Annotated in this window: 41 protein-coding genes and 2 pseudogenes (2 of these 43 running past the window's edge); 26 read left to right on the top strand and 17 right to left on the bottom strand. The window is 59.5% G+C overall.

All coding sequences use genetic code 11. From position 1 onward, the window contains the following. The 7 genes from E3Z29_RS18805 to E3Z29_RS18775 form a co-directional block, all read right to left on the bottom strand. Positions 1–866 carry the 5' portion of a BatD family protein gene (locus tag E3Z29_RS18805; RefSeq protein WP_134786589.1) on the bottom strand. 772 nt of this gene lie to the left of the window's left edge, so 866 of the gene's 1,638 nt are visible here — the first part of the coding sequence; its start codon is at positions 864–866; its stop codon lies off the left edge, out of view. Further along, on the bottom strand, positions 863–2,599 hold the full coding sequence (locus E3Z29_RS18800; RefSeq protein ID WP_134786588.1) for a tetratricopeptide repeat protein: 1,737 nt from the start codon (positions 2,597–2,599) through the stop codon (positions 863–865). Before E3Z29_RS18800 ends, E3Z29_RS18805 begins: the two co-directional genes overlap by 4 nt. Beyond that, the gene (locus tag E3Z29_RS18795) at positions 2,596–3,675 is read right to left on the bottom strand and encodes a VWA domain-containing protein (RefSeq protein WP_134786587.1); all 1,080 of its coding nucleotides are present in this window, start codon (positions 3,673–3,675) and stop codon (positions 2,596–2,598) included. Before E3Z29_RS18795 ends, E3Z29_RS18800 begins: the two co-directional genes overlap by 4 nt. Further along, on the bottom strand, positions 3,668–4,165 hold the full coding sequence (locus tag E3Z29_RS18790) for a DUF4381 domain-containing protein (RefSeq protein ID WP_027613095.1): 498 nt from the start codon (positions 4,163–4,165) through the stop codon (positions 3,668–3,670). The genes E3Z29_RS18795 and E3Z29_RS18790 overlap by 8 nt, the downstream gene beginning before the upstream one ends. Next, complete coding sequence (locus tag E3Z29_RS18785; RefSeq protein WP_027613096.1) at positions 4,162–5,106, bottom strand: DUF58 domain-containing protein; 945 nt, start codon at positions 5,104–5,106, stop codon at positions 4,162–4,164. Before E3Z29_RS18785 ends, E3Z29_RS18790 begins: the two co-directional genes overlap by 4 nt. 5 nt (positions 5,107–5,111) lie before the next feature. Then, entirely contained in the window at positions 5,112–6,071 is a 960-nt protein-coding gene (locus E3Z29_RS18780) for a MoxR family ATPase (protein ID WP_003218556.1), read from the bottom strand. Positions 6,072–6,339: 268 nt separating this feature from the next. Then, positions 6,340–6,693, bottom strand: a complete 354-nt coding sequence (locus E3Z29_RS18775) for a hypothetical protein (protein ID WP_098964262.1) — start codon at positions 6,691–6,693, stop codon at positions 6,340–6,342. A 267-nt stretch (positions 6,694–6,960) separates the two neighbouring features. Here E3Z29_RS18775 and E3Z29_RS18770 point away from each other — a divergent pair, with 267 nt between their 5' ends. Next, positions 6,961–8,424, top strand: a complete 1,464-nt coding sequence (locus E3Z29_RS18770) for a hypothetical protein (RefSeq protein WP_256662022.1) — start codon at positions 6,961–6,963, stop codon at positions 8,422–8,424. Between the two features lie 722 nt (positions 8,425–9,146). Here E3Z29_RS18770 and E3Z29_RS18765 read toward each other — a convergent pair. After that, on the bottom strand, positions 9,147–10,325 hold the full coding sequence (locus tag E3Z29_RS18765) for a colicin-like pore-forming protein (RefSeq protein ID WP_134786586.1): 1,179 nt from the start codon (positions 10,323–10,325) through the stop codon (positions 9,147–9,149). A 779-nt stretch (positions 10,326–11,104) separates the two neighbouring features. On the opposite strand from E3Z29_RS18765, the pseudogene E3Z29_RS18760 reads away from it, so the two are divergent. Next, a pseudogene (locus E3Z29_RS18760) lies at positions 11,105–15,908 on the top strand (NAD-glutamate dehydrogenase). A 165-nt stretch (positions 15,909–16,073) separates the two neighbouring features. Here the strand turns inward: E3Z29_RS18760 and E3Z29_RS18755 are convergent. From E3Z29_RS18755 to E3Z29_RS18735, 4 genes are all read right to left on the bottom strand, one after another. Beyond that, positions 16,074–16,787, bottom strand: a complete 714-nt coding sequence (locus tag E3Z29_RS18755; RefSeq protein WP_098964257.1) for an ATPase — start codon at positions 16,785–16,787, stop codon at positions 16,074–16,076. Positions 16,788–17,027: 240 nt separating this feature from the next. Beyond that, positions 17,028–17,429: a cupin domain-containing protein gene (locus tag E3Z29_RS18750; protein WP_134786585.1), complete on the bottom strand. Its 402-nt coding sequence runs from the start codon at positions 17,427–17,429 to the stop codon at positions 17,028–17,030. Between the two features lie 196 nt (positions 17,430–17,625). Continuing rightward, positions 17,626–17,919, bottom strand: a complete 294-nt coding sequence (locus E3Z29_RS18740; RefSeq protein WP_003225668.1) for a putative quinol monooxygenase — start codon at positions 17,917–17,919, stop codon at positions 17,626–17,628. 123 nt (positions 17,920–18,042) lie between these two features. Further along, complete coding sequence (locus E3Z29_RS18735; RefSeq protein ID WP_134786583.1) at positions 18,043–19,476, bottom strand: PLP-dependent aminotransferase family protein; 1,434 nt, start codon at positions 19,474–19,476, stop codon at positions 18,043–18,045. A 312-nt stretch (positions 19,477–19,788) separates the two neighbouring features. Here E3Z29_RS18735 and E3Z29_RS18730 point away from each other — a divergent pair, with 312 nt between their 5' ends. Next, positions 19,789–20,229: a carboxymuconolactone decarboxylase family protein gene (locus tag E3Z29_RS18730; protein WP_003225663.1), complete on the top strand. Its 441-nt coding sequence runs from the start codon at positions 19,789–19,791 to the stop codon at positions 20,227–20,229. Positions 20,230–20,406: 177 nt separating this feature from the next. Here the strand turns inward: E3Z29_RS18730 and E3Z29_RS18725 are convergent, their stop codons facing one another. Then, on the bottom strand, positions 20,407–20,751 hold the full coding sequence (locus E3Z29_RS18725; RefSeq protein ID WP_098964253.1) for a hypothetical protein: 345 nt from the start codon (positions 20,749–20,751) through the stop codon (positions 20,407–20,409). A 207-nt stretch (positions 20,752–20,958) separates the two neighbouring features. On the opposite strand from E3Z29_RS18725, the gene E3Z29_RS18720 reads away from it, so the two are divergent. From E3Z29_RS18720 to E3Z29_RS18710, 3 genes are read left to right on the top strand one after another with little or no spacing between them, the layout of a single operon-like run. Next, entirely contained in the window at positions 20,959–21,624 is a 666-nt protein-coding gene (locus E3Z29_RS18720) for a secretin and TonB N-terminal domain-containing protein (protein WP_256662018.1), read from the top strand. Beyond that, entirely contained in the window at positions 21,621–22,172 is a 552-nt protein-coding gene (locus E3Z29_RS18715; RefSeq protein WP_027613107.1) for an RNA polymerase sigma factor, read from the top strand. The genes E3Z29_RS18720 and E3Z29_RS18715 overlap by 4 nt, the downstream gene beginning before the upstream one ends. 31 nt (positions 22,173–22,203) lie before the next feature. Beyond that, positions 22,204–23,142 (top strand): DUF4880 domain-containing protein, encoded by a 939-nt coding sequence (locus E3Z29_RS18710; protein WP_134786581.1) that lies wholly within the window; start codon positions 22,204–22,206, stop codon positions 23,140–23,142. A gap of 329 nt (positions 23,143–23,471) precedes the next feature. Here the strand turns inward: E3Z29_RS18710 and E3Z29_RS18705 are convergent, their stop codons facing one another. Beyond that, positions 23,472–24,080 carry a prepilin-type N-terminal cleavage/methylation domain-containing protein gene (locus tag E3Z29_RS18705; RefSeq protein ID WP_134786580.1) on the bottom strand — a complete coding sequence of 203 codons (609 nt, stop codon included), beginning with the start codon at positions 24,078–24,080 and terminating at the stop codon, positions 23,472–23,474. After that, entirely contained in the window at positions 24,077–24,529 is a 453-nt protein-coding gene (gene gspH, locus E3Z29_RS18700; RefSeq protein WP_134786579.1) for a type II secretion system minor pseudopilin GspH, read from the bottom strand. Before gspH ends, E3Z29_RS18705 begins: the two co-directional genes overlap by 4 nt. Positions 24,530–24,662: 133 nt before the next feature. On the opposite strand from gspH, the pseudogene E3Z29_RS18695 reads away from it, so the two are divergent. From E3Z29_RS18695 to E3Z29_RS18660, 8 genes and pseudogenes are all read left to right on the top strand, one after another. Next, a pseudogene (locus E3Z29_RS18695) lies at positions 24,663–25,095 on the top strand (type II secretion system protein N). A gap of 401 nt (positions 25,096–25,496) precedes the next feature. Further along, on the top strand, positions 25,497–27,569 hold the full coding sequence (locus E3Z29_RS18690; protein ID WP_134786578.1) for an ATP-dependent endonuclease: 2,073 nt from the start codon (positions 25,497–25,499) through the stop codon (positions 27,567–27,569). Beyond that, entirely contained in the window at positions 27,562–29,313 is a 1,752-nt protein-coding gene (locus E3Z29_RS18685) for a UvrD-helicase domain-containing protein (protein WP_134786577.1), read from the top strand. The genes E3Z29_RS18690 and E3Z29_RS18685 overlap by 8 nt, the downstream gene beginning before the upstream one ends. Positions 29,314–29,477: 164 nt before the next feature. Beyond that, positions 29,478–30,266: a hypothetical protein gene (locus tag E3Z29_RS18680; RefSeq protein ID WP_167734150.1), complete on the top strand. Its 789-nt coding sequence runs from the start codon at positions 29,478–29,480 to the stop codon at positions 30,264–30,266. 448 nt (positions 30,267–30,714) lie between these two features. Beyond that, the gene (locus E3Z29_RS18675) at positions 30,715–31,863 is read left to right on the top strand and encodes a hypothetical protein (RefSeq protein ID WP_134786576.1); all 1,149 of its coding nucleotides are present in this window, start codon (positions 30,715–30,717) and stop codon (positions 31,861–31,863) included. After that, positions 31,860–32,243, top strand: coding sequence for a hypothetical protein (locus tag E3Z29_RS18670; RefSeq protein ID WP_095136353.1), 384 nt, complete (start codon positions 31,860–31,862; stop codon positions 32,241–32,243). Before E3Z29_RS18675 ends, E3Z29_RS18670 begins: the two co-directional genes overlap by 4 nt. A gap of 86 nt (positions 32,244–32,329) precedes the next feature. After that, entirely contained in the window at positions 32,330–32,716 is a 387-nt protein-coding gene (locus E3Z29_RS18665; protein WP_134786575.1) for a hypothetical protein, read from the top strand. 408 nt (positions 32,717–33,124) lie between these two features. Continuing rightward, a complete protein-coding gene (locus E3Z29_RS18660; protein ID WP_095136351.1) occupies positions 33,125–33,484 on the top strand; it encodes a DUF6124 family protein in 360 nt (119 codons plus the stop codon). Positions 33,485–33,764: 280 nt separating this feature from the next. Here E3Z29_RS18660 and E3Z29_RS29470 read toward each other — a convergent pair whose 3' ends face one another. After that, entirely contained in the window at positions 33,765–34,598 is an 834-nt protein-coding gene (locus E3Z29_RS29470) for a hypothetical protein (protein WP_167734063.1), read from the bottom strand. 600 nt (positions 34,599–35,198) lie between these two features. On the opposite strand from E3Z29_RS29470, the gene E3Z29_RS18650 reads away from it, so the two are divergent. The 3 genes from E3Z29_RS18650 (at position 35,199) to E3Z29_RS18640 (ending at position 37,078) form a co-directional block, all read left to right on the top strand. Continuing rightward, complete coding sequence (locus tag E3Z29_RS18650) at positions 35,199–35,558, top strand: DUF6124 family protein (RefSeq protein WP_134786573.1); 360 nt, start codon at positions 35,199–35,201, stop codon at positions 35,556–35,558. Between the two features lie 249 nt (positions 35,559–35,807). Continuing rightward, positions 35,808–36,224 (top strand): hypothetical protein, encoded by a 417-nt coding sequence (locus E3Z29_RS18645; RefSeq protein ID WP_134786572.1) that lies wholly within the window; start codon positions 35,808–35,810, stop codon positions 36,222–36,224. Positions 36,225–36,718: 494 nt separating this feature from the next. Then, positions 36,719–37,078: a DUF6124 family protein gene (locus tag E3Z29_RS18640; RefSeq protein WP_007968533.1), complete on the top strand. Its 360-nt coding sequence runs from the start codon at positions 36,719–36,721 to the stop codon at positions 37,076–37,078. 232 nt (positions 37,079–37,310) lie between these two features. Here E3Z29_RS18640 and gspI read toward each other — a convergent pair whose 3' ends face one another. Further along, positions 37,311–37,685 carry a type II secretion system minor pseudopilin GspI gene (gspI, locus tag E3Z29_RS18635; protein ID WP_134786571.1) on the bottom strand — a complete coding sequence of 125 codons (375 nt, stop codon included), beginning with the start codon at positions 37,683–37,685 and terminating at the stop codon, positions 37,311–37,313. Between the two features lie 148 nt (positions 37,686–37,833). Here gspI and gspG point away from each other — a divergent pair, with 148 nt between their 5' ends. The 9 genes from gspG to E3Z29_RS18590 form a co-directional block, all read left to right on the top strand. Further along, a complete protein-coding gene (gene gspG, locus E3Z29_RS18630) occupies positions 37,834–38,292 on the top strand; it encodes a type II secretion system major pseudopilin GspG (RefSeq protein WP_041062388.1) in 459 nt (152 codons plus the stop codon). 8 nt (positions 38,293–38,300) lie between these two features. Beyond that, positions 38,301–39,254: a type II secretion system minor pseudopilin GspK gene (gene gspK / locus E3Z29_RS18625; RefSeq protein ID WP_134786570.1), complete on the top strand. Its 954-nt coding sequence runs from the start codon at positions 38,301–38,303 to the stop codon at positions 39,252–39,254. Next, positions 39,251–40,435 (top strand): type II secretion system protein GspL, encoded by a 1,185-nt coding sequence (gene gspL, locus E3Z29_RS18620; protein ID WP_134786569.1) that lies wholly within the window; start codon positions 39,251–39,253, stop codon positions 40,433–40,435. The genes gspK and gspL overlap by 4 nt, the downstream gene beginning before the upstream one ends. Then, on the top strand, positions 40,428–40,976 hold the full coding sequence (gspM, locus tag E3Z29_RS18615; RefSeq protein WP_134786568.1) for a type II secretion system protein GspM: 549 nt from the start codon (positions 40,428–40,430) through the stop codon (positions 40,974–40,976). Before gspL ends, gspM begins: the two co-directional genes overlap by 8 nt. Beyond that, positions 40,973–43,354, top strand: a complete 2,382-nt coding sequence (gene gspD, locus E3Z29_RS18610) for a type II secretion system secretin GspD (RefSeq protein ID WP_134786567.1) — start codon at positions 40,973–40,975, stop codon at positions 43,352–43,354. Before gspM ends, gspD begins: the two co-directional genes overlap by 4 nt. 456 nt (positions 43,355–43,810) lie before the next feature. After that, positions 43,811–45,217: a type II secretion system ATPase GspE gene (gene gspE / locus E3Z29_RS18605; RefSeq protein WP_134786566.1), complete on the top strand. Its 1,407-nt coding sequence runs from the start codon at positions 43,811–43,813 to the stop codon at positions 45,215–45,217. Then, the gene (gene gspF, locus E3Z29_RS18600; RefSeq protein ID WP_003225634.1) at positions 45,217–46,428 is read left to right on the top strand and encodes a type II secretion system inner membrane protein GspF; all 1,212 of its coding nucleotides are present in this window, start codon (positions 45,217–45,219) and stop codon (positions 46,426–46,428) included. The genes gspE and gspF overlap by 1 nt, the downstream gene beginning before the upstream one ends. 490 nt (positions 46,429–46,918) lie before the next feature. Then, positions 46,919–48,028 carry a substrate-binding domain-containing protein gene (locus E3Z29_RS18595; protein WP_134786565.1) on the top strand — a complete coding sequence of 370 codons (1,110 nt, stop codon included), beginning with the start codon at positions 46,919–46,921 and terminating at the stop codon, positions 48,026–48,028. 192 nt (positions 48,029–48,220) lie between these two features. Beyond that, a protein-coding gene (locus tag E3Z29_RS18590) for a filamentous haemagglutinin family protein (protein WP_134786564.1) crosses the window boundary here: on the top strand, positions 48,221–57,671 show its 5' portion. The gene runs 3,047 nt beyond the window's last position; 9,451 of the gene's 12,498 nt are visible here — the first part of the coding sequence; its start codon is at positions 48,221–48,223; its stop codon lies off the right edge, out of view.

Below are 57,671 nucleotides of genomic sequence, written 5' to 3'. Positions count from 1 at the left end.
CCGACCTGTAGGTGATCCGGCTCCGGATTCCAGCTTTCGCTCAGGCTCAGGCTGCGCGCGGGCAGCCATGGCGCATCGGCGGGGTAGGTCAGCGGTTTCGGTTTGACCGTCAGCGGAATCTCCGAGGAGCTGACGTGCAGCAGCTTGCCCGGTTTCGGGCCCTGCGCGGTCGCGTCCTGAGCCGGCTGAGTGTCGACCAGTGTGGCGCTGAAAGTCTGCGGGGCGATGGTCAGCAAGCCACTGTGCTGCGGGTAGATCGCATAGCGCATCTCGATCACGCCATGACGCACGCCGTTGATGTCTTTTTCGTAGGTGCGGGTGTCGCCCAGTTGCTCGATACGCGCGTCGGCGATCTGCAGCGGGGTCAGGCTGCTATCGTCGTACAGCGACACCGAGTGGTAGATGCGCAGGGTCAGGATCGCCTGGGCCTGCACGTAAACGCTGGACTGGTCGAGACTGGCCTCGATGAACACCGGGTCCAGGTTGTTTTTCTCTTCGCGGCTGTCGCTCTCGACTACTTGCACGGTGATCGGCTGGCTCTGCACCTCACCCAGTTGCAGCGGCGGAATGACCACGCTGCCGTTCTCTTTCGGCAGCAGGGTAATGATCCAGCGCGTGGTGGCGCGGTTGTCGCCATTGAGGGTGTTCAACTGGTTGACCTGACGCGTGCCGCGCACCTCGAACAGCGGTTCCAGCGGCGTCAGGTCGGGTTTGCCGAACTGCGTGACATCATCCGTTTCGAGGGTGAGTTCGACCGTCTCGCCGGAGTTCAGGCGACTGCGATCCACGCTGGCCGTCAGCTCGGCCGCCTGTGCGTTGGCCATGCAGAGCAGCAGGGGCAGCAAGAGAGCGGTGAAACGGGTCATCGAGTTTTTTCCTGATCCTGATGTTGTTGCTGTTCGTACCAGAATTTGCGTCGCAGCAGTTCGCCCGGGTCGTCGGGGATCTTGCCCAGCCATTGTTCCAGTGCCTGACGCTGCTCGCCTTCGAGGTTGTCCTCGCTCGGTCGCAGCGTTGGCACGGTGTCGGTTTCTTCCGCTTCATCGCTGCCTGGCACTTCGTTGGGGCCTGGCTGCGGCGGGGTGGTCGGCGGCGATTCGTTGGCCGACTCGCCGGGCTGCGCCTCGCTCGGGGTGTCACTTTTCACCGCGGGTGGCGGCGTGGTCGCTGGCGGTGGTTCATCGCCGGGCACATTCGGCTGAGCTGGTTGCGGTTGTGGCTCGGCTGGCGGCGGAGTGTTCTTCTGCTTGAGCAGGTTTTCCACCAGGGCCTTATTGGTCAGCGCCGGGCGCAAGTCCGGTTGCAGTTCCAGTGCTTGCTCATAGGCATCGATGGCGGCTTCCAGCTCACCACTTTTCGCCAGGGCGTTGCCACGATTGTAGTGGGCGCGGGCATCGCTGCCTTCGGCGAAACGCTGAGCGGCGCCACTGTAATCGCCGGCCTCGTACAACGCCAGCCCTTGCCACTGGTGATCTTCGAAGTGTTCGGCAGCCTCGGCCGGACGCTTCTGTTTGAGCAGGTGCAGGCCCTGTTGATCGGGGCGCAGCCACAGGTCTTCGAAGTCGAAAGCGTAGCTCGGCTGCGGCAGGCACAACAGCAATGGCAGGCAGAACAACCAGCCACGCCGTCCGGCGCAGGCGGCGAGCAGCAATAGCGGCAACAACAGCCAGTATCCCTGATCGGCCCAAGTGTCGAGGCGCACGGTCTGGCCATCGTCGCGCAAGCTGCGCGGGCCATCGAGCAGGCCGAGGGCGCGCAAATCGGATTCGTCCAGCCGCGCGCTGTGGTACTCGCCGCCGACACTGGCGAGGAATGCGCCAAGGCCCGGGCTGTCGAGTTGCGGCACGCGGATCGCGCCTTGTTCGTCCTTGAGGAAACTGCCGTCCTCCTGAGCGATCGGTGCGCCTTCAGCGGTGCCGATGCCGAGCATCAGCAGTTGTGCCGATTGCTGGCCGAGGGCGTGGCGAATGCCTTGGCGTTCTTCTTCGGTCAGCGAGGAGCCGATCAGCAGAATCCGTCCCTGACCGAGCGCGCCTTGCTTGAGCAAGGCCAATGCTTTGCTTACGCCGAGATCAGCGCGATGGCCGCTTTCCGGCATCAGCGACGGCTTGAGGGCGTCGAGCAGATTGTGGCTGGTCGCCAGGTCATCCGACAGCGGCACCAGGGTGTGCGCGCTGCCGGCGTAGACGACGATCGCGGTCTGCGCGTCGCTGCGTACCTGCAACAGGTCGAACAGCTTGCGCCGGGCCTGTTCCAGTCGCGTTGGCGGTGAGTCGGTGGCGAGCATTTCCGGGGTCAGCTCCAGCACCACCACCAATGGATCGGCAGGCTTCTGGCTGGTCTGTTCGACGCGTTCCCAGCTCGGCCCGAGCAGGGCGACGATGGTCAGCAGCCACGCCACGCCGAGGGCGACCCACGGCAGTTTGCTGGTGCGCCCATTGCCTCCGCTGAGCAGCGTCGAGTGGAACGCCGGCGGCAGAATCATCTGCCAGCGTCCGGCGCGTTTCTGCCGGTGCCAGAGTTGCCAGATCAGCCAGCCGAGCAGCGGCAGGAGCGGCAGCCACCAAGGGCGGAACCAGTGCGGCCAGAGCGCGATCATCGGCGCCTCCGCAGACGCAGGCGCTTGAGACGCTCACGCCAGTCAGGCAACGGACTTTGCAGATACAGCTCCTTGGTAAACAGGCGTTGCAGCGGGTTGTCCGGCCACAATTCGCGGGCGACCAGCAACAGGCTCAGCAGCAGGGCAAAGGCCAGCGGCCACTGATACAAGGCTTGCGTCGGGCGCGCCTGGGTCGGTTGCTGGGTCACCGGTTCGAGTTGATCGAGGGTGTCCCGGATCGCTTGCAGCTCTTTGCCGTCGCGGGCGCGGAAGTATTGGCCGCCGGTGGCGTTGGCGATGGCTTTGAGGGCCGGCTCGTCGAGATCCAGGCTCGGATTGACCCCGAGCAGGCCGGTGCTACCACTGTCTTCGGGGTCGGCGCCGATGCCGATCGGGTAGATTTTCACCCCTTCGCTGGCGGCCAGTTTCGCTGCGGTCAGCGGATCGATTTCGCCGCCGTTGTTGGCGCCGTCGGTGACCAGAATCAACACTCGGCTTTGCGCCGGACGCATACGCAGGCGCTTCAGCGCCAGACCGATCGCATCGCCGATGGCGGTGTTCTTGCCGGCGATGCCGATGCGCGCTTCATCGAGCCAGACGCGCACGGTATGCCGGTCGAACGTCAGCGGTGCCTGCAGATAGGCCTGACTGCCGAACAGGATCAGACCAACGCGGTCGCCATCACGGCTTTCAAGGAAATCGCCGAGCAGATGCTGAACCAGCGACAAGCGACTGACGTCTTCGTCCTGCCACTGCATGTCGGGGAAATCCATCGAGCCGGACACGTCCACCGCCACCAGCAGATCGCGGCCGCTGGCGGCAATCGGCAACGGGTCGCCGAGCCATTGCGGACGCGCGGCGGCGCTCAGCAGCAACAGCCACAGCAGCAGGAACGGCGCTTGCTGGCGCCACGCCGGCAGGTTGGCGCGGGCCCGGCGCCGCGCCAGGCCTTCGAGGTCGGAGAGGAAACTCACGCGCAGCGCCGGCTCGCCGCTGTCGGCCACCGGCAGCACCAGACGCATCAGCCACGGCAGTGGCAGCAGCACGAAGATCCACGGCCAGGCGAACTCAAACATGCTTGCGAATCCAGGTGTCGACGGCTTGGGTCAGGCCGGCGATGGCTTTGTCGTCGAGTTTGCATTCGGGTTTATAGGCGCCTTCGACCAGCACCATCCAGCGCGTCAGGCCGGCGGCCGGGCAACGGTTGTCGAGAAACGCCAGCCATTTGCGGCCGTTGAGCGTGTGACTCTGGCTGTAGGGGTAGTGGTTGCGGCACAGGCGTTTGAGCAGACCGTTGAGCTGCTGCAGCCAGGCACCGGCGGGTGCGCCGTCGTAGGGTTTGGGCATCTGCGCCAGTTCGGCCAGTGCGGCGATGCGCACGGGGTCGAGCGGTTGTTCGGCGCGCACGATCGGGCGTTTCTTGATCGGAATGAACCGGCGCAAACGCCACACGGCGAAGCCCAGCAGCGGCAGCAATAACAGCAGCAGCCACCAGCCCGGCGCTGGCGGCCAGAAGTCTATCGGCGGCGGCGAAATCAGCGGTTGCAGTTGTTCGAGGCCGTTCATCGACTGCTCCCCGGGCGCTGCGGATTGAGGAACTCGCGCATCTGCTCGACCATTTCGCTTTGCGTGCTCAATGGCATCAGCAGCACCCGCAGTTTTTGCGCGAGCAATTCCCAACGGGCGATGCGTGCTTCGGCCTGAGCGCGATAGGTCTGGCGCAGCTCGAAATTCAGCGTGTCGAGTTCCAGCTGTGCGCCTCTTTCCGCGAATCTCAGAAGCCCGGCGGCAGGCAGGGCGTGATCCAGTGGATCGGACAGCGGCAACAGCAACAGATCGCAATGACGCGATAGCAGGCTCAGTTGCTGCTCGGCGCTGTCGGACAGCGCGCGCTCGTCGCAGATCACGATCACCAGGCTGCCCGGGCGCAACACCTCACGCGCCCGGCGCAGCGCCACGCCGAGGGCGTCGCGGTCCGGCTCGCGTTCGCTGTGCAGCGACTGATTGACCTTCACCAGGCGGTTGAGCAATTGCAGCAGGCTCTGCTTGCTGCGGCGCGGTTTGATTTCGTAATGCTCGTTATCGCCGAACACCAGTCCGCCGACCCGGTCGTTGTGCCCCAGCGCCGCCCAGCCGATCAGCGCCGCCGCTTGCGCCGCGAGCACCGACTTGAACATCAGCCCGGAACCGAAAAACAGCCGGGTGCTTTGCTCGACCATGATGAAAATCGGTCGCTCGCGTTCTTCATGGAACAGCTTGGTGTGCGGCTCCTGGGTGCGCGCGGTCACGCGCCAGTCGATGGTGCGCACGTCGTCGCCGGCCTGATAGACCCGCACCTGATCGAAGTCGACCCCGCGACCACGGAATTTCGAGTGATGCAGACCGATCAGCGGACTGCGCTGACTGGGTGTGGAAAACAGCTGCACTTCGCGCACACGGTGGCGCATCTCGATCAGATCGGTGAGGCTGATGCGGATGCCCGGTTCGGACGGCAGAGGGGCGTTCATGGGGGTCAAGCGACGGCTACGACGTCGAGAATCCGCTGCACCACCCGATCCTGATCGATGCCGGCGGCTTCGGCTTCAAACGACAGAATGATGCGGTGCCGCAACACGTCGAACAGCACCGCCTGAATGTCTTCCGGGCTGACGAAGTCGCGACCGGCCAGCCAGGCGTGGGCCCGGGCGCAACGGTCGAGGGCGATCGAGCCACGTGGACTGGCGCCATAGGCGATCCACTCGGCCATTTCCGGATCGAATTTGGCCGGGGTGCGCGTGGCCATGACCAGTTGCACCAGGTATTCCTCCACGGCGTCGGCCATGTACAGACCGAGGATTTCCTTGCGCGCAGCAAAGATCGCCTGCTGGCTGACCCGGCGTTCCGGTTTGGTTTCGCCATTCAGCGCTTCGCCACGGGCCTGCTGCAGGATCCGGCGTTCGACGGCAGCATCCGGGAAACCGATTTTCACGTGCATCAGGAAGCGGTCGAGTTGGGCTTCGGGCAACGGGTAGGTGCCTTCCTGCTCGATCGGGTTCTGCGTGGCCATCACCAGAAACAGCGGCGACAGTTCGTACGTGCTGCGCCCGACACTGACCTGACGTTCGGCCATGGCTTCGAGCAGCGCCGATTGCACCTTGGCCGGGGCGCGGTTGATTTCGTCCGCCAGGACCAGGTTGTGGAAGATCGGCCCTTGCTGGAACACAAAACTGCCGGTTTCCGGGCGATAGATCTCGGTGCCGGTGATGTCGGCCGGCAGCAGGTCAGGGGTGAACTGAATGCGATGGAACTGGGCTTCGATGCCCTCGGCGAGTTCTTTGATCGCTTTGGTCTTGGCCAGACCCGGAGCGCCCTCGACCAGCATGTGGCCGTCGGCGAGCAGGGCGATGAGCAAACGCTCGATGAGTTTTTCCTGGCCGAGAATCTGCGTTGAAAGAAAGGTTCGCAGCGCCAGCAGCGCTTCACGATGTTCCATCGGTGACTGTTCCTGGAAAGGGTGGCCGCAGGCGTTCGGATAACGCCGGGGCTGGGGGCGTTACTTTAATCCATCGAGGGGGGTGGCGACTAACGGCATTTTGCGCAAAGTGCGGGAAATGACCGGGGGATTTGTTGGAATTTTGTAGCCGGGAAGTGATTGGTTGACTGTTCCGGCCCTATCGCGAGCAGGCTCACTCCTACATAGGGGCGTCGTACACCGTACTGTAGGAGTGAGCCTGCTCGCGATGAGGCCCTTCAAGACGCCATCAAATCTGGCTAATGAAAGTGCCAGTCCCATCCAGAATATTCTTCAGGGTTTCTTCAACTTCAGCCAGATCAACCATGTCCGGATTGAAGGTAATTTCCAGCACATCATCGCCATTCAGCGCATCGGCATCCGCCGCCGCGATTTCAATCTTCAGCAGAGTCTTGGACAGGGTGACTTTCACGCCGTCCAGCGTCGAAGGCTCGCCATCCAGGGTGATCTCCAGCTCGTCCTCGTCCGGATAGCGGCTCATCAGAAACATGTCGCCCTTGTCGCTATGGCAGCAGAGCATGGCCATGTTGTCTTCTTCGTCGTCGCACGGGTTGACGATCAGTAGGGCGGTGGTCATTTGCATGGGGGAATTCCTGGCCGACGGGCGCTAAGTGCAATCGAAAGCGCGATTTTGCCAGCCTTGGCGCATTTGCGCTGCTCTCTTGCGTGGTTGCTTTGTTGCTGCCTGCAATACGAGGGCGGGTGAAACCTGGCGGAATCGGTGAAGAGGGAAAATTCCGACAGATGAATCCTGTGTTGAGGGTTGAAATTTCCGAGGACGCCGCAGGGAAAGTTACTTGTTTGAACTTGGCAGCCATTTTCTGCTTTTTCGCTTGTTTTATCGCCACGATTGTCATTATTTTGCGGTTCGAGCGCAAAGGAGTGCGTCAACTCAAACCGAAAAAAAGGACCTCTTTCAATGCATCCGTATTTCGAACGCGCTGAGGAAATTGCACACCTGTCCGACGATCAGATCGAGCAGATTTATCAGCGATATCTGGACGGGGAAAAAAGCGCTGCGCTTCTGGCCGAGTATCAGATCCCTGCCACTGTTCGCAGCTTGCTCAAGGTTTTGCCGCCGATTGTCAGTCAGGATCTGAAGTGCCCTTATTGCGATGTGCCGATGTGGGTACGTCGGCACGCCCGGGGCACTCCGATCTCGCAGCGTCATCCTTACAAGTGCATACGGTGCGAGCACCGATACTCTGCATCCGCCCGCCATGGCCGACGCATGGCGTGTACTTGCCCGGCATGTTGCCAGGTTCATCAGCAACAATTGGCGGCGCAGGCCGAGCGTGATCGCCGCGAACTTGAATCGTGCTTCGGTATACCGAGTCCGGCGGTGCCGTATTCGACCCTTGGGTTTGTGCAGAAACTGACGTTGCTGGCCTTGCTTGACGATGGCAATGCCAACCATCCCGAATGGATCGCGCCGTTGAGCGCGACATCCCGAAGCGAACATCTGGCACCGAGCGTCGAGGCCAGCGAGGAAAGATTGAAGAGTCTGCACGAGGCTGGCGTGTTAGCGGTCGCGACGAGCTCTGATATCAGGGCCTTCGATCGCACTGAGGGTTGCAGTATCAGTGACTATTGCGCAGTGCGCTGGCAGCCTAATGTGGCACTCGGCGGAGTTGCGCGCTGTAATCGGGAAAGTCTGTACCTGACGCTCTATCAGGAGTTGTCCGGCGAGATTCAGGTCGCCTGGAAGAGCGAACTCTACGGGCTGATTTTCGATCTGGCCCGAGAAGAATCGCTTCAATACATCCGTGTGCTGGCCAACGAAGTCAGTTTTTCGTTCACGGCCGAGGCGCGTGCCGAAACGGTTGTGGGGCAACTCCTGCAGGATTTTTCCGTAAGCCAGCTCTATTACTTTGCCCGCCTGGCGGTAAAAAACGCTGCGCACTTTTACGCTACCGGCAACTCCAAAGGTCGCAATCACGCGTCCAACACCATCCCGCGCAACATGCTCGGGACCGCTCAGGACGCCCTGACTCGGAACTGGCGCAAAAACGCACACCGCGATTCGCGGGTACCGCAATCGGCGTTGCATCGGTTGTTGTATGACGTAGTGCTCAAGGACAGCGGTGCCGGGTTTTCCAAGTCGCCGGGAATGTATTGGCGCGATGAACTGGTGCCGCAGTTCTTCTCCCGTGCAGCTTTTGACAGCGACCTGCTCGGTCATTTGAGGCTGTTTTGCCGAGAGTGTGACTCCAGCAATATCGACGCCAGCATGGATAAATTGATCCTGAAAACCATGTGTTACGACTGTGCCACCGTGAGCAAATTCAGGGCTTTCGAGGAGCTGCCTGACTGATGTTGATGGTGGGGGCTAAGCGGCCCAGGAAAAGGGAAGGCATAAGCTCAATGTGGCTGCTTTCCTTTTTTTCTTCGAGGTAGTTCCTGAGGATGTTGCCTTGAATCTTTTTTGAGTTCTGAGGGCTGTTTTCTAAAGTGAATGATAGTGCGGTAAGGAACGTAAAACAGGAGTTGAAAGAGAATCGGGGGGAGTAAGAATACGAAAAGAAAAACTCCTGAAGAGTACGTTGAATAGAATAGAAAATTCTGACCCATGATCCTCAGTTTTGAGTCGCGGCTCATGAGGTCGGTGGAGTTTAAATACGCTTCATAGGTGAAGATAGAGCAAAATAAAAGCAGGACAATGAGCGATAAGGAATATTTTATGAGTGAGAGTTTGTTTGCTCTTTCAAATATCTGGTCGGATATTTTTAAGCATCTGTACAGGAATATTAAGCTGAATATTGGCGCAAATACCGCAATGTAATTCGTGGTTATCCTGGAGCTTAGAGGGAGTTTGGACGACCAGAAGCCGATGTTTTCGATCAGATAGTTTTGTAGAGCAGAATCGAGCAGCATAGGATGGTGCTCGTTAATGATTGGAACTATCAGGTTGATGAGGAGGATCGGCGCCAGCATGGATATAAAACATGCGGTTGATATGGATGGCTCAGGAGTGTTTTGCACCGTGTAATCCTTGTTTGGTGGCCGGCTCAATTAATTGAACCGGCGGGCAGAGTATTAATGCGCTGGCGTCGTTTCAACTAGCGTGAATATCGTGTCATTTATCTTTTCTACGGTTTTGGCATCGAGTAAAGCGGCAACGCCAGCCACGAGGAGGCCGGTAGCGACTACAGCAATTACGGGTGGAAACGAAAAAGCAGCTAGCACTGGTGGTGCTATGAGAGCGACCAGCAACCCTGCTCCGGCTCCTGCGGCAATGCTTTCGAATTCGAGTAACAGGGGTTTCCAGTTTCCATCCTGAAAACCGATGATTGCCTTTTCCACAACAGAATGCGCCTGCACGATTTTTCCGGTTACGCCAAATCCTTTGGCGAGCCGATTGACACTGTCCATGTAGGTCGCCTTGTCCAACGCGTTCAGTGCGTCGACAACCGCACGGGTATCCTGCGGGCTGAGCCTTGCATTCGGGTTGGTTCGCACCTGCTCGAACGTTTGCAGCGCCTCGTTGTAGCTCCTGATCTTTTTCCCTGATACATCCTTTTGAAGATCCATCACCACTTGATGCAGCTTGGCGCCGTATTTCTCGAGGATGAATTTGTTCGCGTCGGCGACGTAAGCCACCGCGCGTTTGTAGTCATCAATACGTTTGGCCTCCGCTTCGGCAGCGATCCGTTGTTTTTCTTCCTCCAGTCGCAGAGCAGCCTGACGCGCCTGCTCTTGTCTTTGCGTCTCTTCAGCTTGTCGCGCCGCTTCGGCGGCCTGCTGTTGGGCGAGGGCCTCGGCCTGTCGCCGAGCTATTTCGGCATACAGTCTGGTCTGGCGGTCTTGAAGATTTGCGATTTGTTCGTTCAGAAGCATGGCGTCGTAAGTGGCTTGTAACTTCGCATATTGTTGCGACGTTTTAATATCCCTTGATTTTTGCTGCAGTTCGGTGTTTTTTTGAAAAAGCAATTCATTGACAATGTTGATGGCTTTGTTTAGCCATGTATCGGGGGTGGGGTGGGTCAGCGGTGGGTGTCTGCTGTCTATAATGTTCAGCTCTGTTTGCAAGCCTTGTTCTAAATTGCGCTTTTTTTCCAGATAGTCACTTTCTATCGCCAGTGTGAGCCCATGCATCGGGTTGCCCAGCGGATAATTCTTGAGAATATCTCCGCGAATGGTGCCAGGGTTCAAATTGATGATTTCCCAGGAGCCATCGCCGTAGATTATTGTTGTCGGAAGTTCAAGTTGTCGCATGTGTTGATTCCTTTCTTTGATAGAGACCCGTTCCGTGGGTCGGTTTGATAACTGATGTCTGATTTTTTATGAGGTGTGCTTATATAGATAGCACTGCCGATTTTTGCGTTCAAATCGTGCTGTAGGAATTTGGTCTTCAAATTATGTGAGACATTTCTTGTCAGTTTGTAAGGATTCTTTAGTGTGTTTCTACTTGTTGTTTTTACTGGTTTTTTTGGTGCGAACAATCGAAGGCTGTGTAAGCTTTGGCTGGGTGATTTTCCAAAGAGGAAAGGTGCGGCAGGAACGAATTTAAGGTAATCGGTCATTTCAGGTGCGCTTGCCTGTTGAACGGCCACCTGAAGCGCGAGAATTCTCTTTGGCTGCTAATGTTTACCGGTGCGCGGGGCCGCGTTTACGTGCCAATGACCGAATATGTCGCAGCACCGCAAGCAGACACATTGTCGCACCCATTAAGCTGCGCAACGGATGAGCACCCGTAAAGACATTGTCGGCAGCCTCGACAGTCGTTTTTGCAGATGCCCATTCAATGGAAGGTGAATGTGACCTGAGTGTCTCGTCCAGCTTCACCCACCTGTCCCCCTGTTTCCTCTGCCCGAGAATCAGGAACAGGGCGACACAAGCCCCGAAAGGGGTGTTGCACGCGACGCTTTCCATCAATAACAAGCTTAAGCGGAGTACCACAGATGGCGTTCTTCACCGCAGCCAGCAAAGCCGACTTCCAGCACCAACTGCAAGCGGCACTGGCGCAGCACATCAGTGAACAGGCACTGCCACAAGTGGCGCTGTTCGCTGAACAATTCTTCGGCATCATTTCCCTGGACGAGCTGACTCAACGTCGCCTCTCCGACCTCGCTGGCTGTACTCTTTCCGCGTGGCGCCTGCTTGAGCGCTTCGATCACGCGCAACCGCAAGTGCGCGTCTACAACCCTGATTACGAGCGTCATGGCTGGCAGTCGACCCACACCGCGGTCGAAGTCCTGCACCACGACCTGCCATTTCTGGTCGACTCGGTCCGCACCGAGCTGAACCGTCGCGGCTACAGCATCCACACCCTGCAGACCACCGTGCTCAGCGTACGTCGTGGCAGCAAGGGCGAGCTGCTGGAAATCCTGCCCAAGGGCAGCACCGGCGAAGGCGTGCTGCACGAGTCGCTGATGTACCTGGAAATCGACCGCTGCGCCAACGCGGCTGAACTGAATGTGCTGAGCAAAGAACTGGAGCAGGTGCTCGGTGAAGTGCGCGTCGCGGTCGCTGATTTCGAGCCGATGAAGGCCAAGGTGCAGGAGATCCTCACCAAGCTCGATCACAGCGCATTCGCCGTCGATGCCGACGAAAAGACCGAAATCAAGAGCTTCCTGGAATGGCTGGTGGGCAACCACTTCACCTTCCTCGGCTACGAAGAGTTCACCGTTGTCGATCAGGCCGATGGCGGCCACATCGAATACGACCAGAATTCCTTCCTCGGTCTGACCAAACTGCTGCGCACCGGTCTGACCAACGAAGACCGGCACATCGAAGACTACGCAGTGAACTACCTGCGCGAACCGACCCTGTTGTCGTTCGCCAAGGCTGCGCACCCGAGCCGCGTGCACCGTCCGGCCTACCCGGACTACGTGTCGATCCGTGAAATCGACGCTGACGGCAACGTCATCAAGGAACACCGCTTCATGGGCCTGTACACCTCCTCGGTTTATGGCGAGAGCGTGCGGGTCATTCCGTTCATCCGTCGCAAGGTCGAAGAAATCGAACGCCGCTCCGGCTTCCAATCCAAGGCTCACCTGGGCAAGGAACTGGCGCAGGTCCTCGAAGTGCTGCCGCGTGATGACCTGTTCCAGACCCCGGTCGACGAGCTGTTCAGCACCGTGATGTCGATCGTGCAGATCCAGGAACGCAACAAGATCCGCGTGTTCCTGCGCAAAGACCCGTACGGTCGCTTCTGCTACTGCCTGGCCTACGTGCCGCGCGACATCTATTCCACCGAAGTGCGCCAGAAGATCCAGCAGGTGCTGATGGAGCGCCTGAAGGCCACCGACTGCGAGTTCTGGACCTTCTTCTCCGAGTCCGTGCTGGCCCGCGTGCAGTTGATCCTGCGCGTCGATCCGAAGAACCGCATCGACATCGATCCGCTGCTGCTGGAAAAAGAAGTGGTACAGGCCTGCCGCAGCTGGCAGGACGACTACGCCGCACTGACCGTCGAAAGCTTCGGCGAAGCCCACGGCACCAACGTGCTGGCGGATTTCCCGAAAGGCTTCCCGGCAGGTTACCGCGAGCGTTTCGCGGCGCATTCGGCTGTGGTCGACATGCAGCACCTGCTGAGCCTGAACGAAAAAAATCCGCTGGTGATGAGCTTCTATCAGCCGCTGGGCCAGGTGTCCGGTCAGCGCGAGCTGCATTGCAAGCTGTACCACGCCGACACCCCGCTGGCGCTGTCCGACGTCTTGCCGATTCTGGAAAACCTCGGCCTGCGCGTGCTGGGTGAGTTCCCGTACCGTTTGCGTCACACCAATGGCCGCGAGTTCTGGATTCATGACTTCGCGTTCACTGCGGCGGAAGGCCTGGAGCTGGATATCCAGCAACTCAACGACACCCTGCAGGACGCGTTCGTCCACATCGTCCGTGGCGATGCCGAGAACGATGCGTTCAACCGTCTGGTGCTGACCGCCGGTCTGCCATGGCGCGATGTGGCGCTGCTGCGTGCCTACGCCCGTTACCTGAAGCAGATTCGTCTGGGCTTCGACCTGGGTTACATCGCCAGCACCCTGAACAACCACACCGACATCGCTCGCGAGCTGACCCGGTTGTTCAAGACCCGTTTTTACCTGGCGCGCAAGCTGGGCAGCGAAGATCTGGAAGACAAGCAACAGCGTCTGGAACAAGCAATTCTGACCGCACTGGACGACGTTCAGGTGCTCAACGAAGACCGCATCCTGCGTCGTTACCTGGACCTGATCAAAGCCACCCTGCGCACCAACTTCTATCAGACTGACGCCAACGGCCAGAACAAGTCGTACTTCAGCTTCAAGTTCAACCCGCACGCGATTCCTGAGCTGCCGAAGCCGGTACCGAAGTTCGAAATCTTCGTTTACTCGCCACGTGTCGAAGGCGTGCACCTGCGCTTCGGCAACGTTGCGCGCGGTGGTCTGCGCTGGTCCGACCGTGAAGAAGACTTCCGTACCGAAGTCCTCGGCCTGGTAAAAGCCCAGCAAGTGAAGAACTCGGTCATCGTGCCGGTGGGTGCGAAGGGCGGCTTCCTGCCGCGTCGCCTGCCACTGGGCGGCAGCCGTGACGAGATCGCGGCCGAAGGCATCGCCTGCTACCGCATCTTCATCTCCGGTCTGCTGGACATCACCGACAACCTGAAAGACGGCGCGCTGGTACCGCCGGCCAACGTCGTGCGTCATGACGACGATGACCCGTACCTGGTAGTGGCCGCGGACAAGGGCACTGCAACCTTCTCCGACATCGCCAACGGCATCGCCATCGACTACGGCTTCTGGCTGGGTGACGCGTTCGCTTCCGGTGGTTCCGCCGGTTACGACCACAAGAAAATGGGCATCACCGCCAAGGGCGCGTGGGTCGGCGTACAGCGCCACTTCCGCGAGCGCGGCATCAATGTTCAGGAAGACAGCATCACCGTGGTCGGCGTGGGTGACATGGCCGGTGACGTATTCGGTAACGGCCTGTTGATGTCCGACAAGCTGCAACTGGTTGCCGCGTTCAACCACATGCACATCTTCATCGATCCGAACCCGAACCCGGCGACCAGCTTCGTCGAGCGTCAGCGCATGTTCGACCTGCCGCGTTCGGCCTGGACCGACTACGACACCAGCATCATGTCCGAAGGCGGCGGCATCTTCTCGCGCAGCGCGAAGAGCATCGCCATCTCGCCGCAGATGAAAGAACGCTTCGACATCAAGGCCGACAAGCTGACCCCGACCGAACTGCTGAACGCCTTGCTCAAGGCGCCGGTGGATCTGCTGTGGAACGGCGGTATCGGTACTTACGTCAAGGCCAGCAGCGAAAGCCATGCCGACGTGGGCGACAAGGCCAACGACGCACTGCGCGTGAACGGCAACGAGCTGCGCTGCAAAGTCGTGGGCGAGGGCGGTAACCTCGGCATGACCCAACTGGGTCGCGTGGAATTCGGTCTGAATGGCGGCGGCTCCAACACCGACTTCATCGACAACGCCGGTGGCGTGGACTGCTCCGACCACGAAGTGAACATCAAGATCCTGCTGAACGAAGTGGTTCAGGCCGGCGACATGACCGACAAGCAACGCAACCAGTTGCTGGCGAGCATGACCGACGAAGTCGGTGGTCTGGTGCTGGGCAACAACTACAAGCAGACCCAGGCCCTGTCCCTGGCGGCGCGTCGTGCCTACGAGCGCATTGCCGAGTACAAGCGTCTGATGAGCGATCTGGAAGGCCGTGGCAAGCTGGACCGTGCCATCGAGTTCCTGCCGACCGAAGAGCAGATCAACGAGCGCGTTGCGGCAGGCCATGGTCTGACCCGTCCCGAGCTGTCGGTGCTGATCTCGTACAGCAAGATCGACCTCAAGGAACAGCTGCTGAACTCGCTGGTGCCGGACGACGACTACCTGACCCGCGACATGGAAACGGCGTTCCCGCCGACCCTGGTCAGCAAGTTCTCCGAAGCCATGCGTCGTCACCGTCTGAAGCGCGAGATCGTCAGCACCCAGATCGCCAACGATCTGGTCAACCACATGGGCATCACCTTCGTTCAGCGACTCAAAGAGTCGACCGGCATGAGCCCGGCGAACGTGGCCGGCGCCTACGTGATCGTGCGTGACATCTTCCACCTCCCGCACTGGTTCCGTCAGATCGAAGCGCTCGACTATCAGGTCTCCGCTGACGTGCAACTGGAGCTGATGGACGAGCTGATGCGTCTGGGCCGTCGCGCTACGCGCTGGTTCCTGCGTGCCCGTCGCAACGAGCAGAACGCTGCCCGTGACGTCGCGCACTTCGGTCCGCACCTCAAGGAGCTGGGGCTGAAGCTCGACGAACTGCTGAGCGGCGAAATCCGTGAAAACTGGCAGGCGCGTTATCAGGCTTACGTCGCGGCCGGTGTGCCGGAGTTGCTGGCGCGTATGGTGGCGGGTACCTCGCACCTGTACACCCTGCTGCCGATCATCGAAGCGTCCGACGTCACTGGCCAGGATCCGGCCGAAGTGGCCAAGGCCTACTTCGCCGTGGGCAGTGCGCTGGACATCACCTGGTACCTGCAACAGATCAGCGCGCTGCCGGTTGAAAACAACTGGCAGGCCCTGGCCCGTGAAGCGTTCCGTGACGATGTGGACTGGCAGCAACGTGCGATCACCATCTCTGTCCCTGCAACAGGGCGACGGCACTCAGGACGTGGAAGCACGCCTGGCGCTGTGGATGGCACAGCACGAAAGCATGATCGAGCGCTGGCGCGCCATGCTGGTGGAAATCCGTGCGGCGAGCGGCACTGACTACGCCATGTATGCAGTAGCCAACCGTGAACTGCTTGACCTCGCGTTGAGCGGGCAAGCGGTGGTGCCTGCGGCTGCTGCGAATGCCGAGCTTGAACTGGCCTGAGTAGTGGTTGAATGAAAAAGCCCCTGCATTGTGAGATGCAGGGGTTTTTTTATGTCTGTTGGTTTTGTGGTGGTCGGGCTGGCCCCTTCGCGAGCAGGCTCACTCCTACAAGGGAAACGCATTCCAACTGTAGGAGTGAGCCTGCTCGCGATGGCGCCCTTTATATCAATACAACTTATGTGCTTGTTTACTATCGAGCATCGACACTTTATCTGTCGGTCTGGTCAATAAATTACTCAGCGACTGATCAAACTTCTGCAGCGCCCGAACTTGCACATCCTGCTGTTGATTAATATCCGCGACAATCTCTTCCGAACGTTTGAAGTCCGCCCACACCGGCGTCAGTTCTTTGGCCTCCGAACCTTTCGCCGTGCCGATGTAATTCAACTTCGCATCATAAAAATCCGCACTGACATCGGCCTTGATGTCGGAGCTGCGCGAGGTAATCAACTGGCTGTGGGCGTCGACGATCGCCACCACATCGGGATGCGCCGCGCGCAGGCTCTGCATGTCCGGGTACACCGTGACCGAGCCGAACTGCCGTTGCAGCGAGGCCTTGACCCAGTCCACCGCCATGTCCGGTTTCGAGGTGTTGACGTAGGCGTCGTGGATCGGCTGCACCAGCAGGCTCTGGCCGAAACCGGTGCCGGCGTTGGCCTGATAGTCACGCAGGTATTCGCGGTTGGTCTGGGTGCTGGGGCTGTAGACCACGCCCAGTGAAACGCCGGGACCGCTTTGCACCTGGGCGGCGCTGCTGCGGCCGACCGGTTGGGTGAACAGGGTATCGAGGGACGACACCGCTTTCGGCGCGGTGGGTACTGAACAGGCGGACAAGGCTAAAACCGATATCGCCAGGGTACTGGCAAAGGCAAGTTTCATGATGAGTCTCCCGTGAAGCAACTTCAGTCGGAAAGTCAGCGTTGTCGCGGCTGTGGGTGACGGGCGCACGACAGTTGATTCAGACTAAACCCGCCAACCTGTAAATAAGCTGACAATTTTTCGATTGTGGCGATGCATTAGTTTTATTGGCTTTAAGGCGAATCGGTTAATTGCCTCGGGAAATAAAAAGGCGCAAAACAGTGTTTTGCGCCTTTTTATTTATGGCTGTGCCAACAACCATCAGTTTTTCAAGGGGATCAGTACTTGCTCGTCCGGGGCCAACACCATGAACACCAGCAACTTCGCCGGTTTGCTGTTGCTGGCGTTTTTCGACACCAGGTGTTCGGAGCCGGCCGGTTCGTACCAGAACTGGCCTTTCTTGTAGGTGATCGCCTGTTCGCCCTTGACCTGGGAAATCACTTCGCCTTCGAGCACGTAGGCCATGGCGGTGCCGTCGTGTTTGTGGGCGATCGAGGACTGGCCGGGTTTGTAGTCGACTTCGATCATCATGGCTTTCTTGCCGGGGGCGTTTTTCAGCATTTGGTCTTGCAGGACGGTGACTTTCTCGGATGGGTCGTGAGCCAGGGCGGCGGCAGATACAGACAGGGCGAGAATGGCGGTGAAGAGGTGCAGGGCTTTCATGTTCGATCACCAGTTGGGGAGGGGTGGTGACCACAGTAGTCTGCGGGGTGGGGTATTCAAACGGCCAATATTCGGGAAGATCGGGTGACCAATCAGCAGTGCGGTGGTGCGGCGGAATACGCCTTCGCGAGCAAGCCCGCTCCCACAGTTGAACGCATTCCAATGTGGGAGCGGGCTTGCTCGCGAAGGCGTCCGGTCAGACGATGGGGAAACTGTTGAAATCCACACTATTGGCCAAGCGGCTATCAATCAGGTCAATAAACCCCTGCGCCTCGGGCCGGTTGAAGTGCGCCTGCATCGCCGCTTCCGACTGCCAGCGCGCACTCACCGTCCAGCGTTGGCTGTCCTCGGGGCAGCGGTCGACCATATAGGCGTCGCAGCCCGGTGTCTGGCGCAGGGTGTCGACGATCTTCTGCAACTGCCGGCCGAGTTCTTCAGAACGGCCGGCGGCGGCGCGCACCTGAACGGTGTTGATCACTTCGTTGGACATTGCTCACACTCCTGAATCAGGCCGGACGAATCCTGCTCATTGAGGGATAACGCCCATGCAGAATAGGCCTGCACCTGCTGATCACCAATAACCAATCGGCGGTTAATCACCCAGACCAATCATTCACGCCACTTGTTGCAGAATGTCGCGCAGGCGATCCAGAGCGGTGTCGATATCGAGGGTTTCAATGGCGCCGAAGCCGAAGTACAGGCCGCTCTTCACCGGCTGTTGATAATGAAAAATGTCGATGGAATACAGCCCGACCTCGACTTTTTTCGCCAGTTCGATCACCAGCGCCAGGTCGATCGGCACCTTGCACAGCACCGCCATGTGGAACCCGGCACTGGGCGGTATCGCTTCCAGCCACGGCGCCAGATCCGTGGCCATGCGCGCCAGAATTCGCTCGCGGCGCTGGGCGTAAATCCCGTGGCAACGGCGGATGTGCTTGAGCAGGCAGCCTTCGGCAATGAACTTGGCCAGCGCCCATTGCGGCAGGGTCGAGGCGTGCAGGTCGGTGAGTTGTTTGGCGCGGATCACCGCTTCGAGAATCGCCGGCGGCAGGATCGCGTAACCCAGGCGCAGCTCCGGCAGCAGGGTCTTGGAGAAGGTGCCGACGTAGGCGACGATGCCGCGCTGATCGAGGCTGAACAGAGAGTCCGTAGGCCGCCCTTCGTAGCGGAATTCGCTGTCGTAGTCGTCCTCGACGATGATCGCGCCCAGCTCATAAGCGCGGGCGAGCAAGGCTTCGCGGCGCGCCTGGCTCATCGGCATGCCCAGCGGGAACTGGTGCGACGGCGTGACATAAATCATCCGCGTGCCCTCGGGAATCTGTTCGACCACAATCCCTTCGGCATCCACCGGGATTCCGACCACTTCGGCACCGTGGGTGCCGAACAGCAGGCGCGCGGGCGGATAACCCGGGTCTTCCATCGCCACCCGGCTGCCGGGGCTGATCAGCACGCGGGTGATCAGGTCCAGCGCCTGTTGCGCGCCGTTGCACACCACGATGTCTTCGTCCTGGCAGTTGATCCCGCGCGAAAACGCGATGTGCCGGGCAATCGCATTGCGCAGCGCCGGCAGGCCTTCGGGCACACTGTAGAAACCTTTGGAGCCGGCCATCTGGCGCATCGCGTGCGACACGCAACGGCGCCAGTCGTCATGTGGGAACTGGCCCTTGCTGGTGGCGCCGCCGATGAAGTCGTAGCGCAGCGAACCTTCCAGCGACGGGTGGCGCAAGAACACCGGCAGATTGCGCCAGCGCTCGATCACCTCGGCGCTGGCCAGTTCGGTGTGGCTTTGCTTGCGCTGAATCTGCGCCGGGCGGGCGTTGACGTAGGTGCCTTTGCCGATCACCCCGGTGAGGAAATTTTCGTAAGTCAGCTGCGCGTAGGTGTCGGAAATGGTCTTGCGCGAGATCCCCAGTTGCTCGGCCAGCAAGCGGCTGGGCGGCAACTGCGTACCGGCGGCCAGACGCCCGGACTCGATGGCGCCGCGCAGCTGGTTGTACAGCTGGCCGGCGAGGTCCTTGCGGCCATTGATCACGACGTGAAGTTCCATACCGACGCGGCTCCGGAGGGCGATTGAAGTGTCGGCCAGATTACCGCTGTTGGTTGATTGGCAGTAGTTGCGCAGCACAAAAAACCGAAATTGGTCACCGTCCCCCTTGTAGGAGTGAGCCTGCTCGCGATGACGTCGGCACATCCAACATGGCGGTGACTGAATGACCGCTATCGCGAGCAGGCTCACTCCTACAAGGTTGTGTGTTTGGCCGGGGGACAGTGGTGTAGCGATATTCCGTGGAATTGGGGCTGTAACGCTGGCAGTTCTGCGCTTACCGTGAACTCATCATTCCGCTTCCCGAGACCTGCCATGTCCCCGCGTCTGGACTACTACAACGCATCGCCCAAGGCGATGAAAGCGATGATCGCCATGGAGGCGCTGACCAGCGACCTGAGCATCGAGGCGCCGCTGTTGCAACTGATCAGGATCCGCGCCTCGCAGCTCAACGGCTGCGCGTTCTGCACCGACATGCATTCGGTGGACGCGCGGCGGGCCGGGGAGAGTGATCGGCGTTTGTATGCGATCGCGGTGTGGCGCGACAGCGGCTTTTTCAATCCCCGTGAACGCGCCGCCCTGGGCTGGGCTGAGGCCGTGACGCTATTGGCGGAAAGTCATGTGCCGGACGAGGTTTACCAGCAGGCCAAAGCGCAATTCAGCGAAGCCGAACTGGTGGATCTGACCATGGCCGTCACCACCATCAACAGCTGGAATCGCCTGGCCGTAAGCTTCCGCCAAACCCCAAGCGACTGACGTGCATACCCTGTGATTGAGGTGTTCCTTGTGGTGAGGGGATTCATCCCCGATGGCCTGCGTAGCAGGCCCAACATTGACGACTGCTGCGCAGCCGATCGGGGATAAATCCCCTCGCCACAGGTGTGTTTCCCCTTCCTTTAGGTGTGTGAGTTTCTTAGCCTCAGGTGTTTTGACTCATTTATTGGTTAATGGGGAGGTTCCGTTATTGGCGGGTGGGCGTTGTGGTTTGACTGAGGTGCCGAAGGTGTTGCCCATGCGTGTTCCAGTTGCGGCCGGGGTTGCGAGGCCAACCTGATTTGGTGGCCGTTTGTTCACGGGAACGTTCATTGCTTCCTGATTCTTCTGCGCAGCGGCAGCGCCCTCGGGATTGTTGCCCATCTGCTGACTCAGACAATCGTAATTCGGCGCCTTGTAGCCGCCCACCGTCACCTCCACACAGCCCAGCGGCTGTTCGGCGTGGGCACTGGCGAAGGCGCTCAGCAGCAGCCCGCCGAGGGCGATTTTCCACAGTGATTTCATGCAAGCCTCCTGGCCGGCCCGAAGCGGCCGTTCTCTGTATGGAGTCTAGTGCAAGCCTCGCGCAAATCCCGTGATGGTTTTTTTGCACCGTCCGTCACACCAGATTCATAAACAGCCATCAGGATGACGGTTTTCAGGGGTACGTCAGCCGTGCAGCGAGGCAGTTCCAGGGACGGTCTTCAGCGTTCAGCGACTCTCGTGCGCCGGGTGAGTCTGGGGCTGCTGCTTGGCTGGTTCAGCGGTGCGGCGACAGCCGAACCGGTGCCGGCCGATTTGCGCATGACGCTGCACATCCCGGCGCAGGATCTGGCCCGGGCGCTGGATCAGTACAGCCATGCCACGGGCATTGCAGTGCTGGTCGACAGTCAGTTGAGTCGTGGCCGGCGCTCATTGGCGGTCGATGGCGAATACACCGCTGCCGACGCCTTGCGCCGTTTGCTCGGCGGCAGTGGCCTGATGGCGCGTTACGCCCGCGACGATGCGTTCACCTTGCAGGTGGCGCAGGTCGAGGACGTGCCGTCGGCCCCGGACAAAACCACGCCGGCCAGCGCCGCTGTGAGTCGCAGCTACGCCACCGCCGTACAAGCGGCGATCGAGCGCAACCTGTGCCGTTCGCCACTGACTCGTCCGGGCAGTTATCGCGCGGTGTTGCAGGTCTGGGTCGGGCGCGACGGCGTGGTGCAGCACAACCGGTTGGTCACCACCACCGGTGATGTACGGCGCGATACCGCGCTGGTGGAGAGCTTTCGCAATCTCAGGATCGACCGGCCGACGCCCAGCGCGTTGCGTCAGCCGGTCACGTTGCTGTTGTTACCGGAGTCGTCAGGGAAACGCATGGAATGCACCAAATGGGAAGGAGTTTCCGGGGGATGAAAGACACCGGACAAGGTTCGATGGTCCAGCTGTTCCTGACGTCCTACGAGGACTTTCGGGTGCGCTTGCGACGCCGTCTGGGCTCGGAAGACCTGGCCAACGACGTGCTGCACGAAACCTACCTGCGGGTCGACCGCATGGAAACGCCGCCGAACCTGCTGCGGCCCAATGCCTACCTCTATCGCATGGCCCTGAACATCGCCGCCGACCGCCGTCAGGCCGATGCGCGCCTGCTCACCGGCGAGGAAGTCGAAGAGCTGCTACAGATCGGCGACGAGGCGCTGGACCCGGCGCGGGTGGTGGGTGGGCAGAAGGAAATCCAGTCGCTGCTCAGCGCCCTCTATGAGCTGCCCGCGCGGCGGCGAAGGATCTTCATCGCGGCGCGGCTGGAAGAGGCGCCGCACCTGGAAATCTCCCAGCGCTTCGGCATCTCCACACGCATGGTCGAGAAGGAAATCAAAGCTGCATTGGGCTTCTGCGCCGCGAAACTGGAAAGAAAAGTGTTTCAGCGGTTCGGTCGCGGGGCCGGAAAACCGTCTTCTGAATAGTGCCCGATCAATTCGTTGAGAACCTGCGCGTTTGAACATCTTTCGACTGACACCTGCCAAGCCATCGGCGGCCGACAATCTGCACAGCGAAGCCCACGACTGGTTGGTCCTGCTGACCTCCGGCCGCGCCACTGTGGCCGACGCCCGCGCCTTGCGCGACTGGTGCGCGCAAAGCGCCGAACATGCCCGCGCTTTCGAAGAGGCCAAGGTGTTGTGGCACAACCTGCAGCCTGCCACTGAAATGCTGCAGTCGCCTCGGCGCTTCGGTCGCCGGGCCTTTCTCGGTGGTGCCATCGCTGCATCGGCGGCGTTCCTGCTGGTGCGCGGGACGATTCCGGGTGGCTTTGAAGGGCTCGGCGCCGATTACATCACCGAGGTCGGCCAGCAGAAGCGTTTCGAACCGGCCGATGGCGTAAGCCTGGAGCTCAACACCCAGACCCGTATCAACCAGCGCTCTGGCGATGATGGTGTGCAGGGTTTCGAACTGGTCAGCGGCGAAGTCGAAGTGCAGACCGCGCGGCTGCCATTGGCGATGCAGGCCGGGGGAGGGTGGTTGCGGGCGAGCCAAGCGCGGTTCAATTTGCGCAACACGGATCAGCGAGTGTGCGTGACGTGCCTCGATGGTTCGGTGGACGTCAATGTCGATGGCCGCAGCCTGCGCTTGCAACCCGGTGAACAACTGACCTACGACGCGCAGCAAGTGGGCGCAGTGCAAAGCGTCGACACCGCCGCAGTGATGAACTGGCGCCAACAGGTACTGGTATTCAACGGCGCGACCCTCAGCCAGATGATCGACGAGATCAACCGCTACCGCCCCGGCATGTTGCTGCTGCTCAACCGCGACCTCGGCCAACGCCGCGTCCAGGCCCGCTTCAGCCTCGACCAACTCGCCGGCGTCGCCCTGCTGATCCGCGACGCCTACGGCGTCAAATGCACCGAACTCCCCGGCGGCGTCGTCGTCCTCAGCTAACCCCAATCCCACCACCCCCTGTGGGAGCGAGCTTGCTCGCGAAGGCGGCCTTCCAGCCAACTCATCTCTCTCAGACTGCATACCATCCACTTGTAGGAGTGAGCCCGCTCGCGATGACGGCCCGACAGCCGACCAATATCTACCGGCTTGTGGGAGCTGACCTACCAGCGATGACAGCTCACAAGCCAACCATTCCCCAACTGACCAAACCCAATCCAACTGTGGGAGCGGGCTTGCTCGCGAAGGCGTCCATTCAGCCAAATCATCATAAACTGACCCACTGCATTCGCGAGCAAGCCCGCTCCCACAGGTTTTTGCAGTGATTCAGGTTATTGCAGCGGCCCCATCACCTGCCGATACCGCTCCACCCCCTGCGCCGTCTCCCGCGTCAACCGAACCTCCAACCCCACCGGATCCTCCCGCCGATTGCCACTCAACTGCCGCCACCCCTTATCCACCTCCCAAACCCGCACCTGCACATCACTCACACCCTGCAACACCGCCACCCCAGCCCCCGGCGCCGGCAACGGATAACGACTGCGCGCCTCAGCCACCGCCCGATACAACGTATCCCCCTTGACCCACCAACGCACCCGCTGCAAGGCCCCAGGCTGATCCGCCGCACTACGAATGATATCCAGCCGAAACCCCTTGCTATCACTGCTCCGCACCGTCAGCGCAGGCGGCGCGCTCGGCGGCTCATCATCCACGCCAACCTTCTTCGGCTCAGTCAATTCAATCCCCGCACGCATCTCCACATCACGCTGCAACTGATTCAACGCCCGCAACAAACTGTCGCTCTGCTCACTGCTCGCCTGCAAATGACTGTCCGCCCGCGTCACACTGTCCAGCCCGCGCCACGCAATCAAACTGACCACCGCCATCAGCAAAATAGCGACCATCACCTCGATCAGGGTAAAGCCCCGTTGATCGTTCATTGCACACTGATCCTGCCACTGGCATCACGCAGCACACTCAGCCGATTCAGCCCATCAGACAGGGTCAATTGCAGTGGCGGATTAATCCACTCGGCGTTAAGCACAACCTTCTGCTTCGGCTCCACCCGCACCTCCAGCTTCGGACTCTGCCAGGTGCGCGGCCGCAACTGCGGATCATCCTTGAAATGCTCAAACCCCCGACCACTGTCACCGCGCCGACTGAACCGAAACCCTTTGCCATCGCTCAGCCAAACAATCGGCCGACCATCAGCCCGCGCCTCCGCCTGCGCCACCTGCAGTAACTGCGCCACCCGCTCGGCGTCCTTGCGCAGCAATTGCAGCGGATCCGGCTTGATACTCAGACTGATCGCCGCACTGGCGATCCCGATGATCACCAGCACCACCATCAACTCGATCAGCGTAAAGCCCTGTTGCTTGCCCACATTCATCGGTTGCGCACTCCGTTGCGTCCTGCCCCGTCCCAAAAAAACATCCTGCACGGCCAACATGTAAGACGTGTGAAATAAAACCGTGAGAATTGCCGCGTAGCCTGTCAGCAGGGACTAAAAGGAGATTCAGCCCATGATGCTCACCACCCGCATATCCCCCCCGCAAACCGTCCAGGCCCTCGCACTGCTCGCCGCCCTGATCGGCGTCGCGACCTGGTCGTCGCTACTCCTGACCTCCGCCGAATCGCATACCCCACCAGCCCCCCCCGCAAATGCTCGCGGCGCGCAGTGACAGCCCGGCGTTGCAGTGGTTTTCCAACCAGACGGCGCCGGTGGACATCAAGGTGAGCGGGGTGATGGCGGGGAGTCGCGGGGCGGTGGCGATTTTGAGTTTGAACGATGGACCGCCGAGGAGTTTTTTGCAGGGGGAGCGGGTGGGGCCTGGGGTGAAGTTGGTGGCGGTGGAGGGGGATGGGGTGGTGATCGAGCAGGGGGGGGAGAGGGTGAGGTTGGAGGTGGAGAGGTTGGGGGAGGGGGTGATTTTGCCGAGTCTTAAGAGGCCCTGATTTGTAGGATCGGAGTTGGTATTTTTGCCGTTTGGCTGAATGTCAGTTTAAGCGCCTCTGCAAAAGCAGTCAGTTGACAAGCTAGGGATTGCTTATCCGATATTGGGGAATCGAGAATGTCCTCCATCGGCCAAAAGCAGCCAAGTGCAAACCACTTCAAGCGAGCAAACGCGGACGTTTATCCACTAGCGGCTAGCAAGGATTCGGGTCTTCCGGTTGAGAGTCGCTATGATGTTTCCGCATGTCTTCCTATTCAAACTACAGAGCAATTTGACTGCTAGCGGGTATGGTCGGGGCCGGGAAAATTTTAATCGTCGACGTCAGAGGGCATTTTCGAGTCGTTTGACTACTCTGCGTTTGCATCTACATTGATGGCCATACGATTTCACGGTAGGTACATCATGCAGATCGAGCGCGTTGAAATTCAGAATTTCAGGTTGCTTCAAGACGTCAGTCTTGGGATTGAAGCTGGAACTACTTTGATTGTCGGGCGGAACAATTGCGGCAAGACGTCTATCGCCGAGATGTTTCGTCGGCTGCTCGCGGACAGGGCGCCCTCTTTCAAATTGGAGGACTTTTCCCTGGGTTGCCACGACCGGTTTTGGACAGCATTTGATGCGTTGCATAGTGGTGTGCCCCGTGGCGACGTCGCAGCTATCCTTCCAGCGATCCAAGTCAAGCTGGACATTTCTTACGATATCAAAGCGCCGGATTTGGGTTCGCTCAGCGGGTGCATTGTTGATCTTGATCCAGATTGTTCATGTGCGCGTATTGTCCTCACGTACGGGCCGAAGCCTACAGCTCTGGATTCATTGTTCGAGGCAATTCCGCTGCCCGGAGATGAACAACTTGAGCGGTCTGCTTTTTTTAACCTGATTAAGGTACGCCTAGCATCGTCTTACGAGACTCGACTAGAAGCTGTTGATCCTAACGACCCCACGAATAGAAAGGAACTTGAACTCAAATATCTCACCACTCTGATCCGCGGAGGCTTCATCAATGCGCAACGGGGACTGGACGATGACACCCTTCGGGAACGCGATGTTCTTGGCAAGGTGGTTGAGGTACTTTTCCAGTCGGCCTTGACGGATCCGACCGATCCTCAAAAGCGCACTACCGCTGAACAACTTCATGGTGCAGTTGAAAAAATTCAGAAGGATCTTCATGACGGCTTCAATGCCGGCCTGACATCTCTACTCCCGACATTCGAGCTGTTTGGATACCCTGGGTTAGATGATCCCGGTCTTACCACCGTCACGACCTTCGATGTCGAGCGGCTGCTTAAAGACCATACACAAGTTAGATATCGGGGTGTAAATGGACTGACTTTGCCGGAAAGCTACAACGGTTTAGGCGTGCGCAACCTCGTATATATCCTTCTCCAGTTGCTGAAATTTTTCAGGGAGTTCCAGGCAACGCCAGCAGCGGCAAGTGTCCACCTCATTTTCATCGAAGAGCCTGAAGCACACTTGCATCCCCAAATGCAGGAAGTCTTCATCCGTCAGCTCCATCTGATCAAAGGTGAGTTTGAGAAGCAACTGAACGACAGTCGGCCATGGCCAGTGCAGTTTGTGATTTCGACACACTCTCCGCATATGGCAAACGAGGCGCGCTTTGAAACCATGCGTTACTTCTTGTCTGCAGCAGATGAGCACGGTATCCGGCAGTCCAAAATCAAGGACCTTAGACAGGGGATGGGCGGCGTATCCCAGCCGGATAGAGATTTTCTTTACCAGTACCTCACGCTCACACGCTGTGATCTATTCTTTGCAGACAAGGCAATCTTGATTGAGGGCACATCTGAGCGCCTGCTTCTGCCCACCATGATCGCCAAAACTGACGCAGCCGCGGTCGGCGAGCCCAAGCTTGCGAGTCAATACGTGACTGTGATGGAAGTTGGTGGAGCGTATGCACACCGGTTTCACGACCTTCTCTCCTTCCTGGAACTGCGTACCTTGATAGTGACGGATATCGATTCCGTTAAGCCAAACGAGGCAAAAAAACGAAAAGCTTGTCCTGTAGCAGAAGGTCAATTCACCAGCAATGGATGCCTCAAGGACTGGTTCGACCCCAACATCTCTCCGACGCAATTGCTTGCAAAAACGTCGGCAGAGAAGATGAAGGGAATTAGGCGTCTTGCGTACCAGGTACCTGAGGTAGCCGGAGGACCGTCGGGCAGGAGTTTTGAGGACGCCTTCATTCTGGCGAATCTGGACCGATTTGATTTAGGGCAAGGTGATGCAGCTCTTTTGGCTTATGCGCATGCGGCTGATCAAAAAAAATCTGAGTTCGCTTTGAAATATGCGATTGAGGATACGAATTGGGCAGTTCCTCGATATATCGCGGAAGGGTTGCGGTGGTTAGCAGTCGGCGTTCCGATCGTCGATGCGCAGGTAGCTATTGAAGCAATGGCCGCCGTTGAAGAGGCTGCCGGCGAGGTAATGGGCGCAGAAAGGAGCAATGGCGATGCCTAGTCGTCTAGAGAGCCCTGCGGATATTGCAGGTCGACAAGCATTAGAGTGCATGTTCGCATGTCTCGACGAAGGTCAAAGCTTTCGACTCGAAGCCGGAGCAGGTGCGGGTAAAACGTACTCCCTAGAGAAGGCTCTTAGCCTTCTGATCGAGCACCGGGGAACTGCTTTGGTCCGTCAAGGGCAGCAGATCGCCTGCATCACCTATACGAACGTTGCCAAAGACGAAATCATCTCTCGTTTCCAGGCCCATCCAGCGATCCGAGCTGAGACGGTTCATGGCTTCTGCTGGTCTGTTCTCAAAGACTTTCAGAGCTCTCTACGGGCCTTCCTCAGTGGCCAAGACTTTTGGCGAGCGCGTTTAGAACCTCTAGGAGGCGTAGGCGGAAGACGAATCTATTACGAAATGGGTATCCCTCGGATCTCTGACGAAGAAGTCTCTATCCGGCACGAGGATGTGCTCACCTTTATGATTCAAGCGTTAACGTCGCAGAAATTCAGGGCGGTGATTACCTCGCGATATCCTATTTTGTTCATCGACGAGTATCAGGACACGGATGAGCAGTTCTTCGACGCCTTACGGTCATGGTTTTTGGATCATGCAGAGGGACCGTTGATTGGTCTGTTTGGAGATCATTGGCAAAAAATCTACGGCTCAGGTTGTGGATTGGTCGAACATGAAACTCTTCAAGTGATCAACAAAAACGCGAATTTCAGATCTGCTTCTCGTATTGTCGATGTTCTCAATCACATGCGGCCGGCATTGCTTCAGATGGTGAGTGACCCCGAATTGATCGGTGAGGCTCGGGTCTTTCACACCAATCGTTGGCCTGGCGTTAGACGGACAGGGCAGGGGGGTGGGCACTGGAAAGGTGACACTAGCCCCGAGGCTGCACGTGCATATTTTTCATACCTGAAAGCGCGGCTTATCGCTGAAGGGTGGGACTTCTCTCCCGAGAAAACTAAGATTTTGATGCTCAACCATACCGGCATTGCCCGGGAGCAAGGATACGAGTCCATTCCACCGATCTTTGGACGGTTCAACGAGTCGTGGTTAAAAAAGGAAGATCCGCACATAAAGTACCTTGCGGATCATCTTGAACCCGCTTACGCGGCATATGCTCAGCGCCAATATGGCGAGATGTTCAAACACCTAGCGAGTGATCGTCCAACAATCCGTCAGCATAGCGATAAAGTGGCGTGGGTCAAAGCCATGGACACACTGGCCGAGCTGAGGATGAAAGGCTCCATTGGCGACGTAATTGATCACATCCGCAGGGTGCCCCAAATGCAATTGCCCGATGCGGTGGTCCGGAACGAGCAAAGGTTGGAGGCTGCTGGGGATGAGGTGAGTGACGAAGAACCTCGGCGGGTTACACAGCTGCGAAAATTGCGCGTGGTGCCTTATCGTGAGTTGATAGCGCTTGATGAGTTCATTGATGGGCACACGCCATTCGCGACAAAGCATGGAGTTAAGGGAGCTGAGTTTGAGAACGTGGTCGTTGTCCTAGGACGCGGCTGGAACGACTACAACTTCGCTGAAATGCTCGAATGGTATCAGGCTGGGCCTCCTGCTGATAAACGGGCACGATTCGAAAACAATCGCAACCTCTTCTACGTGGCTTGCTCACGTCCGAAGATACGTTTGGCATTATTGTTTACCCAACTGCTTAGTCCAAATGCGCTGCGGCAGATTACAGCTTGGTTCGGCGACGAATGTGTCATTGAGCTGCCAGCAGAGCCATAATTGAAAGAGGTACTGTGCCCAACACCATGCATCGCATTCTCGGGCATCTCAGTTCTATTTCCTCCTTCGGCTCGTAGTCTTCCCAAATATATTTCCAGGAGTTGATATTTAGCAAGGCATCCTCGGATCAACTAAATAACGGAATCACACACAGAGGGGCGCTCATGATTGAGGATGAATACAGCCATGAAAAGGACTATGTGCCTACCTATCTTCACCCAGCTCAGATTCCCCAATATGCATTGGGTGAGGCTCTGAAATCGCTGAAGTTGTTCGGAACAGATATGAACCTTGTCAGTCAGTCGATGAACCTGACCATCGTTGATGAATTCGTGATGGATTTGGAGTACGGATACCTCCGCGCGAAATTCAACGAAACCTCCACCCCCTATAATTCGGTCTTCCTTGCAGCTCAGTCGCAGATGTGGATTTTCAGCGCTTATGAGGTCATGCGAACGTGGATTGAGAAAGTTAAAGGCTACGTTAAAACAGCTAGAAACTCAGGGCTTCACCTGAAGCTCAAAGAACTCAAACGCGACCGGGGATATATCAACTACACAGCTCAACAAAGGGCGGATGAGATTCAGGCTCTGATTGATGATCCCTCGCTTGTGAAGGCACTGGAGGACGACCTAGCGCGTATCCATTTCCTTTTCATTAGGCTGGAGACTCTACGTGTCGCCCTCGCCAAGCATGAGGTTCGAAAGCGTCCTGGCGCGATGTTGGTGGGTGGCACTGTGGGATACATGAATCGGGAGTGCGGCTCGCTGGAGTATCAGATGAATAGCGGCATGATTATTCAGGGAAATATTTCTCGCAGGGACATTGCTGATGGAATTCGGGCAATTCCAGACTTCACCGTTCCTACGGCAGAGGAAATGAAAAGTTATGAACTGTTCATGCGGGGGCTTTCCGATGATGAGGCAATGGAGCTTTTCAGAAGCTTCAAGTGAGCAAGTGGATCTGAAATTATTTGTACCCTCCGCATGGTGTGGATGTTGAGGTTGAAACGCTTCTATCTGGTCTCGCGGTGTGTGGCCACGTGTCCAATAACTCTCAGAACTAGGCGGCACCTGCACTGTTATCGAGCTGCCGCTTATGGCCGATTTCTACCTGTTGCGAAAGGGCTGTTTTGGCCGAAGGCGGTCGCTTGTGAAAGACAGCTAATTGCTGTGGATTCAACCGGTCGACGCACGCAAACTGGTAATGCTATGAGGTGGCCATCTGCTGCCATACAACCATCTTCCCTCACCAGTTATCCTGCGCACCCCGCGAATGACAGGAATCAGTCGTTTGGGCACAGCTTTTTAGGCTTTGTCCTACAGCCAGCATTTGGGCTTTCCGATAGCGTTCGGCTGTCAGAACCTCAAGTCAGGATTCCCGAAATGACAAGGATGATTCATGAGTGAATATGGAAACGTACCAAGGCCCGCGCTACCTAACCCACCTAGAAATAAGGTCTATCGCGGCGTAGAACCGACCGACCTGCACGCCAAGTATTGGGCGGAATACCCTGAGGAACCGGCGGAGAAACCGGCTGCTGCGAAGGCACCAGCTGAACCCGGTTTCTACATCGTTCAGCAAGTCATGCCACGCTCTGCGCTAGAGGCTGCACTGTTCGATAAGCCGGATGGTGCAACGCTTGAGAAGTTCACGCGCCTCAACCCTCATGTCACCGGTTATGCCAAGCCCGGTCAACTTATCGTGTTGAGTGATCCGAACAATCCGCAGTGCACGCGTGAAGAAGCGTTGCTCATGGAAGCGGCTCAGAAGGTGGATGCGGCACTCAAACCCATGAGCGACGAAGAGGCCAGCTTCATGGTTCGCTATCGGAGCGAGATTGAATCCATTCTTTCGCAAGGTTCAACATCAATCGGTGTGGGTGAATCGATTTTCGCCAAGAACCTGGAGGACGTGAAAACTTCGCTGAAGGAAATCGAAGCGTTGCACCAGAAAAGTTTTCAGCGTGACGGTCACTTGCGTAGTTCAGAGTTCTTTGCAGAACGTGCACGTTTGTTTGCCAAGCTCGATAGACAGCTCACCGGTTTAACCAGAAAGGGCATCGGCTTCCCTGATCATCCGAGCCTGAAATCAGCCCTCGGCATATCCAGCAAAAGTCTGGTGCATCACTGGAGTCTGGCGGGAGCTCCGGGGCAGATTCCTGGCTACGCCACTCATACGGAAGGTGTCGCCAGAGCGGCCAAGGTTGTTAAGTACGGCGGCTGGATTGGTACAGCCGTAGGTGGCGGGGCGTCTTACATGAAGGTTCAAGAAGTCTGTGCGGCAGGCAACAAAGACGCCTGTGAAAAGATTAAATACACGGAGGGCGGTAGCTTCATTGGTGGGGTGGCCGGTGGCGCAATGACAGGAGCAGTGCTAACTGCTCCTGTGGTCGGTGCAATCTGCGTGGGGCTCGGCGTGCCTACCGGTGGATTGGGAACCCTTGCTTGCGGCGTGGTAGTTGTAGCGGCAGGCTCATTTGCTGGTGGGGCGGTAGGAGGGGCCGGCGGTGAAATGTTCGGCGAAGTGATTTACGAGGTGACTAAATGAATACCGCTGAACTGATAGTTGGAGGGTTGTGTGGTGTAGTGATTATCTCGATGATCATCTGGATCGGGATTGCTCTCTACATTGCCCACATCAAGATGGACGTGATTCTTGAACATCTCAAGAACAGCTCTGCCGGCACCAGGTTAGCTGCGCTGAAGCACGGAGGTGCGTGGGGCAGATTGCTTTTGGTAGGTGGCGCCTCTGGTCTCGTGACGTTTACGAATTTCTACATTAGACGGGGCACGCTCAGCACTGAGGATGTAGCGAGCTTTCCGGTCTCACTCAGGCAGAAACTCGTATGGATGCAATGGAGCGCAATAGTGCTGCTTTCTGCGATGGTTGTGCTGGTCGCTTTGGGTAAATCAGGAGTTCTCAAGTAACCGGACATCAGGTTTGTTCACCCTCGTTTGAACACTCCCAGGTGCATCAGTTAAAGGGGCAGTGGGAAGATCTTTGAGACGGGCAAATGAGTTTAAGCGTTACTGATACGGTGCTTCTGTCCATCGCGCTGATTGATCTGGTGGGGATTATTCTTTGGGTAGGCGTGTGTTTACACCTCGCCTACACAAAGATGGATTTAATGCTAGAGCACCTGAAAAACTGCCCGGCGATCATGACTCGCGCTCCACTTCGGCATGGCGGGCCTTGGGGAAAGCTTCTGCTCGTGGGTGGCATTTCGGGAATTGTTACCTTCCCCAGGTTTTATCTGAAAAGGGGCGAGATAAGCTCCGAAGATCTAGCCAATTTCCCAGGCCCGCTTAAACGTAAGTTAGTCGCGCTGCAATGGAGCGTGATTTGTTTGCTGGTGGTCATGATCAGCTTCGGAGCAACTGTGAAATCAGGTTTCCTTTAGCGCTCCTTTGCGTGTGCTCAACCCCCACCGTTGGCACAGGGGAATCTCGGTAAACGGCAACGTTTAAAAAGACATCTCCAGACACTCTCTCAGGCTACATATCCTTGCGCCTTTGCCTACAGCTACGCCAGAATCCGCCGGCTTGTGCGCTTTGTACTTGGTCTTTATCGTCTATGGGTCGCTGGTAACCCAGCGACCGGGTTTAGCGACCCGACCAGGTATAAGTGCAACGACGCTCCAGTTTGTCGCAGACGTTTGCGACGACGATATGGTGGCTGTGCGTGGGAGACCTTCGGGTCTGCCGGGTCTTATACCTCTCGGTTCGCTAACCCGCGTACAGCTGCCACCCTTACTTGTTTAGCGACGGGTTTTGGTGGTTCCACCAGGTATAAAAATGGAGATTCACTCATGATCAAACCAACACCCAACCCGCCCGAAACCGCCTCGGTTTCCCCCTACGAATCCATCGATTCCAAAAAACTCCACGAAGCCGCCGATCGCGCGCTCGACCATTACCTCTGTCCGCCCGGGTCCACGCCGCCGCCACGTAAAACCCGTGGGATGTATGCGGTGACGGCGGACAACAAAACCGAAGAGCTGCTGGTCGATGCCAGTGAAACGCTCGCTTCGGCCAAAACCCTCGCGCAGAACATCGCCAGCCTGTTGCCGGTGTCGCAGCGTCATGCGCTGGCGGGGATTGCGCAGTTGATCATGCTCGGGGAGTTGGCGGTGAATCGGGCGTTGGATAATTTGCAGTTGCCGGGGTGATGCGGAGTAGGGCGGGCAGCAACGGTGATGACACATGCGCTGTTTCTGCCGCTTGGTATTCCGCGTGATTTCCGGGGCTGAAGGCAATTATCTGGTTGTTTTGGTGCGTTCTGGATTACTAGGAGTGTACCTGGTTGCTTTTGAGATACGGCCGATCAAGCAGTTGTTTTTGCAGCTCAAGCAACATCTGCGAGGTGATCGGCGTATCGGAGGGGGAGTGTCAGATTTCGTATGATGGGAGCTCTTATCGCCACGTCCTAAAAAGTGGACTTCGGGTCGGTTAGTACTCGAAGGTGACGCAAGCGTAACCGCCTTTCGTTCCCGCACTCCCGCTAGTTCCTGCGTAAGTACTATTATTTATGATACCTCCTTCACCACCAGCACCGCCGGCCCCGCCGCCGCAGGAGTTCGATCCAGCCTTGCCAGCTGCTCCTGCTTTTTGAGGGGGACCACTTGAACCTCCAGCTGTGCCAGATTCTCCATTCATTATTGTGCAGTTGGGTTCGTCGGGCATGACGTTTCCGTGACCACCAGCGCCGCCTGATCCGCCGGGCCCAGCTCCAGTTATCGTTCCTCGTGAGCCGCCTTGTCCAGGTGAGCCTCCACCTGCAGATACTCGAGTGTATTTGAAGTTGTCTTTATTAGTGTTACTAGTGAATAGGAAGTCTGCCGGTATTCCGTATTCGCCACTCTGCCCATCATTACTTAATTCCCCCCCGGTTCCTCCTCTTCCCCCATTACCGACGACAAAACCAACATCTGACGCGTTAACTAGATCAAAAGTACACTTGATGGTACTCCCGCCCCCACCACCTCCACCACCACTAGCTCGACTGTTGATAATATTTGAGTATGCACCGCCACCGCCCCCTCCGCCCCCTCCGCCCCCGCCACCCCCAGTCGCTGTGATGGTTATTTTGGTTACCCCGTTGGGCACCGTAAAACGTTGACCCGTGATCTCTCCCTTCTTGGGGAGGTTGTAAGCTTCCGGACCATTATATGGAGGCGAAGGGATTTTGAACGTGACAGTGGTGGCTTGAGCGTTGTAAGTAGTGCCAATCATTCCTAGTGCCAGTATTAGTGAAGCAATGAGTTTTTTATCGAGGTTAAACATGTTCATCTCCGTCGGTAGTTGGTTGTTTCTGTGGTGTTCTGTATTTAAATTTTAATGTCGAAGATAAATTTTTAAACCTGTCAGAACTGACAGTCCTTTATAATTTTTGGAAATAACTATCGACGGAATTTTTGGTATTTGTTTGTTCGCAGGTATCAGCGCGTGATTATGAGGTTAGTAGTAGGGGTGATTTGATGAAATAAGGGGGCTGATCTATTTAGGGTGGTGCAATGGAAAGGGATTTTGTTAAACCCAGCGTTTAAAAAGACATCTCCAAACACTCTTCCAGACTACACATCCTTGCGCCGTTACCTACAGCTACGCCAGAATCCGCCGGCTTGTGCGCCTTGGGGGCGGGTTCTATTGTGGTTCGGTCGCTGACGAATCAGCGATCGGATTTGACCGTCCGCCCCATATCAAGGCGCGCCAGCGTTCTGCACGTGTTCAGGAATTGTCTGAAACCATGTCGCGGCGGCTGTGCGTGGGACACCTTCGGGTGTGCCGGATTCCTTGATGTCCGGTCGGTCAACCCGCGTACAGCTGCCACCCTGTTTGTTTGACCGCGAACGGTGGCGGCTCCAGTCATCAAGGAGCTTCACCATGATAAAACCAACACCCAACCCGCCCGAAACCGCCTCGGTTTCCCCCTACGAATCCATCGACTCAAAAAAACTCCACGAAGCCGCCGACCGCGCGCTCGACCATTACCTCTGTCCGTCCGGTTCCACGCCGCCGCCACGTAAATATCGTGGGATGTATGCCGTGACGGCGGACAACAAAACCGAAGAGCTGCTGGTGGATGCCAGTGAAACGCTTGCTTCGGCCAAAACCCTCGCGCAGAACATTGCCAGTTTGTTGCCGGTGTCGCAGCGTCATGCGCTGGCGGGGATTGCGCAGTTGATCATGCTCGGGGAGTTGGCGGTGAATCGGGCGTTGGATAATTTGCAGTTGCCGGGTTGATGCGGGTGTCGGGATCGCCTGGTGATTGACCGGATGTTCACTCTGGCGCCTTCGCGAGCAGGCTCGTTCCCACAGGGTTTTATGCTGATTGCAGATATTGTGTACAACGCTGAAACCTGTGGGAACAGTTGATTACTACCGTGCCGTCTTCGTGTGGTTAATAAAAGTAGAAATGTCGAAGCATAGCAATTGGGTAGGCGTGCCCCCAAACAGGTTCGCCGAAAGAAATCGTTACTTGGAGAGTAATTAATGCGTACTTTGCGTCTCGCAGCCTACACGCTTTTTGGTTTGGCTTGCCTTTCATCCGCGACGGCGGCTGAATTTGACTACAAGCGGGTCTACCAGGCAGATGCAGGGAAAGTAGGCAAATATATCGTGAGATATTTGAGGACATTCGATTCTCCGTGCATACGGGTGCAATCGCTCGTGCCAGGGGGTAACGGGGAAATAGTTAAAGAAAAAGAGCTGTGCTCCGTTGACGGCAAAAGCTTTCTCGACGGATACACTCAAGTTGAATTGAAAAAGGGAGAGTTTCAAGAAGATAAGCTGACTTTCTTGTTTGAGATAATGCCACTTGAGCCGGCACCCGAGTTTCTAAAAAAATGTACTATTCCATTTAAGGATGGTGCGCCTCAGGATCTTGTTTGTGAAACGATAACGCCGTGAGTTGGAAGCTCTGTAGGCGAGCAAAACGTGGGTACGGATGAACATGTGTCGAACCTGACAACTCGGTCCGTCCATCTCCAAGGGGGGGCAGGCGTATCGGGACACCTTGGTAAGGGACCATAGGGCCGTATCTATTTAAGGGGGGAGGTGACGCGGTGGGATTTCGATAAACACCACCGTTTAAAAAGACATCTCCTGTCACTCTCCCAGGCTACACATCCTTGCGCCTTTGCCTACAGCTACGCCAGAATCCGCCGGCTTGTGCGCCTTGGGGGCGGGTTCTATTGTGGTTCGGTCGCTGAATGTTCAGTGACCGGGTTTAGCAGCTCGCCAATTTTCAAGGCACGCAGGTTCCGCCATAACGTTATGGTGGCTTTGCGTGGGGCACTTCGGTGCGCCGGGATCCTTGAGCCTGGTCTGCTAACCCGCGTAAAGCCGCCACCTCTTCGTTTAGCAGCGATGGCTGTCGGCTCCATTTCTCAAGGAGCTTCACCATGATCAAACCTACACCCAACCCACCCGAAACCGCCTCGGTTTCCCCCTACGAATCCATCGATTCCAAAAAACTCCACGAAGCTGCCGACCGCGCGCTCGACCATTACCTCTGTCCGCCCGGTTCCACGCCGCCGCCACGTAAACACCGTGGGATGTATGCCGTGACGGCGGACAACAAAACCGAAGAGCTGCTGGTGGATGCCAGTGAAACACTCGCTTCGGCCAAAACTCTCGCGCAGAACATTGCCAGTTTGTTGCCGGTGTCGCAGCGTCACGCGCTGGCGGGGATTGCGCAGTTGATCATGCTTGGGGAGTTGGCGGTGAATCGGGCTTTGGATAATTTGCAGTTGCCGGGGTGATGTAGGTGTCGGGGACACTTGGTTATTGATCGGGTGTTCATTCTGGCGCCTTCGCGAGCAAGCTCGCTCCCACAGGGTTTCAGGCTGATTGCGGATATCGTGTGGGGCATGCGTTGTTTTTGTTGCCTGAGTTGTTTGTGGAGGAGCTGCCGGAGGATCGGGCCGCGATTGGACGATCTTTTGATTTTGATGTTTAAAAACAAGATCAAAAGATCGCAGCCTTCGGCAGCTCCTACAGGGGGCGATTTAGTAGGGTTTCCAGGCGGGCCAGGGGCGGGGCGTCTTGGTTGCGGTCGAAGACCTGGATGCCGACCTTGAGCAATCGGCCGTTTTCGGCTGTGGCGATGGCTTGTTCGCAGCGCAATAGCAGGCGTCCCTGATCACAATCAACGGCTTTCACACCGGTCGGCAATCGGCCTTCCAGTTGCAGCTCCGCCATGCGGGTTTGCGCTGCGATCATTGCAATCGAGCGATCCCGCAGAACTCCGCTGCTTTGGGTCATCAGCCCTGCTACGCGCACGGCCGCCGACATCGCCACGGCAATGATCGCCAGTGCCACCAGCACTTCAATCAGGGTGAATCCGTTTTCTCGGGAACGAGCGCGCATAAATGGCCCAAAGCCAAAACACAGCCCTCGACCCTAACCCGCGTCCTTGACGGCTTGACGACGAAAACTCCCGAGGATTTTCAACATCCCTGACATATCTTCTTGCAACACTGCGCGTCGAATCGAATCAAGCCAAGGGAATGTCGAGATGGATATCGCGCAGTTCAAACAGCCCGGACGACCGAGCCGGATGCCCCGCGGGCAGCAAGGTTTCACCCTGATCGAAATCATGGTGGTGGTGGTGATTCTCGGGATTCTGGCGGCGATGGTGGTGCCCAAGGTGCTGGATCGGCCGGATCAGGCGCGGGCCACGGCGGCCAAGCAGGATATTGGTGGTTTGATGCAGGCGCTGAAGTTGTATCGCCTTGATCACGGCACTTATCCGAGCATGACTCAGGGTTTGAAAGTGCTGGTGGAGCGGCCGGCGGATGCGAAGAACAGCAATTGGCGTTCGTACCTGGAGCGTTTGCCGAATGACCCGTGGGGTCGTCCTTATCAGTACCTCAATCCCGGCGCGAATGGCGAGATCGATATCTTTTCCCTCGGTGCCGACGGTCAGCCTGACGGCGACGGCGTGAATGCCGATATCGGTTCCTGGCAGCTGTAAGGCCGGTGATGAACAGCCAATCGAACCAGCAGGGGATGGCGATCATCAGTGCGCTGTTGATCGCGGCGGTGGTCGCGGTGATTGCGGCGGGGATGTTGACCCGGCAGAGCGTTTCAACCCGCGCGCTGGAGGCGGATCAGCAGCGCGTTCAAGGGCGCTGGGTGTTGCACGGCGGTCTGGAGATCAGCCGACAATTGCTCTGGGATGCGCGGCAGCGTGATCCGCTGACCCTGCTCGATCAGCCGTGGGCGCAGCGCTTGAATGCGCAGGGTTTCGAGGGGCGGCTGGAGGATGAGCAGGGCAAGTTCAACCTGCGCAATCTGGTGGCCAACGAGCGTGTCGATGAAGCGCAGGTGCAGGCGTTTCAGCGGCTGTGCGCGTTGATCGGTATCAGCGCCGGGTTGAGTCAGCGCATCAGTCAGCGGGTGATTGGCTCTTATCCCTACCTGTTGAACCCGCAGATTGCCGAAAATACCGCGAGCAAAAACGGCTTTGACAGTGGCCGCGCTACGTCGCCGAATGCGTCGCGCAAGCCACAGAATCCGAAGTTGCCGATGCTGCGCAGTGTCGATGATTTGCGCAGCGTCGAGGGCGTGAATGAGGCGGTCATCGGCAAACTGGCGCCGTACCTGACGGTGATTCCGGCGACCACTTGGCTCAATGGCAATACCGCCACTGCGCCGGTGCTGGCCGCGTATGTGCCGGGGTTGTCGCTGGAGCGGGCGCAGGCGCTGATCAATGAGCGTGACGCCGGGCGCTGGTTCATCAACCGGGGCGATTTCGTCAACCGCTTGCGCATGCCCAATCTGGAGCTGACCAGCGTCAAGGTCGGCATCACCAGTGACTGGTTTCGTCTGCGTGGCGAGGCGCGGCGTGATCAGCGCCGAGTCAGTCTCGATGCGTTGCTGCACCGCAGCGAGGATCGTCTGCCGCAAGTGATCTGGTCGCGGGTGGGCGCATGAGCCAGTTGCGTGTGAGTTTGCCGCCACTGGCGCAGTTGAGTCTCGACAGTGAAATGGACTGCGCGTGGCTGGACCGTCAGGGGCAGGTCATTCGTGAGCAGCGCCAGACCTTTAGCCAATTGGGGCAGTTAGCGAAGCAGCCCCCGCTGAGCATTTTTCTGCACCCGGCGGATAGCCTGCTGGCGAGCATCGACCTGCCGCCATTGCCGGCGAACAAGACCGCAGCGGCGGTGCAATGTGCGGCGCAGGCCTTGATGCTCGGCGACTGCGATGACATGCACATCGCTCACAGTTCGCGGGACGAAGCGGGGCAGGTGCAGATAGCCTGGGCGCCGCGTCAGCGTTTGCAGCATTTGGGGCAACTGCTAAAGCAGGCCGGTCTGAATCTGCGCGGCTTGTATCCGGCGGCGTACAGCTTGCCGGTGCTGCCGGGTACGGTGGCCTGTCGGCAGGACGGCCATTTGTTGCTGCGCGAAAGCGTGCAGGTGGCGCGGGTGCAGCCGCTGTTCGACGACGAGATTGGTGATTGGCTGCTGACCTGTGGCACGCCGTTGCACTGGATCGGCTCGACGCCACCGCCGGATGCGCAATTGCCGATGGCCGAGGCGCAGCGCTGGACCGGGCCGTTACCCGGTTGGGGCCTGCACGGTGCGGTGCAACAGCAGGGCAGCGAGCATCGCGGTTGGGGCCGGGCGCTGGGGCTGTGCGCATTGGCGGTGGCGGTGTGGGTCATCGGCTTGAACCTGTATGCCGCCCGTGAAGCCAGTCAGGGTCAGCAGCTCAAGGCGCAGATGGCGCTGCGGGTGAAGCAGGCCTTTCCCGAGTTGCCGGTGATCCTCAATCCGCTGCAGCAGGCGCGTCAGCAATTGGCGGCGCGGCAGAAGGGCGCGGCGGAGGATCCGGCGCAGCCGTTCAATCGGCTGGTGTTGCAGGCCGGCAGTGGCATGCCGTTCATGGCCGGCACGGTCGAGCGCCTGACGTTTGTCGACGGCACCTTGCAGTTGAGTCTGCTGGCCGATGCCCGGCGCAGCGCCAATGACAAGGACAAGGATTGGCAAGCCGCATTGGCCCAGGTCGGGATCAGTGCGACGGCTGACGATGAAGGCTGGCTGCTGCGCCCGAGCGACGAAGTCACCACCCCCGACGAAAGCGCTGACGACAGCGGAGCAGAAGATGAATAAGGCATCGCTCGCGGTGTACCGCGCCCGTTGGCAGCGTTTCAGCGCGCAACTTCAGGCGCGTTGGCAAGCGCTGGCCCTGCGGGAAAAACGTATGGTCGGCGGCATGGCGGTGGTGTTGCTGGCGCTGTTGGTGTGGGTCGCATTGATTCAGCCTCCGCTGAAAAAAATCACTTACTGGCAAAGCGAAACGCCGAAGTTGCGTGCGCAGACCGAAGCCCTTGAAGTGCTGTTGCGCGAGGTCAGCGTGCGCCCGGACGGGCAAAGTCTTGCGCAGTCTCTTGAACAGACGCTGCAGGCCAGCGGTTTGGCCGGACACTATCAATTGCAGGCCGGGGAGGCCGGCGCGTGGCAGCTGACGTTCGACGCGGCGCCGGCCGATGCCGTGCTCGATTGGCTGCTGAGCACCCCGGCACAACTTTCTCTGCAAGTGGTCGAGGCCCGTCTGCAACGCGCCGACAACGCTTCGACCGAAGTCACTGCCGGCACATTGTCAGGCACCGTTCGCATGGATCAGGCGCTGGGCGCTAAGGAAGCTTCATGAAGGGGTCAGGATCCAAACCGGCGCGCATGGCGTTGCCGATGCTGCTGATGGCGTTGAGCGCGTGCAGCAACACCACCACGCCGCCGAACCAGCCGCCGTTGCTGGTGGACAGCGAACTTGGCCGTCCATTGGCCAACACCCAGCGCAGCGGTGATGCGCTGCTCGATCGGCAACGCGCCCAAGCACAAACCGCACCGCAACCACGGCAGATGCACAACATCACCGAACGCGCGCGCAGTGGCGGCGTCCCGCGCGGTAGCACACTGCCGAGCAATCCGCTGGGCGATCAGCCGGTGACGCTGAATTTTGTCGATGCCGATATTCAAGCGGTGGTGCGCGCGTTGTCGCGTTCCACCGGCCAGCAGTTTCTGGTCGACCCTCGGGTCAAGGGCAGCCTGACGCTGGTCTCGGAAGGTCAGGTGCCGGCGCGCCAGGCTTATGACATGTTGCTGGCGGCGTTGCGCATGCAGGGCTTCAGCGTGGTCGATGTCGGCGGCGTCGCGCAGGTGGTGCCGGAGGCCGACGCGAAACTGCTCGGCGGACCGATCTATAGTCCGGACAAACCGGCTGGCAACGGCATGCTGACGCGTACCTTTCGCCTGCAATACGAAAACGCGGTGAACCTGATTCCGGTGTTGCGCCCGATCGTGTCGCCGAACAACCCGATCAATGCCTACCCCGGCAACAACACCATCGTCGTCACCGATTACGCCGAGAACCTGACCCGCGTCGCCCAGTTGATCCAGACCATCGACACCCCGAGCGCGATCGACACTGACGTGGTGCAGATCCAGAACGGCATCGCCGCCGACATCGCGCCGATGGTCGCGGATCTGCTCGACGCGCCGGGCAACGATCCGACGCAGAAAATCGCGGTGATCGGCGATCCGCGTTCCAACACCATCATCATCCGCGCCGGCAGCCCTGAGCGCACCGAGCTGGCGCGCAACCTGATCTACAAACTCGACAACGCGCAGAGCAATCCGAGCAATCTGCACGTGGTTTATTTGCGTAACGCGCAAGCGGCGAAACTGGCGCAGGCCTTGCGCGGTTTGCTCACCGGCGAGAGCGACAGCGGCACCAGCGACAGTGCGCGCTCGGTGCTCAGTGCCATGGGCAGCAACGGCAACAACAATGGCGGATCGAGTGCGCAGAGTGGCACGCAAACCAGTGGCAACACCTCGACCACGTCGAGCACTGGCAGCACCGGCGGTAGTTACGCGCAGGGCAGCAGTTCGACCGGCAGCGGCGGCAGTCAGGCCAGTGAGCAGAACGTCGCGTTCAGCGCCGGCGGGGTGACGATTCAGGCTGATGCGACCACCAACACCTTGCTGATATCAGCGCCGGAACCGTTGTATCGCAACCTGCGCGAGGTCATCGATTTGCTCGACCAGCGCCGCGCGCAAGTGGTGATCGAGAGCCTGATTGTTGAGGTCGGCGAGGACGATGCCAGCGAATTCGGTGTGCAGTGGCAGACCGGCAATCTCGGCGGTAAAGGCGTGATCGGCGGGGCGAACCTCGGTGGGTCGGGGATCAACCTCAACGGCAAGACCAGTCTCGATGTGCTGCCCCAGGGTTTGAACCTCGGCTACGTCAACGGCACTGTCGACATCCCCGGCATCGGCAAGATCCTCGACCTGAAAGTGTTGGCCCGGGCGCTGAAGAGCAAGGGCGGCACCAACGTGCTGTCGACGCCGAACCTGCTGACCCTCGATAACGAAGCGGCGAGTATTTTTGTCGGCCAGACCATTCCGTTTGTCAGTGGCAGCTATGTCACCGGCGGCGGGGGGACGAGCAACAACCCGTTCCAGACCGTGACCCGGGAAGAGGTGGGTTTGAAGCTGAATGTGCGGCCGCAGATTTCCGAGGGCGGCACGGTCAAGCTTGATATCTATCAGGAGGTCAGCAGCATCGACGAACGCGCGTCGGCCAGCGCGACGTCGGCGGGGATCGTCACCAACAAGCGCGCGATCGACACCAGCATCCTGCTCGACGACGGCCAGATCATGGTCCTCGGCGGCCTGCTACAGGACGGCTACAGCCAGAGCAACGAAGCGGTGCCATGGCTGGGGACGCTGCCGGGTATCGGCGCGCTGTTTCGCAACGAACGCCGGGCGATCACCAAGACCAACCTGATGGTGTTCCTGCGCCCGTACATCATCCGCGACAGCGAAGCGGGGCGCAGCATCACCCTCAACCGCTACGACTTCATGCGCCGCGCCCAGGGCGGCCTGCAACCGGAACGCAGCTGGGCAATGCCGGACATGCAGGCGCCGCAGTTGCCGACGGCGGCGCAGGGGGTGCCGGCGGTGGTGCCGGGGACGGGGCCGAGAGCGACGATCAAGGCTGTGCCGATTGATGGGAGCACACGCTTTTGAATCCCTCCATCAGTCTGAGAAGTAACCCTGTAGTGAGGGGATTTATCCCCGATGGGCAGCGAAGCGGCCCCAAAACCTATGCACGCGGTCAGTCAGATGGATTCGGATGTCAGGTTTCGGGGCTGCTGCGCAGCCCATCGGGGATAAATCCCCTCACCAAAAGAAATACGCTCTCCATAAGAAATCCCCTCACCACAGGAACACCTCCAGGCAGAGAGATTGGGGAGGTTTTGAGATGAGTTCGCTGCCCTACGCCTGGGCCAAGGCCATGAGCTCGGCCCGCAAGCTGAAAAACATTCCTGTGGCGAGGGAGCTTGCTCCCGCTGGGCTGCGCAGCAGACCCAAAACCTGCTACCCCATTCTTCCAGATACACCCTGCGTGCCGGATTTACGGGGGCTTCGCCCCCGAGCGGGAGCAAGCTCCCTCGCCACAGGGGAATTGGGGGGGCTCAAGAGATGAGTGCGTTGCCCTACGCCTGGGCCAAGGCCCAGCGCATTCTGTTGTGCGACGGCGTGCTGACCGTGTGTCCATCGACGCCGGGCTGGTCGATCAGCGAGGTGCGGCGGCAGTTCGGTGGGACGTCGCTCAAGCGCGTGCGCAACGACGAACTCGATGGCCTGCTCGCCACGGCCTACGCCGACACCGGCAGCGCCGCCGCTGTAGTCGGCGCAGCAGAAAACGAAGTCGACCTCGACCGGCTGATGCAGGACATGCCGGAAATTACCGACCTGCTCGACACTCAGGACGGCGCACCGGTGATCCGCATGATCAACGCCTTGCTTACCCAGGCCGCGCGGGATGAAGCCAGCGACATTCACATCGAACCCTTCGAAACCCATTCGGTGGTGCGCTACCGGGTCGATGGCACCCTGCGTGACGTGGTTTCGCCGCGCAAGGCACTGCACGGTGCGCTGGTGTCGCGGATCAAGATCATGGCGCAGCTCGACATCGCCGAAAAACGCCTGCCGCAGGACGGCCGCATCGCGCTGCGCGTGGCCGGGCGGCCGATCGATATTCGCGTGTCGACCGTGCCAACCGGGCATGGCGAGCGGGTGGTGATGCGTTTGCTCGACAAACAGGCCGGGCGTCTGCACCTGGAAACCCTCGGCATGGACGCGCAGGTGCTGGCCAGACTCGATCACCTGATTCGCCAGCCCCACGGCATCGTGCTGGTCACCGGCCCCACCGGCAGCGGCAAGACCACCAGCCTCTACGCCGCGCTGGCACGCCTCGATGCCAGCACCAGCAACATCCTCACCGTCGAAGACCCGGTGGAATACGACCTGCCGGGGATCAGCCAGATTCAGGTCAACGCCAAGATCGACATGACCTTCGCCCTGGCATTGCGAGCGATCCTGCGGCAAGACCCGGACATCATCATGATCGGCGAGATCCGCGATCTGGAAACCGCACAAATCGCCGTGCAGGCGTCGCTCACCGGTCACCTGGTGCTGGCGACGCTGCACACCAACGACGCGGTGTCGGCGGTCAATCGCTTGATCGACATGGGTGTCGAGCCGTTTCTGCTGGCCTCGTCGATGCTTGGTGTGCTGGCCCAGCGGCTGGTGCGGCGCCTTTGCAAAGAGTGCAAACAGGAAGATTCAGCAGCGCCGGGCACCTGGCGCCCGGTGGGCTGCGCCGCCTGCAACCATACCGGCTACAGCGGTCGCACCGGCATCCACGAATTGTTCTGCATCGACGACGACATCCGCACCCTGATTCACCAAGGGGCAGGGGAGCAGGCCTTGCGTGCGGCGGCGTCCAAGGCCGGGATGTTCAGCCTGCGCGAGGACGGCGAGCGCTGGATTCGCAGCGGCGCCACCGCCCCTGAAGAAATCCTCCGTGTGACCCGAGACGCCTGATGAATCGCTATCGTTTTGAAGCCGCCGACGCTACCGGCAAGATCGAGTCCGGGCACCTGGAGGCGGACAGCCAGGGCGCGGCGTTCGGCGTGTTGCGCAGCCGTGGTTTGACCGCGTTGTCGGTGCACAAGGAAAGCAACGTCGCCCAGCATGGCGGCGGCGGTCTGTTCAGTGCGCGTATGTCGGACAACGACCTGGCTTGGGCTACGCGGCAACTGGCGAGTCTGCTCGGCGCCAGCCTGCCGCTTGAGGCCGCGCTCAGCGCGACGGTGGAGCAGGCCGAAAAAAAACACATCGCCCACACCCTCAGCGCGGTGCGCGCCGACGTGCGTAGTGGTATGCGTCTGGCCGAGTCACTGGCCGCGCGGCCACGGGATTTTCCGGAGATTTACCGCGCGTTGATCGCTGCGGGGGAGGAGTCCGGTGATCTGGCACAGGTGATGGAGCGGCTGGCGGATTACATCGAGGAGCGCAATAACCTGCGCGGCAAGATCCTCACCGCGTTTATCTACCCCGGTGTGGTCGGGCTGGTGTCGATCGGCATTGTGATTTTTCTGCTGAGTTACGTGGTGCCGCAGGTGGTCAGTGCGTTTTCTCAGGCGCGGCAGGACTTGCCGGGGTTGACCTTGGCGATGCTCACCGCCAGCGATTTCATTCGGGCGTGGGGCTGGTTGTGTGCGGCGCTGATCGCCGGTGCGTTCTGGAGCTGGCGCCTGTATCTGCGCAATCCGGCGGCGCGGTTGAGTTGGCATCACCGGGTGCTGAAGTTGCCGCTGATCGGGCGTTTCGTCTTGGGCCTGAACACCGCACGTTTCGCCTCGACCCTGGCGATTCTCGGCGGTGCCGGGGTGCCGTTGTTGCGGGCGCTGGAGGCGGCGCGGCAGACGCTATCCAATGATCGGCTCAGCTTGAGTGTCAGCGACGCCACGGCCAAGGTTCGCGAAGGGGTGAACCTCGCGGCGGCGTTGCGGGTGGAAAACGTGTTTCCGCCGGTGCTGATTCACCTGATCGCCAGCGGCGAGAAAACCGGCGCACTGCCTCCGATGCTCGAACGTGCGGCGCAAACGCTGTCCCGCGATATCGAACGCCGGGCGATGGGCATGACCGCGTTGCTCGAACCGCTGATGATCGTGGTGATGGGAGGGGTGGTGCTGGTGATTGTGATGGCGGTGTTGTTGCCGATCATTGAGATCAACCAGTTGGTGCAGTAGCTGATTCCGAGGTCGTCTGGTCTGGCCTCTTCGCGAGCAAGCCCGCTCCCACAGGGGACAGAGTTGTTAATGCAATATATGTCACACCGCAAGAACCTGTGGGAGCGAGCTTGCTCGCGAATGCGCCAGTCAGAACAACAAATAATTCAGACTTTTTTACCAGGACTTCAGCATCACCCGACCCTCAAAAGAACCATCCTCGGGTTTTCCTTTCTGTCATCTGCAACCACCCCGCAACGGCTGCAGCCAGTTTCAGCCAAACCCACGATCCAGACCCCTCGCAATCCGCCGCAAACACCCGAGAAAACGCCCTGAAAAACCCCTCGCAGCTCCCGAGGTTTTTTCCTTTATCTGTCACCGGAAACTGCGAATTTCTCAGTGCGACTTAACCACGGACCCCGCTTGCGAAGGTCAGCGGTGAGTCTTCCCAGTGTCATGCAAGACCCCTGAAAACCTGTGTTCACAACCATCGTTGAAAAGGAGATTCTTCATGTTCAAGCGCACTCTGATCGCCGCTTCCCTGACCGTCGCCGCCCTGGCTTCCGCTCAAGCCATGGCCGTTACCGGTGGCGGTGCAACTCTGCCAGCCGCTCTGTACAAAGGTTCGGCCGACAGCATCCTGCCTGCCAACTTCAGCTACGCGGCCATCGGCAGCGGCGGTGGCAAGACCGCTTTCCTGACCAACAACCCGGCCGGCTTCAGCACCACCGGCACCGTGCATTTCGCCGGTAGCGACTCGATCCTCAGCGCTGCGGAACTCAGCACCTACAAGAACACTTACAACGCTTCGTACGGCCCGTTGATTCAACTGCCGTCGGTGGCCACTTCGGTTGCCATCCCGTACAAAAAAGCCGGCCAGACCGCGCTGAACCTGACCAGCGCTCAGCTGTGCGAAGTGTTCTCGGGCCAGAAAACCACCTGGGGTGCTCTGCTGGGTACTTCCGACGCGACCACGATCCGCGTTGTTTATCGCAACGTTTCCAGCGGCACTTCGGAAATCCTGACTCGTCACCTGAACTCGGTCTGCCCGACTCAGTTTGCGACCAACTCCACCTTCACCAGCGCTCGTATCGGCGGCATCGCTCTGCCTTCGAACTGGGTCGGCGTCGCCAACACTTCCGAAGTTGCCACTGCCGTGAACGCGGTTGACGGTTCCATCGGTTATGTAGGTCCGGACGGCGTCGATGCCACCAGCAACGCTGTTGTTGCTCGCGTCAACGGTGTTCAGCCGACTGCGCTCAACGTGACGCTGGCGCTGTCGTCGGTCAATCCTCCGGCGAATGCTATCGATGCTGCCGATCCGTCCAAGTGGTCGCCAGTGGTTGCTAACCCGGCTTCGGGTTACAAACTGGCTGCCTACACCAACTTCATCTTTGGTCAGTGCTACAAGGATGCAAACGTGGCCGCGGCCGTCAAAGCCTTCCTGACCACCCACTACAGCAACCCGGGCAACAACACCGCGACGCAGGCTCACAAATTCGTCGCCGTGCCTAACGCCTGGAAAACCGCTGTTACCGCCAACTTCATCACCAACACTTCGGGCAACAACCTGGACATCAACAACGCCAGCGTCTGCAACGCTATCGGTCGTCCTTTGTAAGCTCGCGCGGTCGTAACGCCGATGACGGCAACCTTTGGGTTGCCGTCATTTTTTTTTGGCTCGGATACACGCCGAACATGAAGTTTGTGTGACATCCGTTCGGTCGCGCCCTTCGCCAACGGCCTATGTCGTAACAGCAGGTTTTTGCGCACCTGCGGCCATATGTGGCAATCAAAAAAGGATCTCGTAGTGATGCTCGCTCGCCCATCCCGTCGTCGTACCCACGTTCAGTCCTTCCAGCGTGATGCCTTGGAGCCAGCGCTGTGGCTGCTCAAGCCGTTGGCGCACGCGGTGGCGTTATGTCTGGTGGCGGGTAGCGCGCAAGCGCAGACGGCGTTCAGTTCGAGCTGGTTTGCCGCCAAGGGTGCGGCGCAGCAGGCCGCGGCTGCGCGTCCGAGCGTGGGTGGGCTGCCGGGTATGACACCGCCATTGGCCCAGCAGCAGAAGGCTAATGCGCAGTTGCAGCGCTCGATTCAGACCTTGAATAACACGGTCGCGGCGATTGCTGCGCAACAAGCGGCGCAGGCGGCCGGACGCGCTGCTGCGTTGGGCACGGTGCAGTTCGTGCCGGACGGTCTGGGCGAGGGCGGTTTGAAAGTCGATAACAGCCTGACCCAGGGTTGGCAGAACGCCAAGGGCCCGCAACAGACCCGGGCCGACGGCAAGACCACGGTGAAGATCGAGCAGACCGCCGACAAGGCGATCCTCAACTGGGAAACCTTCAACGTCGGCCGCAACACCACCGTTGAATTCGCCCAGCAGTCGAACTGGGCGGTGCTCAACCGGGTCAACGATCCGAATGCCCGGGCCAGCCAGATTCAGGGCCAGATCAAAGCCGACGGCACGGTGATGCTGATCAACCGTAATGGGATCGTGTTCAGCGGCAGCAGTCAGGTCAACGTGCGCAACCTGGTGGCCGCTGCCGCCAACATCACCGATATCCAGTTCCGTGATCGGGGTCTGTATTTCGACAGCACCGGCACTCAGCCGACGTTCACCGATGCCGCCGGCAAGGTGTTGGTGGAACGCGGTGCCTCCATCGACACCGACAAGCCGGCATCGTCTACCGCTGCCGGTGGTTATGCCTTGCTGCTCGGCAATGAAGTGCAGAACGACGGCAGCATCAACTCCGCCAAGGGCCAGACCGTGCTGGCCGCTGGTGACCGTTTCTACATCCGCAAGGGCTCGGGCACTGAGGGCAATGCGCTGTCCACCACATTCGGCAACGAAGTCATTCCCGGATTCAAGACCGGTGCCGTGGCGGGCAAAGTCACTAACAACGGACTGATCCAGTCGTCTACCGGCGACATCACCCTGACCGGTCACGAGGTCGTGCAAAACGGCGTATTGCTCGCCAGCACTTCACTGGCGACGCGGGGCACGATTCACCTGACCAACCCGAGCACCGACAGCACCGGCAACGTCACGCTGGGACAGGGCAGTGCCGCGGCGATCATGCTCGACAGCAGCGACCTGACCGCCCTCGACAGCCAGCATCAGGCCGCGCTGACGGGCGTCACGGCCAATAACCGGATCCGTGGCGACCAGTCGCGTATCGAGATTCAGAGCGGCGGCAGTGTCGAGTTCCAGAACGGCTCGATCACCCTGGCCACCGGCGGCCAGGTCGCGGTCAGCGCACAACGCCGCAGCCTGGTGCGCGACGGCGCGATGATCGATGTGTCCGGTGCCCTCGGCGTCAAAGTGGCAATGGAAAACAACAGCATCAAGATCAACGTGCAGGGTAACGAGCAGCGCGATGCCTCGGTCAACCGCGAGAAAGGCGCGCTCAACAGCAATGACATCTGGGTCGATGTGCGCGATCTGGTGTATGTGCCGGCCGGCACCAACGGCTACGCCACGGATCGCTGGTACACCGCCGGTGGCCTGTTGGAAGTCGGTGGTTATCTCGGCACTCAGGGCCACAGCGTCGGCGAATGGATGGCTCAGGGCGGCACGGTGAGTTTTGCCGGCAACGACGTGGTCACGGAAAAAGGTTCGTTGATCAACCTGTCCGGCGGCACCCTGGATGTGCAAAGCGGCGAGATTCGCCAGAGCTGGCTGCGTGGCGCCGACGGTAAGTTGTATGAAGTGTCGCGTGCTCCGGGGGACCTGCTCTACACCGGCCTGTACAAAGGCTATGAAGACAGCAGCCAACGCTGGGGCCAGACCAGTTATTACTACAGCCCGCTGATTGCCCCGCGTTCACGTTTCGAGTCGGGTTACACCGTGGGTCGTGACGCCGGACAACTGGTGATCGCCACGGCCAACGCCGTTCTCGACGGGCAAATGATCGGCGAGGTGTATCAGGGCGAACGGCAGAACCAGGCGCCGAAACCGGTGCTCGACGGCTATCAGCAGAGCCAGAGCGCGTTGGCCCGGCGTGCGCAGTTGATCGTCGGCAGTTACGACCCGACCTTCGTCGCGGCGTCGAATGGCCTGCTCTACACCCTCAATCCGACGCTGGGTCAGGTGCAGATTGGCGGCGAGCGCCCGGTTGCCGGAAATGATCCGGACCTCACCGGCGCGGTGTCCGATACCCGTAAGGGCAAGCTGTATCTTGATAACGATCAGCTCAGCGGGTTGCGCCTCGGTGCGCTCAAGGTTTCGGCCAAGGATCAGATCGCCATTGACGGTGCGCTTACGGTCGATAGCGGTGGCGACATTACCCTGTACGCCCCGGATGTTCAGATCGGCGCCGACCTGACTGCTCGCGGTGGCAGTCTGCGTCTGGGCAACGTACTCAATCAGTTCAATGGTGGCGCAAACACCGACACTCGCCTGGCGGCCCAAGCCGACAAAACCACGCAAACCCGCATCGTCGAGGGCGTGCATCTCGACACCCGAGGGCTGTGGAGCAACCTGCGCACCAACCCGGACGATAACGCCAGCCTCGCGTATCTGAACGGTGGCCTGATATCGATCCGCAGCAGCGGTGATATCGACGTCGCTGCCGGCAGCCTGCTCGACGTTTCTTCCGGTGGCGCCATACTCGCCAATGGCAAGACCCGGGGTGGCAAGGGTGGTGATCTGACGCTGGAGTCGAGCGCTATTTCCGCGCCGGGCACATCGCATCTGAACCTCGATGGCGAACTGCGCGGTTATGGCGTCACGGGCGGTGGCACCTTGACGGTGCAGGCCAACAGGATTCTCGTCGGCCAGACGGATAAAGCCCTGGCAGACAACACCCTGCAACTGTCCACCGATCTGTTCAGTAAGGGGTTCTCCGCCTACAACCTGATCGGTCTCAACGGGCTCGACGTTGCCGAAGGCGCCGCGATTGATGTGACCCTGCCGGTGTACCGTTTCGGTGATGCGGCACCCAACCAGGTCAGTGGCGTCGATCCGCGCACGGCGCTGGAGCTGTGGACACCGACGCTGTTCCAGGAAAACCCGACCAAGGGCGTGCTGACCCAACGCGCCGGCGCCAGCCTGACACTGCAAGGTGGCGCGACGCTGGTCGGTCTGATAGACGCGGCCAACAGCTCGCTGACCCTGGGCCGTGGCTCGCGCATCAGCGTCGACCCGGGGCAGAGCATCAAGCTGCGTGGTGCCGGGCAGATCACCGTCGATGGTGAACTGAATGCGTGGGGCGGCACGATCGATATTCGTCAGCAACAATTCGGCTCGATCCAGCCGGCCACTTCGATTCAAACGGCTGATCCGAGCGCACATGACCGCTCGATCTGGATCGGCGAGCAGGCCGTGCTGGATGTCGCCGGGCGTGCGAATACGGCGACCGACACCCTGGGCCGCACTTACGGGCAGGTCGGCAAGGGCGGCAGCCTCATCATCGGCGGCGAGATCGATGCGAAGCTGGCAACCGCCACGGCTGCCGATGCCTACGTGATTGTGCGTCCGGGCGCGCGGCTGGATGCCTCGGGCACCGAGGCTGTTCTGGATATCGCCGGTCAAGGCCCGACGCGTATCGCAACGGACGGCGGGCGCATCAGTTTGAGTTCCTATAACGGTCTTTTCGTTGAAGGCAACTTGCGTGCGGCGGCGGGTGGCGTCGGGGCGGCCGGTGGTCGTCTGGAACTGGCGCTGGAGACGCCGTTGTATTCCGATTCGGCGAGCAACGCGGTGCGCTCGCCGAGGGAAATGATCATTGGTCAAGCGGCAGAAAACGAGCTGCTGCCCGCGAACCTGCAACCCGGCGAAGGCGCCGATGGCTTGCGTTACGGTCAGGCCCGCTTGAGTGCCGATGGCTTGATGACGGGCGGTTTCGACAATCTCAGCCTGCTGAGCAACGGTCTGTTGTCGTTTGACGGTGACGTCAATCTGCGCATGAATCAGAGCCTCAGTCTCTTCGCCGCAGCGCTGTCTCTCGCCGAGGATTCCAAAGGCTCGGCACGGGTTGATTTGAGTGCTCCATACCTGCGTCTGTCAGGGGTGGGCACCTACTTCGCCGGCTTCAACATGATGCGTCCACGGCTGCTCCCTGGCCCGACGGCCCGATCGTCCGATGCGACGTTCAATGCCAGCGCGAACCTGTTGGATGTGAGCAATGGCCTGTCGTTCGGGGTGCAGGGTTCGATCCTGCAACGGCAGGCGCCGGCCGTTGAATACAGCCGTCGGGCTTTCGGTCTGGTGAGCCTCGACAGCAGCGGCGACCTGCGCTTCCTCGCGCCGAATGATGGTGCGGAGAAAACCAGGCTGTGGACGCCGGGCGACTTGAACCTCGGTGCGGCGCAGATCTATCCCGCCACCGGCATTCAGGCTGAGGTGCGTGCCGGTTATCAGGGCGCCGTCCCGGTTTCCGAACACACCTTGCGGATCAGCGGCCACGGCGCGGCACCGACTGCGGTGCCGTATTCGGCATTCGGAAAGCTGATTTTTTCCGCCGCGTACATCGAACAGGGCGGTGTCTTGCGTGCACCGCTGGGCAAGATCGTATTGGGTGACGATTTGCTCAGCACCACTCAGGAGGTTCGTCTTCTGCCGGGCAGTCTGACTTCGGTCAGCGGTGCCGGTCTGGTCATGCCGTACGGTGGCACCACGGACGGTATCGACTATCGCTATAACGGCAAATCCGTGGTGCTCAACGGCATCTCCGGCGAAACATCAGGCGTGTCGATCGGCACGCAGTTCGCCGATGTGCAAAGCGGTGCGGTCATCGACCTGTCCGGCGGTGGCGATCTGCGTGGCGCCGGTTTCGTGTCCGGTCGCGGGGGTTCCACCGATGCACGTTTCAACCCGCTGGTGCGCACTGCGACTGACGGCACCTTCAGCCTGCCGGGGCTGGCGAGCAACCCGGTGTATGCCATCGTGCCCGGCAACCAGAGCAGCTACGCGCCGATGCTGGCCGAAGCGGGTGCGGGCGATCCGCGCATTGGCCAGCAGATCACTATTGGCGCCGGTGTGCCGGGGTTGGCGGCGGGTACTTACACACTGTTGCCGTCAACGTTTGCCCTGATGCCTGGTGCGTTCCGGGTTGAGGTAAACGGTCAGGCAGCACCCGGCGTGACAACGGGGGCGTTGCCACTGCGCAATGGTTCATGGACCAGCAGCGGGCAGATGTCGATTGCCAATACCGGCCTGCGTGACAGCCTGGCCAGTCAGTTGATTCTCACGTCAGCCGATGTGTTGCGTCGTTACTCGCAGTACAACGAAACCGGTTTCTCTCAATTCATCCAGAGCGACGCCGCCCGGCGCGGTGTGCCGCGTGCGCTGGCACCCATGGACGGCAAGACACTGGATCTGCGCCTGGCCTCCGGCGGCAAGCAAGACATCGCTTTGCAGTTCAACGGGCGCACGCTGTTCGAGGCTGCCGAGGGCGGCATGGCCGGCACAGCGGTGGTACGTGGCGGCAACGCCGGGAGCAGCTTCGAGATACTGGGTGCGGGCCGTGCATCGACACCGGGTTTCAACGGTGTGTCGCTGTACGCCGACACGCTCAACAGCCTCAACGCGGGGCGGCTGACCATCGGTGCGATGCCGAATGTCTTGTACAACACGACCGCTAACATCATCGGCTTCCTGGGCGCGAGTGAAAGTATTGTCTTGCGTGAAGGAGCGATTCTATCCGCGCCGCAAGTCTTGCTGCGCACCACGTCAACGCTTGGCGGGATCACCGTCGAGGCGGGGGGCGGGATCAATACGCTGGGCCGTGGCAACGTGGCATACGACTCGCTGGCCGGTTACGTTTATGAGCCGAAAGGCTCCAGCCTGCTGCTGGTTTCCAACGGTTGGGCGCAGGTACTGGCACCGGAACGGGCCAGTGGAATCAGCGGCGCGGGCAGCATCCGGATCGGCACTTGCGCAGCGAGTGCGTGCAACAATCCGGCCCTGCTGTATTCGAACGGCAGTATCACGGCCGCTACGGATAACCAGTTCGAACTCGGTGAAGCGGTGCGTTTCGGCACCCGTCATCTGGCATTGTCGGTCGGCTCGGTCAATACCGGCAGCGCCGAAGCACTTGCAGCGGCGGGCAGCCGCGTGCCCGCCGGCCTCACGCTCAACCAGAACGTACTCGACCGCTTGCTGCGCGGTGATACGCAGTTTGCCGCGCCGGCCCTGGAAACCCTGAGCCTGACCACTCGCGACGCCTTCAATTTCTACGGCAGCGTGAGCCTCGACACGATCGATCCGCAGACCGGCCAAAGCAAACTGCAGAACTTGGTGCTGGTTACCCCGGCGATCTACGGTCTGGGCGATGCCAACGATGTGGCGAGCATCCGCACGGCCAACCTGATTTGGAACGGCGCGACGCAAAGCGCCGGCAGCGTCATTACCGGTGGCGCCGGTACGGGCAGCGGCACGCTAGACATTCAGGCCCAGCGGATCGAGCTGGGTTACGGCCCGATGCCTCAGGCCAGCGGACTGGATCAGAACAATCGTCTGGCGCTGGGTTTTGCCAACGTCAACCTGAGCGCCAGCGAGCGCATCACCGCCAATCACAAGGGCAGCCTGGCGGTGTATCAGGAGCAGGGCGCCTACGATCCGCTCAAGGGTTACAGCTACAGTGGCGGCAATCTGAACCTGCGCACGCCGTTGCTCACCGGTGAGGCGGCATCAGTCAGTCTGCTCAAGGCCGGCAACAGCCTCACGCTCAGTGGCGCTGGCGCTGCCGGGGTGGCGAATGCCTTGGGTGCGGAGTTGCATCTTGAAGCCCGCGATGTCGTGCTCGACAGCCGTATCGCCTTGGCCAGCGGCAAGCTGACCGTCAAGTCCGAGGGCGATTTGACCCTCGGTGGCAATTCCGTGCTGGACATGGCCGGACGGACCTTGCCGTTCAACGATGTCAGCAAATACAGCTGGGGCGGCGACGTCTCGCTGTACAGCGCCAACGGCAATATCCGTCAGGCTGCGGGCTCGCGGATCGATCTGTCGGCGAACAACAATCAGGCCGGTAACCTCAGCGTCGTCGCTCTGGCCGATGCGGCCGGGATGGTCGATCTGCAAGGCGAGATTGTCGGCGGCAGCAGCGGTTACTACGACGCCGGGGGCACGTTGGTGCCGTACAAGGCCGGTGGCGTGGACATTCGCGCGCAGCGCCTGGGAGGTGACGCCACCGAGCAATTCGCCGCGCTCAATCAGCGTCTGAACGCCGGGCAGGTGTACGGCAGCCGCAGCCTGCAACTCAAGCAAGGCAATCTGGTGATCGGCGACGGTCTCAAGGCCGGCGAAATCAATGTATCGGTGGACAATGGCAGCCTGACGGCGACCGGTCTGATCGATGCCAGTGGCGAACGTGTCGGCAGCATTCGTCTGTCGGCGAAAAATGGCCTGACCCTGGCAGGCAACAGCGTGCTCGATGCCCATGGTCGCGTACTGCGGGTCGACAGCTACGGCGAGATCATCGATGCGCCGAACCGCGCCACGGTCGAACTGAGTTCCGGCGATGGTTTGCTCACGCTGGGCAACGGCGCGCGGATCGACCTGCGCCACGGCACCGATGCCGTGCCCGGTTTCCTTGCCGGGCAACACGATGGAATGCTGCGCGGCACGCTGGAGCTGAACGCGCCACGCCTGGGCAGCAATGACATCGCCATCGACGCCAGCGGTGCGTTGACTATTCAGGGCGCACGATCCATCGGTCTCAACGGTTTGCGCCGCTATACCGATGCCCGCGATGGCGTCGATCCGGCGGTCAGTGGCCGAGCGTATCAAGTCATCGATCAAGCCATGCTCGAACGCATTCATGGCGACAGCAGCAACTTTATCAACGCTGCACTGGGCAACAACGATCTGCTGCAACGCAAGCTCGCCGGGTTGAATAACGCCACTTACGCCGATGCATTCCATCTGCGCCCGGGCGTGGAGATCGCCAGCAAGACTGCCGACGGTGATCTGGTGGTGGAGGGCGATCTGGATTTGTCCGGTTATCGCTATGCCAGCCTCAATCCGCACACGCAGTTGAGCCCCTCCGTATATGGTTTCGGGGAAGCGGGCAGCCTGGTGATTCGTGCCGGTGGCAACCTCGATATTTACGGCAGCATCAACGACGGGTTCGCGCCGCCACCGGAAACCCAGGATGACGCCGGGTGGAAACTGATTGCCGGTGTGCAGCCGTTCGGCGGCGATCTGATCGTGCCGGGCAGTGGAGTGACGCTGGCCGAGGGCACGCAGTTTCCGCTGGGGGCGACACTCAATTACGACGTGATGATTCAACCAGCGGTTCTGGCCAGTGGCACGTTGCTGCCGACTCAAGCTGTGCTGAACGAGGCGTATACCTTCAGCGCCGGCACCGTGCTGGCGGGGGCGATCCACGACAGCAACGGTCATCTGCTGTACGCCGCCGGTACGCTGCTCAGCGACAGCGTGACATTGCCTGCCGACACACGCCTGGGTGCCGGCATCCGTTTGAACAAGGCCACCGCCCTGCAAGCGATGAACTGGCCCAAGGGTGTGCCGTTGCCCAGCGTTTACGATGCAGATCTGACGACCTCCTCCGGGGTGAAATTAAAGGGCGAACTGGCCTTGCTGCGCGGTTCGCTGATTCCGTCGATGACCGATGTGAAGCTCGCCGAAGGCACTTCGCTGATCGAGTTGCGGCCGTTCAACGGCACACAACAGGGCAAGAACTGGGCGGTGGCCAGCATGCTGCCGTCGGGCAGTGCGTCGTGGTCGATGCGCGTGGTCGCCGGTGCAGATCTGGCTGCGGCCGATAGTCGTGCGGTCAAACCGCTGACCCCGGAAGGCAATCTGCGGCTGGCGGACAGTCATTACGGCGTCAACATCACCACGGCGGCGGGCAAGCTGGTCTGGGCTCCGGATAATCCCTTCTTTACGCCCTACGAGCCGGTCCCTGATGACATGCTCGAGTACTGCCAGCAGATTGCCGACTTGTGCGTACCCATGGCCCGTTGGGTCTGGGCGCCAGGCAGTGGAATGGGGCCGGACTACGAACCGGTTCCCGAGGAGGCCCAATTCATTTGTGATCTGCAGCCGGAACTGTGCATCGGCAACAATCCCGGGAAAACGGCCAAGGCCCATATGCAGATGTTCAGTGTTCTGCGCACCGGCACGGGTGATCTCGACCTGATCGCCGCCGGCAATCTGAGCATGGATTCACCGTTCGGCGTATACACCGCCGGCACCCAATCAACGAATATCGATCCGCTCTATAACCTGCCGCGCGGGCATCTTTCGGATAACGATTCGGTGTTGGGTACGGCCGGTGCCGCTTATGAAAAATGGGTCG

Source organism: Pseudomonas sp. S150 (assembly GCF_004526365.1).
Classification (GTDB): Bacteria; Pseudomonadota; Gammaproteobacteria; order Pseudomonadales; family Pseudomonadaceae; genus Aquipseudomonas; species Aquipseudomonas putida_A.
This window is presented reverse-complemented; position numbering and strand designations above follow the sequence as displayed.

Coding starts and splice junctions, on each gene's coding strand:
- E3Z29_RS29470 (WP_167734063.1), bottom strand. CDS start 34,598: ATGTTTAACCTCGATAAAAAACTCATTGCTTCACTAATACTGGCACTA.
- gspD (WP_134786567.1), top strand. CDS start 40,973: ATGAAGGGGTCAGGATCCAAACCGGCGCGCATGGCGTTGCCGATGCTG.
- gspH (WP_134786579.1), bottom strand. CDS start 24,529: ATGAATGTGGGCAAGCAACAGGGCTTTACGCTGATCGAGTTGATGGTG.
- E3Z29_RS18670 (WP_095136353.1), top strand. CDS start 31,860: ATGAATACCGCTGAACTGATAGTTGGAGGGTTGTGTGGTGTAGTGATT.
- E3Z29_RS18690 (WP_134786578.1), top strand. CDS start 25,497: ATGCAGATCGAGCGCGTTGAAATTCAGAATTTCAGGTTGCTTCAAGAC.
- E3Z29_RS18660 (WP_095136351.1), top strand. CDS start 33,125: ATGATCAAACCAACACCCAACCCGCCCGAAACCGCCTCGGTTTCCCCC.
- E3Z29_RS18765 (WP_134786586.1), bottom strand. CDS start 10,325: ATGCGACAACTTGAACTTCCGACAACAATAATCTACGGCGATGGCTCC.
- E3Z29_RS18790 (WP_027613095.1), bottom strand. CDS start 4,165: ATGAACGGCCTCGAACAACTGCAACCGCTGATTTCGCCGCCGCCGATA.
- gspF (WP_003225634.1), top strand. CDS start 45,217: ATGAATCGCTATCGTTTTGAAGCCGCCGACGCTACCGGCAAGATCGAG.
- gspM (WP_134786568.1), top strand. CDS start 40,428: ATGAATAAGGCATCGCTCGCGGTGTACCGCGCCCGTTGGCAGCGTTTC.
- E3Z29_RS18650 (WP_134786573.1), top strand. CDS start 35,199: ATGATAAAACCAACACCCAACCCGCCCGAAACCGCCTCGGTTTCCCCC.
- gspI (WP_134786571.1), bottom strand. CDS start 37,685: ATGCGCGCTCGTTCCCGAGAAAACGGATTCACCCTGATTGAAGTGCTG.
- E3Z29_RS18730 (WP_003225663.1), top strand. CDS start 19,789: ATGTCCCCGCGTCTGGACTACTACAACGCATCGCCCAAGGCGATGAAA.
- gspK (WP_134786570.1), top strand. CDS start 38,301: ATGAACAGCCAATCGAACCAGCAGGGGATGGCGATCATCAGTGCGCTG.
- E3Z29_RS18735 (WP_134786583.1), bottom strand. CDS start 19,476: ATGGAACTTCACGTCGTGATCAATGGCCGCAAGGACCTCGCCGGCCAG.
- E3Z29_RS18685 (WP_134786577.1), top strand. CDS start 27,562: ATGCCTAGTCGTCTAGAGAGCCCTGCGGATATTGCAGGTCGACAAGCA.
- E3Z29_RS18715 (WP_027613107.1), top strand. CDS start 21,621: ATGAAAGACACCGGACAAGGTTCGATGGTCCAGCTGTTCCTGACGTCC.
- E3Z29_RS18640 (WP_007968533.1), top strand. CDS start 36,719: ATGATCAAACCTACACCCAACCCACCCGAAACCGCCTCGGTTTCCCCC.
- E3Z29_RS18705 (WP_134786580.1), bottom strand. CDS start 24,080: ATGAACGATCAACGGGGCTTTACCCTGATCGAGGTGATGGTCGCTATT.
- E3Z29_RS18595 (WP_134786565.1), top strand. CDS start 46,919: ATGTTCAAGCGCACTCTGATCGCCGCTTCCCTGACCGTCGCCGCCCTG.
- gspE (WP_134786566.1), top strand. CDS start 43,811: ATGAGTGCGTTGCCCTACGCCTGGGCCAAGGCCCAGCGCATTCTGTTG.
- E3Z29_RS18665 (WP_134786575.1), top strand. CDS start 32,330: ATGAGTTTAAGCGTTACTGATACGGTGCTTCTGTCCATCGCGCTGATT.
- E3Z29_RS18740 (WP_003225668.1), bottom strand. CDS start 17,919: ATGTCCAACGAAGTGATCAACACCGTTCAGGTGCGCGCCGCCGCCGGC.
- E3Z29_RS18780 (WP_003218556.1), bottom strand. CDS start 6,071: ATGGAACATCGTGAAGCGCTGCTGGCGCTGCGAACCTTTCTTTCAACG.
- E3Z29_RS18795 (WP_134786587.1), bottom strand. CDS start 3,675: ATGTTTGAGTTCGCCTGGCCGTGGATCTTCGTGCTGCTGCCACTGCCG.
- E3Z29_RS18645 (WP_134786572.1), top strand. CDS start 35,808: ATGCGTACTTTGCGTCTCGCAGCCTACACGCTTTTTGGTTTGGCTTGC.
- gspL (WP_134786569.1), top strand. CDS start 39,251: ATGAGCCAGTTGCGTGTGAGTTTGCCGCCACTGGCGCAGTTGAGTCTC.
- E3Z29_RS18675 (WP_134786576.1), top strand. CDS start 30,715: ATGAGTGAATATGGAAACGTACCAAGGCCCGCGCTACCTAACCCACCT.
- E3Z29_RS18755 (WP_098964257.1), bottom strand. CDS start 16,787: ATGAAACTTGCCTTTGCCAGTACCCTGGCGATATCGGTTTTAGCCTTG.
- E3Z29_RS18680 (WP_167734150.1), top strand. CDS start 29,478: ATGATTGAGGATGAATACAGCCATGAAAAGGACTATGTGCCTACCTAT.
- E3Z29_RS18725 (WP_098964253.1), bottom strand. CDS start 20,751: ATGAAATCACTGTGGAAAATCGCCCTCGGCGGGCTGCTGCTGAGCGCC.
- E3Z29_RS18775 (WP_098964262.1), bottom strand. CDS start 6,693: ATGCAAATGACCACCGCCCTACTGATCGTCAACCCGTGCGACGACGAA.
- gspG (WP_041062388.1), top strand. CDS start 37,834: ATGGATATCGCGCAGTTCAAACAGCCCGGACGACCGAGCCGGATGCCC.
- E3Z29_RS18785 (WP_027613096.1), bottom strand. CDS start 5,106: ATGAACGCCCCTCTGCCGTCCGAACCGGGCATCCGCATCAGCCTCACC.
- E3Z29_RS18800 (WP_134786588.1), bottom strand. CDS start 2,599: ATGATCGCGCTCTGGCCGCACTGGTTCCGCCCTTGGTGGCTGCCGCTC.
- E3Z29_RS18750 (WP_134786585.1), bottom strand. CDS start 17,429: ATGAAAGCCCTGCACCTCTTCACCGCCATTCTCGCCCTGTCTGTATCT.